Here is a 57,671-nt window from a genome sequence, read left to right on the forward strand (position 1 = left end):
ATGCTATACATAAATTCTGATTAATTTGAGATTTCTTTTCTATTCTTGGAGTTCCTCCTCCATTAATGCACCCACCTTCGCATGCCATAACTTCAATAAACAAATACTCTTTCCATTTTCCACTACTTAAAAATTTTTCAATATCTTTTAGCCCATTTACAATTGCAACTTTATAATTTTGACTTCCTAGAGTTACATCTGCTTCTTTTATATATTCATATCCATCTATTTTATTAAATTTAATATTATCAACTTTTGATACATCACTTTTTAAATAATTAGTTACTGTTCTAAGAGTTGCCTGCATAACACCTCCACTTGATCCAAAAATAACTGCTGCTCCAGTATATTCTCCCATAAACGGATCAGGTTTTTCATCTGGTATTGCAGTTATATCAATTTCTTTTTCTTTCAAAAGCTCTGCATATTCTCTAATAGTTAAAACAACATCAACATCCCTATAGCCATCTCTTCCCATCTCATCTCTTTCTGATTCATATTTTTTAGCAGTACATGGTTTTACAGATACAGTAAATATATTAGTTGGCAGTACATTATAAGTCTCTGCAAAGTATGTTTTTATGCTTGCTCCCATCATTTGCTGTGGAGATTTTGCAGTTGAAATATTATTTAATATTTCTGGATGGAAAATTTCAGCATAGCGTACCCAAGCAGGGCAGCAAGATGTAAACATAGGCAAGTTTTCTTTATTCGCAATTCTTTTTATAAGTTCAGTACCTTCTTCTAAAACTGTCATGTCAGCTCCAAAATCTGTATCAAAAACCTTTTGAAAGCCTAGTTTTTTAGCAGATGGTGCTATTTTACCACCTACATATGTTCCTATTTTAAGATTAAATTCTTCTCCAAGTGTTGCTTTTGTTGCTGGTGCTGCTGTTAATATTAAATATTTTCCACTATTTAAAGCTTCTTTTACTAGTGCTAAATCATTTCTAACATTAATAGCTGTTGTTGGACAAACAAGAGTACATTGCCCACAATATATACATCCACTAGCTCCAAAATCACCTTTTTTAGGTTCTACTGTCCTTCTTCCATTATCAGTTGCTTTTAATACAGATATCTTAGTATCCTGAGCACATGTAAATGCACAAGCTGTACATCCAATACATTTTTTCTTATTTATTTGTATAATATTATCTTCTTTAGCCCTATATTTTTTCTTCGATTTACTCATAGACATCCTCCATTCTAATACTTTATATGAATTATATATTCAATCTATGATTCTAAAGACGTAATTTATTCTACATAGGTATAGATATTTTAATTATTGTTATAAAACATCAAAATTTGTAACTTAATTAAATCAGACTCATAGACTAAAATTAGGAAACAAAAGTTGTCAAAAGGAGAACACTATGAACGAAAATGACAAATGCATATACGATAAAGATTATGATAAATATGATAAAAAAGAATATGCACGAGTATATATAAAACCTCAACAATATACGAATCTATTTACATGCACAGAATCATTTGCAAATGGAACTATTTTTAAAGATCTTGCAAAAATAAAATATAAATGTTGAGGTGACATATATGAATGAAAATGAATTATTAGAAAAAATAAGAATATATCAATTTTGTGCTGTCGAATTAAATTTGTATCTTGATAATTTCCCAAATGAAGAAAATGCTGTGTATGATTATAAGGCAGTTTCTAAAAAGCTTAATGAATGCATTATGGAATATGAGAAAAACTATGGTCCATTAACAAACTTTGGTTCTTCTTATTATGCAAATCCACAAAAATGGCTTTCAAATCCATGGCCATGGGAAAATTGTAATAATAGGGAGGATTAGAGAATGTGGTATTATGTAAAAACTTTAGAATATCCAGTAAACTTAAAATCAAAAGATTTAATGATGGCTAAATTACTTCTTGCACAATATGGGGGCCCAGATGGGGAACTTGCTGCGTCTTTAAGATATTTAAATCAAAGGTATACAATGCCTACTAATATGACTAAAGGTCTTCTTAATGATATTGGTACTGATGCTACGATTACCTAATTGCAAAAATATAAAGTTAACTATACTATAAAAAAAGACCAGGATTTTCTCCTGATCTTCTACTATGAAAATAATTTAATTTATTTTAAATTATCTACTGCATATTTTATCTCTTCTTAAATAAAATTCCCATATTAATAAGATTATACTAATATATTATAATGTGTAAATTATTACAATAATGTAGAAAATAAATCTAGTATGCTAACTTTTATTACTTTTTTCAATTGTTTTATTTTTCATTTGATCATATTCTTTATTGTTTTCTTTATTAGAATTATTATCACATTTACTGTTTTTTAGTATTAATACAACCATAATTAATGAAACTATTAATATTATAAAAAATCCTAATATAGAAACTAATTTAGGGAAATTTTTACCTAAAAGCACAAACCAATATCCAATATCTTTAGAATCTATATAATATAACCACGAACAGTTTCCTAATATAATGACTAGAATTAACTCACTCCAAAATACGAGAGGATATTTTTGAACTAAATTAGCATCTTTTCTATCTGATGATTTAATTTCTAGTTTTGTCATTTTGCTTACAAAAAACATAAATACAAAAATTAAATTTGTTAAAAATAATCCCCATATAGAACCTATTATCATAGCTTGTAATACTGGAATATAAATGGCATCTTTAAGAATCTCTTCAAGAGAATTTATTCCACCAAATACTAAAAAAGACATTGCTGTAAATATACCCACTAAAGAAATTAGTTGGGATATAATTGATTTATTAGAAGAACTTATCTTTTCAGTCATTTTATTTCTAACTGGTTCTATACATATTGCAAATTTTTTATTAAATTCATCATCACTTTGCTTCAAATTTTCATATTGGTATATAGCTAAATGTGAATGATCCCATAATTTCAATATAGTCTTTTTTAATTTTTTATATACCTTATCTTCTTTTTCTAAATATAATTTTTTATATATGCTATCTTCTTTATATATGTTATCTTCTTCTTTTTCTAAATATAATTTTTTATATATGTTATCTTCTTCTTTTTCTAAATATTTTTTTTTATATTCATCAGATAAAACAAATTCTGTTAATGTTTCTAAATTAGTTATAAATATTCCTTGTTTCTCATTATTTAATGAAAATATATATTTACTTATTACTGAATATGGTAATCTATCATACTTCTGCATATATTTTTTCATTACCTTTATAGAATTATCTTTATCAAATTCTGATGTTGTTTTCATAATACATGAATCTAAAATCTTATTTATTTCAGAAACTAATTCTTCTAACTTATTTTCTTTTAAAAGTCTATTTTCTACCAAATCAGATGTCTTTTTCGTAAACTTTATTCTCATAATTAAATTCTAACCTTCACTAAAAAAATTATATATAGAATCCTTAGTTATTATCTTATTCCATCCACTAAAATATACGTTCTTCCATGGATCTTGGTTGTGTGTGATTTCTACCAACTGTCCAGCTGAATATTGACTACATTCATCAACCATACTATTTATTAGATTTTTATCTTCAGGGAAAATAATGTCTTCATTATATAATTTTTTTGTTGCTTCCCATATTCCATTACTTAAATCAATATAACTATCTATATATGGTATATTATTACTTCCATACATTTTAAATTCTCTATATACTTTTGGTACTACTGGTCCAAAATCCCAAGCTTCAATATCTTCATTAAAGCATGGCTGCATGTTCTTATCAACCAAAAAAGACGCTTGTACAAAATACAAGATTTTTTGCAATTTTAAATTGGATATATTATACTCTTTTTTATTGCCGTAGTTTATAATATATCTTGCAATATCTAAAACATCATAAGCCATACAATCACCTCTTTATTATTTCTTTATTATAAATAGTATATGTATAAATATTACCTATATTACCTATACTCTACCATTATATTAGAAAATAATCAAATATCGTAATCACCCCAATAAACATAATACTAACTTAATTTCATAATATAATTTTATTTTCTGTAATTACTCGTTCACTTATTATATATGGAGTATTAGAAAATTTTTATAAAATATTTAAAAATTTTTTAAATATTTTTTCGACAAAAAAATAAAGGCAGTACATAAGAAATTAATCTTATGTACTGCCTTTATTATTATCCCACAATTTTACAAAACCAACTGTCAAGAACTTTCTTTAGTTCTTCTGCTTTTTCTTTACTTATATACTGTGTTTCTATCCATATACCTTTGTTATTTCCTCTAACATAAGTTTTAATATCTTTGAAATAACTCAACACATAGTTTATGTCTATACCATCATATCCTGAATAAGCAGATGGTAAGTAGCTTGTAACAACATAATATTTTTTATTATCTTCTGAAACTATCCCAGTTTTAACCTTATCTAATGGGAAATAAGTACCAGGGCATGTGCTTTGTCCTTTTTCTCTATGACCATATATATGCATTTCTCCATACTTATTTAATAAATATGTCTTTAATTCACACCATGCATTATATTGAGCAACAGGCATTTCTTTTCTATTATCATAGTTTCCTTCAAATGCAATTCCTAAACTATTTGTATTTGCACCCTTGCAGTGTGCTCCTATTGCATTGTCAGGTCTACCTTTATAAATGGAGCCATCTAATCTAATGTAATAATGATATCCTATTCCAGCCCATCCATTTTGATTCTTATGCATATTGTGAATAGCTTGTACAGTCCAAACAGGTCCTTCAGCATCTATATGATGTACTATTAGCATTTTAGGTATATTACCATAACTCATATTTCCAAAATTTAATCCAATATTATTAATATTCAAATCTATTTTCCTCCCTTATTTATCTGATTGACTTTTCTTTTTAAGAATATCAACTGCATTCACTAATACAGGTGGCATATTTATACCCATAAGTCCACCATTCTCAAGTATACTTAATAATTCATTTGCGATAAAAGCTAATATTACAGCATTTCTTATAAAATTAGAATCAAGTACTGTATCTACCTGAACAGCAACAGCAACTATTAACAGAATAAATATTTTTTTTGCTAATCCCTTTAGACCTGCATTACTTTGTAAAGCTCCTGTATCTGTTTTAGGACTGTTTTTAAATACTAATGCAACAATTACTCCACTAAAATAATCAATTATCATACAAATTATTAGTGCTTTAGCTAAACTATCATAACCCCCTAAAAATTGTCCAAATATACCTCCTATAGCACACATTGAACTATAAAATCCAGTTCTTATTGTCATTGTTTTTTCCATTTTCATCATCCTTTCTTAAAATAAGCAAATAAAAAAGACCTTTTAGGCCTTCAACTTACTTTTAAATTATTTAATTTTATTTACAAAGATAGTTTAATATCAGGTATTCCAAAATATATTAAAAGAGCTTGAGTTACTGTAACTATTTTTATTTTTTTGCTTTTAACATAATTTATAAATTCATCCAATTTATCTGGTACAAAAATATTATCTCCATATTTAACTTCATCTTTCATCCAACAATGCTGAAATAAAATACACCACCCCTTCTCTTTATTTTCTTCATATTCCCAAACCATCTCACCTCCTGTCCAATTTCCTTCTGAATCAAAATAATCTTTCCATACTTTTTTATACCCAAGACTATTCATTACTTCATCTTCTTGCCATGTTCCAATTCCAGTTGATTTACATAAATACATTCTTGATATATTCAATTTTTTTAATGAAGATAATTGCATATTACCTTCACCAACATTCAAAGCATAACTTACAAATTTTGAACATACTTCTTCAACTTTTGACGGATTTGGATCTGTATTAGCATTAGGGTATACTAATATTTGTTCAGTTATTGTTCCTGGAATTAAAAGTTTTTTATCAATCATATATTGTTTACATCTTGTAATAAGACCAGGAGAATTTTCTGGACTTAATGTATATCCGCCTTTAATATGATTTAACAAATCATACCCTTCACTATTTAATTCTTGTAATTGTTCAGTTGTCATACTTCCTTTTAAATCAATCATATCAACAGGAATCGATAGACTTGCCTTTATTCCATACTTTTCATATATAGGATAAACAGTTGTTAAAAATTCTTCTGGAGCATCATCATCCATAAATGTAAAAAGAGTTTTATTTTTATATGATGAAAAAATATTATTTAATTGTTCTTTAAGTTTTTGCAATGTTTGCAAAATACCTTGAATTATAACTTTCTGTTCTTGCTGAATCAATATTAAATTTTCTATATTTTGAAACATAATCTCAATTATGTTTTTCTCTTCTTCATTAAAATTGCTATGTTTTTTGTTATATCTTTCTAATTTATTTAAGTTTGTTTGTTCAACTATATTATCACAATTTTGCCAGTCTATATATTCATAGCTCATCACTTCACCCCTGATATTTGTGCTGCATCATCAACAACTTTTTGCATTATCAAAACTAGCTTATTAGTACTTTCCAATAAAGACATGTTTTCTTTAATTTGAGTTTCTAACTGAACCTGTTTCTCTTTAAGTTTTTGTAATGATAAATTATTTTCTTCCATATTATCTTCATTGTTTTTTATACCATCTTCTATATTATTCATATTATCTTGATTAACCCAGGTCTTATTATTTTCCCATTTAGTTTTATTATATTCCATAATTTCACTTCCTTATTTATCTGATACTTGTTGTTCATTCAATTTAAAAGTTCCACACAATGAATTATTTAATATTGGGCTACCATTAATTGTTATATCATATGCATCTTTAAATAAAACTGGATAGCTCAGTGTTATATCTGGTGCAATTCCGTCACTTTCAACAACTATCCATGTATCTTGTCCACATGCAAGTATTGGCAATGGTTTTTCCAATTCATATACTTTCTCTTCATCAAGAATTTCTCCATTTTCATCTATTCTTTTTATAACTGAATCAACTGTTATTTCATCATAAATTGTACCTTTTGTCCTTAATGGTAAACATTCATCTGATATATAATCTTTTAAATTACAAATATCTGTGTATTTACCATTTACATTCTTCGTTGATATAACAACATCTTTTGTAAAACATTCAATTTCATTTTCTATATAACTACCTGGATTATTAGGAATATTACCTTCAAATAACATTATATTATTCAATATTAAAGTATTTTCACCATTAGGAGGATATATTGTTATGTATGAATGCAATTCATCCGTTTTGAACTTGTATTGTATACTATCTCCATTCTTCACAGGCATTCCACCATTTAAAAATACTGTGCTGTTTTGTGTTCCATCAGTTTTATTTTCTGTAAACGCAAGTACAACACTGCCACTCCCTGAAGCTTTAAAACATATTGTATATTCTTTTGATGAACTTAAAAAGAACATATTTGTATATAAACCTGTAGAATAATCGTAGCTTCTTCTAGGACTAATATTTACAGTTTTACTCCTAGCCTTTATACCTAAAAAAGCAATGCATCCTATTTGAGATTTATACAGCATAGTAACTTCATTTTTTAAGTCAATATCAATTGGAACTTTTCCAACTGACTTTTTAATAAGGTTAAAATCATATACACTCATTTCCTCTCCTCCTTTTACAGACTTAATTCCTGAATCTGTCTGAACTAATAGATCAGTCGCATATTTATCATCCATTGCTACTAATTCAGCAATTTGTGGTCCTGATGGCGTTTGTATTTCAACATAGTCTTTGCTTGTTATTCCAAAAGCTTTAGGCATTGTATCAATAGTATATCTATAATTACTTGATTTTAAATACATTTTATTTGGAACATACTTTAATAATTCACCAAGAGCATGTAAAATTTCTCCGCCATGAAATTGATACCAAATTCCATCATTTCTCCATGTACCTATTGTCGATTCTTTATTATAATCACCTCTATCTGTTGGAAATTGAAAATTAATATCCATAAACATCAAACATTTATTTATAAGTGATAAACATATTCCATCACTTATAGCACAACTTTGATAAGCATATACTGCTGCCCTTAATATTAAAGCTACACCATGTAAATCTAATCCATCTTGAGTAGTTACAGATCCATCAGGATTAAAATTTGTAGGTGGACTTTCCTTACCAGATTTCCATACTTTATTTAATGACATAAAGAAATTATAAACTATGTTTTTAGCTGTTTTATTTTGGGGCTCATTCATTAATGCTAATGCAACATTTGTTATTGCTCTATATTGATATCCACCCCAACTTGTATTTGGATCTGGACCAATAAAAGTAAAAGTATTTGGTTTCCCATACTCTAAATTATCCCATCTATCCCATATAAAACATGGCATAAAAAAATTGTATCCGTTTTTTAATCTTTTTGAATATTCAATTTGAGCATCTTTTAAAAATTTAAGATTTATATTAGTTCCCTTTTCGTCTCCTACATCCTGCCAAAACCAGGGGCACTGGTAGCCTGCATATGGTGTTCCTCTCCATGAATTAATTACTCCATTCACTGTATTCATAGTAAATGGAAATATATACGGAGAATATTTATAATCTTTAATAGGTAAAGGTCTCAAATAATGAAGCTTAAATGTTTGTGGTTTTTCTTCTGTTATTTCTATATCTATATTTGTTGTATATGTTACAGTATTAAATTCAGCATCTTCTATGGTGCCTAATCTTAGCAATGTTAATTGACTAGTTTTAGATATTCCGCAAAATAGTAAAGTATTCAATTCTCCTACTGGCGTATTTGGAACATCTATAAAGCCATTTTCTTGTATTTCATATAGATAAAAATCGCTTTTATCTAGTGAAACTGTTATTAATTTTTCTGAAGCTGGTAGTGCTTTAGCCCATTTCCATCCTGCTTCATCAAAAAAAGTTATTTCAATACATCCTGAACTAGAATAAGTTATTTTAGGAATCTCATTAAAAGTTCTACTTCTCATAGATGGATGGTATTGAGCATATCCTGCATATGCATTTCCTTCAGTATCATATTCAGTCCCTACTAAGAAATCTACTTTTCTTGCAAGTCCTTCTTCTAATTTAACTTCGCTAAAAATTACATTGCAGTTATCACTTTTATATATAAGCTCTGCATGTGGGCTATAAAGCAAATCAAATTCACATTTTGATACATCTTTAAATTTATTTATTGGATATTTTAATACTTCTGCTTCATACTCATTTAATAACTCTCCAGTAACTTCATCAAACAAAGGACCTTTTGCAATCTGACCATATGAAAATTCTTTTATAACTCCTGCAGCATTAAGACATTTAATTTTTAATACTATTGCTGTTCTTGTTCCTGCTTCTACTAACATTTCATAATACCTATCGTCATAATTGGTATCTCTATCTATTTTTGCCCCTAATAATATAGATCCAATTCCTTCTTCTATCATTATCTCTATTGAACCATCTTCTGCATTTCGATTCCATTTAGGCTCTGGTATTCTATTAGAAGAATCTTTATACGTATTATCTTTATTTATTAATATTCCATCTTGGCTTTCATCTTCCGTAAGATTAAATGCAGCTCCAAAATATTGTTCTACATCTGATAATTGACATGTTCTTTTTAGTACATTTTGTGTATGATCTACTAATAATCTATATCTTTCTGATTTTGTTATAGAATATAACTTTTTCCAACAAAAATAAGACCACCAAAGACTATCAACTGCTGCATCAGTTTCTCCTTCTTTAAGTGGTCTCCAAATTGGATAAGCTTCATAATTTTCAGATGGTTTTATAACTGGTCCTCCCATATCACTATAAACAACAATAATTGTATCTGTAATATTGTCTTTTAATCGTATTGATATCTCATTTTCATCTACAATCCAATTAGATATTTCATACTCAAATACATCTTTTTCAGAAACAGTTGTATCTTTAGGTACTATTGAAGCATATGGATCATCCCACGCCAATTTTGCATTGATAGTAAATGCCTTAAATACTTTTCTTGCTTCATACTTAGTTTTTATACTACCTTTTCCATTTTCAACTTTTATTTTTTTAGTATAATACGCTTCTGAAATAAAATCCTTAGATACATTGAAAAGCCAATGAGGAATATACGTATTTAATTCACTGAATTTATAATCTTTTGGAAATTTACAGTTTTTATATAGATATTTAAATGCTGATTCTATAAGTTTTTCAGCCATTCCAAGCCATTTCATTTTTTTTGTTGCTTCATACATGGCCAATAATCCTAATATACTTAAAAATTGTCCTTCAGATGTCCCACTTTCAGGTGTAAAGTATCCGTTTCTTCCTATTTCTTCATGATATTGTGCTTTTACTAAATTATCCATATTATGCGCCATTGGTTCAATACTTCGAGTATTAAAACTTAACCAATCAAAATAATAATTTGCCCATTTTATTATTTTATTTGGACTTACTTCTATATCATCAATTATTCGCAAAATTACACCTCCAAGTCAGTTCTAAACCATACATCTCCAACTTTTGCATCTACATTTCCATTATCAATCATATAAGCTCTATCCTTTTCACACATTTTACCATCTTGAAACACTATTCCATATTCAAGACTACTACCTGGAACTGCAGATACACCATCAATATAAACATAACCACTTACACATTCTATTTTTAATCGCATAACATTTGTATTAGGAGCAACAATTATATAATCAGGTTCTGGATGCCAATACAGATCATATACTTCAAAATCGACTTCAACTCCTGTTTCAGTATTATACGCATCCCTTGATGATGACTGTAATTTAAGCTTATCTCCATTAGTATTTTCTATCCATACTTTTATAACACCTTCTCCTAAAATTCTAAAAGAATACCTTGTTGATAATGATGCCCACTTTGAACCATCAACTAACTCAACTCCAGTAAAAGCCTTTTGAAAACAATGCTGCCCTTTAGTTAAATAAAGAGAATAATCACCATAAGCACTATAAGCTGTAGATACAATTCCATCTGTATCCCAATAATCTGGTTTTAAATTTTCATCAAATCTTGCAAAACTAGAGTTATATATATAATTTGGTATATGCCATATTCCTTTTGCTATTCTTGTATAATTTTCTTCAGATGTGCTTTTATCTCCTGGTTTATTAGCAAAACTTTCTAAATCAACGCTCATTCCACCGTTAAATGTTAATTTGGTATGCATTACAGCAACATTATAATACTTATCTGTATTGTTACTATCTTCTACTTTTACAATATCTCCTGTTTCTATATATGGTAGTCCTCTCATTTTTAATGAAATATCATTATAGGATATATTAATCAATTTTATATATACTTCTTCAACGATTTTATTCGTAACTAATGGATTAATACATTTAATGATTTTATATTCTTCTGACTCTCCCCTAGATATAGAATATGAATCATTTATTTGAAAACGCACCGAACCTGGTGTAAATGTAGAAACATCAACTTTTTGAGTATTATAATTTTTCTTTTTAATAATTTCATCATTTTCTTTAAAAGTTACTATAGTAATATTTCCGTTTTTATTAAATTTAGCGCATCCACAATTAGCAGATGCTATATAGCTCAATATTTCTTTATAAGTATATCCACTAGGCTTTGAATCAATAGTATATGGCTCACTTGTAAATTCAACTACTACATTTAAACGTTCAGCCAATTCTTCTAATAAAGATTGCATAGATGTCGGATAAGTTAAGCTAGAAGAAAAAATTCTATCTAGCTTATTCATCATATCATAGCAAACATATTTCACTGAATTATTTATCTGAGGTTCAGAATCAACAAAAAACACCCCCAAAGGCATCCATTCACTTTGATTTTCTCCATTATAATCAGCAAAACAGATATATGGCTTTACTTTATCCCCTGCTTTAATAATACTTGATTTTGTTTCTATTTCTAAAATAGAACTCATTGTTGAACCTATTTCTAAACAGCTCCCACATATTGAATCTTCTATAGTTATAGAATTTATATTATTTGATGATATTATAGTACTATCATTAACTTCTGCTTTAAGTTTTATATTTCTAGTCGTGTTTTTAGCATAATTTTTAAAAAGTTGTGATACATTATACATAAAACTTACCTACAATTCTATAATATTAAATTTTACATCTTTATATAAATTCAAAAGCAAATTAGTAACTGGTCTGTCTCCTACATAGAATTCCCCAGTTTTATTTTTATTACTTTGTGGATCAGTGTAATTAACTGAAAAAGATGAATTTGAAACTGCTGTTAATATTATTGATAATTCTTCTTTTGTCATGACTCCAAATTCAAAACTTATTTTTCGCTTTACAGCTATTCTATCTCTAGTTAAAGTTCCTTCTGCATTTCTTGTTGTATCACCATCAACATCAACTATACTAATTTGGCAATTTGTTAAATAAGGTTTAAAATCTATTCCATTAACTTCTATCGTCATAATTTATTCTCCTTATATTAAGATAATCTTTTTTCCAATTTGTTTTTCTAGCTGTCTTATTCCATCAATTGTACCTCTTGCTATTTCTCTTTTGTCTATCTGTAATACTATCTCAGTTAATTCAGACTCTTTGTTTGTTGTTGTCAATAAGCCATCAAGTAGTATCTGCATTTTATCTCCAACAGCATTAGCAACTGCTTGCCCTAAGCTACTAACAAATCCTGTGTTTTCTAATGGAACAACAGCTTCCTTACCTGCTTCACCTACCATTGCGAGTGTTGGACTATCTATAATTCCACCTCGTGCAAGATATGGGATTTTACCAATGTTTAGTCCAAAACTTTTACCCCCATAGCTAGGTACCCAGTCAGGTATATTAATGTCTAATCCATTCAAACCACCTATAACAGTATTAATCATTCCTATAATAGCATTTAATGGAGAACGTATAACTCCTTCAAGAGAATTAACTATACCACTAAATATATTTTTTACACCTTTCCATGCTTTTTCCCAATTGCCCGTAAATGTTCCTGAAACAAAGTCATTTATTCCATTAAATATCTTTTTTATTCCTTCCCAAACCTCTTTTGAACTATTAGAAAATCCATTTAAAACATCTCCTAATATTCCAAAGCTGTTTGACCAGTCTGTTGTAAATATGCTACTTAAATATTTATCAAACAAATCAATTACACTCGTTATTATTTCCCAAGCTCCAGTCCATATAGTCTGTAAACCTTTAGTAGCCTGTTCCCAGTCTCCTGTAAAAGTTCCTACTAAGAAATCAATTAATCCACCGCATACTTCTATTGCACCTTTTATTATGTCTGCAATAACTCCACCTAAATCTATTATGATTTTTCCAATTGTTTCAAAAGCACTAGCAAATAAAGGTGATAGACTTTCTATTATCCAATTAATAAATGGAACTAATATTTCTGTCCAAATTTTAGTTATTCCATCAGTAATTTTCCCAATTAAATCAAGAAATGCATCTATTAATGGTTGTATTTGATCACTTACCAATACTGAAAAAAGTTCTGATAGTTCCGATAAAACTGGAACTACATATGTGTTATATCCTTCTAGTAGTGTACTAAAAATAGAACTTAAACCAGTCCCAATTGCTGTAAACATAGGACTTATATGCTCATCATATACTTCATTTAATTTTATCATGCTATTAGTAACAAGCTGTGCAATACTTCCAACTACTGTTTCAATAGGTTGCAATGTCTCACTTATTGCTGTTTTTATAGCATCCTTATTTTCTATAAATGGTCTTGTTATAGCATCCAATATATCTCTAAAAGCTTTTGCAATAACTTCAGTTATTCCCATAAATGCATTAGCAAATATAGCTATTAAATCTGCAGTTATCTGTTTAGCAGTATCCGACCTAAACACACTGAAAATATCTGCACAGGCAGTTGCAAAATTACCTATTATTGTTTCCGTTTCAGATGAGATATCAAACATATCAACAATATATTTTTTTATAGAATCACAATTTTGTTGAAGATATAAATTAATTCCGCCAAGTAAATTATCAGCTATGGTTACTCCAATACTTGCAACTGAACCTGTTATCTGCCCTAACGAATATATTGTTGTTTTTACCCATTCTTTAGCAGCATTGACTACTTCACTATCTGAAAAAATATCTTTCAATGATTTTTTAATGCCATCTATTGACTGCTTTATTCCATCAAAATTAGTATCAGCAAAACCGACTTTAAATCCATCTTTAAATATATTAAAAGCTTCTTGAAGTTTCTTTTTCATATTATCGACCATAGATTGAATTTTACTATCCATTTCATCTATGCCTGGTGTATCATAAAGTTGTGGAACATTTGCTCCACCTCCACCACCAGAACCTGCATCAGCACCTGAATCATTTTTTGAATTTAATTGATTTATCTCATCAAAACCCATGAGTTGATTAGTAGCTTCTTTAGCTTCTTTTCCTGCTTTTTTGGCTGCTCCTCCATAAACTCCCATAGCTTTTTTAGCATTTATTAGTCCTTGTGTTGCTTGTTTACTTTGCTTAAATGTTTTACCAAAAATTGCACTTATAAAACTTGCTATATACGCAGTAATAGTTGCTAATCCTCTCATTAAAGCATTTATTGCAGGAAGTATTGCATAGAATATTGGCGTAAATGCAACTGTTAAATTGCTCTTAATCTGATTTAAAGATGATACAAACTGCTCATTTGTGTTTAAATTGTTTAGCATTCCGTTTGCCATAGCTCCAAGTCCACGAATAACTATTGGAAATATTACTCCCCAAGCCAACATACTTTTTGCCATCATTGCCATTCCATAGCTCGCTCCACGTGAGCTATTACCAGTATTTTTCATATGCTGATTTGTATTTTTTATATTTGAATTAAACTTTTTTGTCACATTTCCAGATCTTCTAGCACTTGCACTAAATGACTTTGTACTTTCTGATACATTATTAATTCCGCTTGCAGCTTCAGTAGCATTAGCTTTTAAAGATGATAACTTACTATCTAAATCTGATAATTTAAAACCGAGTTTATTAGACTGTCCTATAAGCTTATTTATACTTGCTTCTGTTTTTAAAATTTGTTCCTGTATTTTATTTTTGGTGTTTGGATTGAATGCTGATACATACGATTGCTTTAATTGTAAAAGCTTTTTTCTTTGCATATCTATCTTAGCATTAACATTATTAAGAGTTTCCTCAGTATTAGATATCTGAGCTTTTATCTCCTCTTCATTAACTGGTGAACCTCTAGTTTTGTTAACATTTGATGCTTTTGCAGTTTTTGTTGCTTTTGTATCTTCAGATTTATGGAAATTGATTTTAGGTGGCTTAATATTTCTTATTACTGAAAAAGCACTCGAAAGAGTATCTTTTATTACTTGTGATGTTCTATTTAAACCATTTTTAATTGAACTATTCATTTTTGACATTGCTACATCTGCTTGCTTATTTATATTATCAAACATATTTTTACTTGAATTATTTGTTGCATTCTTCATTTTAGATGCAATTAGATCAGACATCATATTTATCTGCTTACCAAGATCACTTTTAACCTCTAAATCAAGACTTATTTTTCCTACACTATCACTCACTTATTGACCTCCTCCCTAAAAAATAAGAGATACCTAGTTTTGGGTACCTCCAAACATTTCTTTTATTATATTTTGTACTTCTTTTACCTTCTCTGACTTTTGTTCATTTGTCATATACTTAATTGGATTATTTTTGTTTCTCCAATCATTTCTTATTTTATGTTGTTCCTTAGTAAAATTCTTAATTACATCCTTATCTTCTTCACTTCTAATAGCAACAATATTTCCAAGTGGAGTTTTTGGCAATATTCCATTCAGTAAAGAACAAAATTCTTGCCAAGTCATATTATCTATCTGTGACAAGCGTATATTGTATTGTGCTGCAAAAGATGATTCTATAAGACTCCAATCCTCATATAAGTCATACCATTTATTCAATACTACTGGGATTTTTCTTTGATATTTTTTCCATATCTTCTAAATCCATATTAGCAATAGCTGCCATTATCGCATTTAAAATAATTATATATACTGGCATTGCATATTCTTGTGATTTAATATACTCACGTGCTTCTTCATTTAACGCAACTGTAAAAATCTTTTGTATCCTTTCTTCATCACTTAACTCTTTGTCTTCACTATACGCTTTTATTGCTATTGCTGCTGCAAAAGAATTGTTTATTTTAAATTCAGTATTTTCATTAAGTTTAATCTTAGGTTTTTGATTTGCATTTGCAATTCTATCAACTATATCATATGCTCTTCCCATTTTTCATTTCCCCCTTATGCTTCAGTTACTGGTACTGGTGTATAAACTGGTTTTCCATCACCTTGTAAATCAAATTCAAGTGGTGCAACATCTGTACTATCTCCGCCACCATTATTTGTTACACTTACTACGCAGTCAAAAGCTAACTTTGAACCATCAGGAAAATTAATTTCAGCCTTAGTAGAACAATCTAGCCCATCAGCAAATGTTGTTCCTGCTATATAATCATTTCCTTCATCTCCTACGTTTCTTTTTCCTTTTAAACTTATAGAAAAAGCTTTACCTGTCATTAATGAACGTTGCCATCCACTTGTAGTCATTGGTGTCCAGTTTTGTACTGTCCCATCAATACTCATACTAAATGTCTCCATGTCAGCTATAGTTTTCATTTCTTCTTCTGTGCTCTGTTTACCTTTTATTCCAATCTTAAATTCTATATTATAAACTGGATAAACTCCACTTGATACTGTTCCTGCCATAATTATTACCTACCTTTCAAAATAAATTATTGTTTCAATTACAAATTCGAATATTCCATTATCATCAGTTCCTAATTCAATAGGCTCTGATGACTTCATATCGAATTTAATTATTTTATGTCCACCGATTATTTTATTTTTATTACAAACTAGACAGTCATAAACCTCTTGTGCTTTCTTTTCTGCACTTGTAACATTCTTAGACCAATGTACAAGTATTGATATTCCCTTAGTTGAATATGACGTATTATTTAATCCTCCTAAGGCTATATTAAGCTTAACTCCTTGAATACCATAAATTCCTATGCATTGTTCTTTAGTTGCATCAATTTTTCCCGTATACCATTGAGGGCAATCTATTACAGTTTTTAAATAGTTTTTTACTTCACTTAATAGCATTAATATATTACCCCCTTACTTAACTGTTTAAAAAACTTACCATAGGTATCTATAATCCATTGCTTTTTAGGACCATCAATATATGTTTCCATCCACTTGCCTTGCGCATTTACGTTTTTATCATGTCTAAAATTAAATTCTGGATGCCAATATAAACGCCTAGCATATGGAGTATCAAATATTATTTTGCCAATCATATTTTTTATATCTGTAAATCCACTTTCTTCTAATGTTCCTGTATCTTTGGGAACTACTGCACTTGTTACAATATCAGTTAATACTGCTTCAACTGTCATTTCAAAAGCTTGTTTGCTCGCATTTTCTAATATTCCAATCTTATCTGAATATAATTTAATATCAACTTTAACATTCATGATAAATTCAACTCTGTACTAAATACAGAACCATCTGGATTTAGTGGCCTTTCAATAGAAAATATTTTCTTGTTAACTCCATCTTTTTTTATATATCCTTCTTTAATTGGTATATCTCCTTCTATAACAACTTTGCCACATAATGTTACAAGTTGTCTCTCTGCTGTCATTACTTGCCTTGTTTTGTCTGTATAGATGCATTTACCATCAAATACTCTTGTCTCTTCTTCTCCATCCTCACCTAATTCAGTTTTAAATACTGTTATAGATGTATTGGCTAAAAATCTTGGAAAAGGTAATTTCATTCCCATGTTATAACCCCCTACAAGTTAACCCTGTATCATTTAGATAATTTAATACCTCTTGTGAAGTAGTAACTCCATTAACTTTATTAGCTTTAAAACTTATGCTCGTACTTCCTGCACTAAATCCACTTAAAGGCATATCAATATAACTTCCATACCTCTCTACAAAATCAGCATGTACACATATAGCCTTTTTAACTTTATCCTTTTGAAATTCAGTAAGGTTATTAAATCCTATACCAACTATTCTGTTATAAGTGAGTGAATTAATTTGATCTGTTGCTTTTTCTAATTTACTATTTAACTTATCAGTTATTTCTCCTGAAAAACTGTTGTAATATTCTTCATCTACATAAGTCACAAAACCACCTACTTGTCATCTTCTTTATTCTCTGACTCAGTTGCTTTTATCTTTTCAATTATTCCTGCTTGACTAGATGCTTTACCAATATCTATATTATTTTTTTCAGCATATGAGATTAATTCTTCAACACTCATATCATCAAGAGTTTTATCTTTAATTTCTTCTTCAATTACTTGATAATTATGATTTTTAAACCATTCCTTAAGTTCTGGCTTATCTGTCGTACCTATTCCATTACAAAATGATACACTAGCACTTACACCAGTATAATTTTTATTAGGTGCTAATATCTTAGCCATTTGCTTCACCTTCACTTTCTATTACTAGTTTATTTACTGTTTCTAGTTTATCCTGTGATATAGTTCCAACTCTTATTGAATCTTTCTGCATTTCATAGCCAGTACGGCTTTTATCTAATTCATCAGGAGTAGGAGTGCCATGTTTGACACCCACATAATGACCATTAATGTATTTTTCTCCTGTTGAAACCTCTGTATAATCTTTATATTTCATAAGCTCACCTCAATTATTTTATTTTCAAGTTTCTAAATACTGCTGCTGCTTTTGATTTTTTAAGTGCTAATGCTGCAACCATTTCAACTTCACCTGTCTTAACTGCACCTGCTTTTGTATAATCAGGTAGCCATGTTTGTATTGGAGAAACTCCTGCCATAGAAACTCCATGTAACCCATCAAGTCCTAGTCTTGCAGCATAAATAGAAGTTGTTCCTGCTGTTCCATCAGTTTCAATTACATCATTGTTTAAACCACTCTTTGCTCCTAAATCAATTATTGGAATGTTTCCATACATTTCAACTTGCTGTCCCCAATTATCCTTTGTAACTTGGTACATTGATGCTCTTCTAGCACATGCTCTTATCTTGGCTGCCATTTTAGCATTAACCCCTACAAAATCAGGAGTACCATCTAATCCTGTTAAGAACTCATCAAACATATCTAAAAAAAGCATATAATTTTCTGTTATCTTAGCTGCTGTAGATAAGTCAATTACTGTTTTATCTGTGCCATTATTATATTCAGTACTTGAACCTGTTAATGCTTTATCAAGTCCATCAAATGCCTTTGCATCTGTAGCACTATCACCATTTATACAAGTATCATTAAATAATGCTTGTGCTGCTTTTATTTTCTGCTGTGACTGTAAAGTTACTTCATCAACTATACCACCCATATTTGCTATAACTCTATCAATCTGATAAGAGCCACCAAATACTTTAAGATCAACTGTATGTCTTTCTTTATTTACTTCTTGAGGTGTATATTCTTCATTTACAGATCTAAATTGAGCAGTTGGTTGTGTAGTTAATCTAGTATAACCATAAGTTAATGTTGCTCCACCACCTGTTGGTGATACTGCATCATCAAAAGTTAATCTGTCTAATAAAAAGTTATTCTTTCTGAATTCATCAATAACTCCTGCTGTAATATCGTCTTGTACGTTTTTCTGTGCCTCTGCTAATGTTATTGCCATAAAATATCATCTCCTATAAATATTATTGTTTGCTTAATTGTCCTTGCAATTTTGTCGCTATAGCATCATGCATACTCATTCTTTGATCAGGTGGTGTTGGATTTGGATTAGGATTCCCAAAATGAAAACCAGGGTTTGGCTTAGAATCATCCACTGGAGACTTATCCTCTTTAAATAAGAAAGCCTTATCCTTTTTTAATCCCTTAACCTGTTCATCTAATCCAGTGACCTTTCCATCTTCACCAAGAATCAACTTTGTTTTATCTATAAGTCCTGCAACTAAATTAGCATCTTGAGCTGTATCAGCAACGGCTAATTTAATGGCATTACTTATTTTCAAATCTTTAAGTTGTTCATCAAATGCTTTCGCATCATCTTTCTGTTTTTGAATAGCATTATCTAACTGAGTTTTTAGTTCTTCATTATCTCCTGCATTGTCCTTTGCTATTTGAAGATCTTTAGTAAGTGTTTTTATTTGTCCCTCTGCTGTCTTCTTAGCTTCATTAACTTCATCAAAACGTGTCTTTGGTATATACGTCTCTAACTCCTTTCCTGATGCATCAGCTATCTTTTTCGCATCTTCATCACTTAATCCTGTAATACTTAAAGCCTTTACTTGTTCTAAATTCATTTTCAATTCCTCCATTCATTTTTTACCTTGTATGCCAAGTTCAGAATTAAACCTTTTAATGCCATGCTCAGGGCATAATAAAAAGCCTTAGATTTCTCTAAGACTTTTTTTGCACATTCATAATTTTAAGTATAAAAATAGCACTTACCTTATTTGGGGCAAGTGCTTATTAATTATTATATATTTCATCATAAAGTTTCTGTAAAATCAATCCATCTTTATTCAGATATTCTTGGTCTTTTGTTAAACCTCTACAAACTATTTCATCATCTATTTCTTCTAGTAATTCATCAATAGAATTATAATTGCTTGCATTAATACCATATTTCAACAATTTTTCCTTTTGTTCTTCCGATATGTTCATTGCATTATTTACCTCCTCTTGGATTTGTTTGAATTAAAGTTCCTGTTTCTGGATTAATAGAAACAACGTTATTTTCACCAACATATTTAATACTTATTCCATTATCCTCTGTTCTTAATTCTTTTATTCTTATAGGATTTTTTAAAGTTTCTATAATATCAAGTATTTCAACACCACATCTTTTTTGCTCAACTGATCCAATTATTCTTTCAATAAAATGAATTGAATGGGCTTTAATTTCTATTCCACCACTTGTTTTTATACCTATTAATTTTTCTTTTATCAGTTTGTCTGTGTACTTATATAATTTATAATCGGCTAAAGATGTTAAGCTGCCATTGGTAATTCCTCTATAATAACCTTTCATCAGTCTAAATTCTTTATTGTTATTATACTTCAATTCTTGAAACTCTTGCAATGTATCTGGTAAATCTTTTCCCAAAACTTCTCTAAATTTATTATACATTTTTAAATCAGAATTATGATTAATTTCTTGAATACTTCTAACATCAATTTTTTCTCTTTCCTGATTTCTTCTTAATTCTTTGTGTGTATTAAGATGTGATCTTAATTTATCTTCTAGAACTTTTAATTTTCTTTGTTCATCTGCTCTGCTTTTTTCATCACAAGTGCCCTCAATAATTCGCTTTTGTATTCTTATTTGTCTTTCATATCTTCTTTGTATCTGCTCTGCATTATATGTTTCAATAGCTTTTTTACCATCAGGTATATTAGGAATAGTTGTAACTTTTTCAAAATAGGTATTTAATGAATGACGACAATTGGGGTGCAACAAACCCTTTTTAATGGCTTCACTCAATAAATGATATTTATCTTTATATTTTGCAATGTATTCTTTACTTGGATGTGAAAAAACATCATCTATTAATATCTTACCCTGCCATGGTTCACATAATGGGCATGTATTAGCATGAGCACTACATACTACAAGGTGTATATTCCATTCATCACGTTTACTCCCCTCTCCAAGTAACATAGTTCTATGATTTGCAGTTCTTAAACACATCTCTGAATAATTTACAATATTAACTCTCTTACCATCTTTATAACTAATACTATTAATTCCTTGCTTTAAGAAGTCTTTAGTTGCCATATCAATAGCTTGATTTAATGTCTTAGCACCTGCTTGCATATACATTTGACTTTTAAATATTGTCTGCCTGTATACATCATCCATTCTACGTAAAACTGAATACTGAGCTTTCTTTAAATCTTCTGTAACTACTTTCTGTAAAGTATTAATTTTCTTTTCATTGATACCAAAAAACGAATTATCTTCTGGCACAGGATTATGCATTACTTTTGCAATAGTAGCTTTTAATTCATCTATTTTATTTTTAGGTTTTATATCCTCTGGAAAATAAATAGAAGCTTTGTCTCCAATATGAAAGAACCTTTTTACTTTTCCTAAAAATCTATTAAACCTATTTAAACCACTTACTTTACTTGCCTTAAGCTGCTCATTAATACAATTTTGAATAGGCTTACTATAACTCTCAACTATCTTCTTATTTCTTTTTCTATATTCTTCTATACTACGTAATTTAGATCTTTGCCATTGTTCCCATTGGAATTTTTCTTTTTGTTCTTCCCTTTTGTGAAAATAAAAAGTTCTATGCATAGATGATATAAGGTCAAGTTCCATCTGCTCAAATATTTTTCTGATATCATAACTCTTCTTCGGCATTTTCATCACCTGAATTATCTAACTGATCATAGTCATCTATAACTTTTGGTTCATCAGCTTCAAGCATTCCATTCTGTTCTTTAATTCTTTGTATTTCATCTGCTTTTTGCTCATCAGTCCATGTATCTCCATACATTTCATTTATACACTGTTCAATTGACATAACACCATAACTCTTAGCTTGTCCTACTGTCTCAACAATATTATCAAATGAAGGAGACGCATATTCTCCAAACTCAATAGATGCTTCATAATCTCCTGCAGTCTTCTTAGTAGTTAAATCATTAACCTTTAATGATATTGCAACAAGTAAAGGAATAACATCTGTAAGTTTATCAACTATCTTCCCTCTTGTATAAAGAGTTGTCTTTTCTTTTTCTCTTTGGCTTTCAGCATTATCAGTTTTCTTAAGATCTATTCCTAATGTGGAAGGTGATATAATACCCTGTAAACACACATCAAGAGCACTAGCATAACTTTGAGTAAATGCATCATAGTTAATATCTGCCTGCTGTAAGCTTATCTCATTCTTTGCATTTTCATTCATATCATTTCCTGTAGCAATGAATCTATTGTCAAAGCTGTTTGGCTTAAGTATTTCTCCTGTTTCAGGATTACGTGGAAGAAGTGATTCTGGTATATATTTATTAACTCTCCCATCTCTTATAGCATCTATCCACTGACTTAATACTTCGTCTAATGCATCAAATGAATCTGACTTACTATCAAATATACTTTTACCCCTATCTTTAAACTTTGCTGATCTAAAGAATTTAATAGGCACAGCCATAATAAAATCACCATTAAAAGTTAAATTTTGAAGTTCTGCAACATCAGCTACTAAATTCATAGGCACTTTCTTACCATTTTCATCAAGTAAACTGTAATTTATATACCCTTTTCCATATGTTTCTTCAAGCTTGTATGTCTTATTATTTTCTAGGTATTCAGTATAAAATATTATCTCTTGAAGTCTGCCACGTTTATAATTATAAGATACTCTGTCACCACTAAAGAACTCAATTATTGGATAAGCTGTTATATCCGTATCCATACTTAATTTAAAAGCTCCATCACCAGTAACAAGTGTATCAACTACTGCTGTATTAAGTAAATCTGTAAAATCATTGTCCGTTGCTATTTCATCCCACATACCATTTAATACATCACTGCCTAAGTCTATATCATCAAGATCACTTACAACTATGTCAGCTAATGTATCACATATTATTGAAGGAAGCCCTGAATGTATCTTTCTTATATCTAAATTATCACTTGGTACTGCTGCCCAAAACCTTGACTTGCTTACAGCATCATTTGTTGTCTGCTTAAAGAATTGATCTAATTCGGATGAATCACCACGATACCAAGTTCTGTTCCTTAATACATTACATTCATATGTTAATGATTCTTTAATTGTTATGCTGTGATTACTTGCAGGAACAACATGTAAATATTTAATTGCTGCTTTCGTTAACACGTTCTTAATCCACCCCACTTTCTATCACTCCTATCTTATACAGTCTTTCACACCCTTTTATATCTTTCCAACTCTCATTAACCAATATCAATCTCCTTTATATGTTCCAATTATCTTTCTGTATGGAATCCATGCATAGCATGATGAATCTATAGTGTGGTTGTTCTTATCTTCTGGAATGTCTTTGTCTTCTTCCCATGAATAAGTCTCAAGCTCTTTTATATGCTCAATACAATGGTCACACACAGAATAAAAGACTCCATCAGTACTACCAAGCCATGATAATACAAATTCTATTCTATCTATAATTTCAACTTTCTTATAGCTGTTATTAAAGTTATATACATTAGGATGTAATCTCTTATATTTAATAAGTTCAGTTATTGTTGCCTGGTCAGCGCTATCTACAAATATATTTCTTGCAAGTCCCCATTTTCTTCTATTCCTATCTAAAAATTTAACAAACTTAACTGCTGTGTCAGATGGTGCTAAAGGCTGTTCTTTATTGTCTTTGTTGTTATAAACTCTTTCATCTAAATAAACCAGTTTCTTATCATCTGTTATACCTAAGAATGTCATAGCAATAGTATCATGACTCTGACTTGAGTATGATGTATCAAGTCCTGCTGTAAATTGTATAAATCTTAATTTCTTAGCCTGCTCTTTAGATATAAGGTTTTTCTTTCTATCAAAGTTAGGGAATATTAATCCTGTAGCCCTTCCTCTAAGTCCTTCTATCTTATTCTTATAAAGTTTAGTACCTTTTGGAGCACTTAACTTCTTTTTCTCTATATCTGCTTCACTTAAAGATGCATTATCATAAAAAGAAAAGAACCAGTATACCCAGTTCTTCTTTGTTTGACATCTATTTAAATCTTCCATAATTGAATCAGGAACATCTTTTTCATATTTCTTTAATGGCCTGCTACAATTAATAAATTCATCATACACTGATAGATTAGGATCATCAGGATTAAGCGTACCCATCAGATAATCGTTTCTTGTAGATATTTCTCTTACAAAGTCTATATCAGCTGTATTAATTTCATCAATCATAACACAACCGAACTGAGAACCAAGGGCCATCTTCCACTTGTCTTTATTATCATATCCTAAAACATAGATTATCTTTTCGCCTTTAGATGTCTGATATCTTATATGTGGAATCTTATTATCTTTATCACCATTTCCATTATATTTAACAAGTTCTCCAAACACATCTAACAATCCATATTCTTTTTGTATAATATTCTTTTCTGCAACTCCTGTTGTCTTACTTGCTATAATGTGCATTTTCTTATCTGATTTAGCAACATTAAGCATAAATTTTACTATACCGACTGTAGTTTTTCCTGCTGCTGTAGTACCTTCAAGAAATTCAACTGGTGCTTTACACCTTAAGAAATCTTTATATTTCTTAGACAGCTTATATTCATCATTCATTATAGCCACTCTCATTTAACTCATTTAATATTGAATCAAGTTTTTTAGTACTATTACTATTTCCTTTTTTATTATCTTCACCTGTTATCTTACTCCTTTGAGCTTTTATTAATTTAATACGTTCTTTCTGTTCTTTAGTTGCAAAGTCCCAATTTTTATGAAGTAATTCTTCATAAGTATTTATCATCTTGCTTAGTCTATCCATAGCTTTAGAATTAATATCTAAACTGTTATTTTCTTTATCCCATGCAAACTGTATCTCATATTCCTTAGAATTGTTTTTTCCCCAACTTTCTTTTTTAAGCTCTTTAGTTAAATCTTTTTTATTTTTAACTGAAGTTATCTTTTGGCTTACTAATATCTTAGCCCATAATATATCAATTGCATATCCAAGCTTATCAACCTTACTTATTTCTAAATTAGCAGTTTGTTCATATGCACTTTTCAATCCTACTGGAAACCATTTTTTAATAAACTCATTAGGAAGTCTTTTGCTTTCATCACAATACATTCCATGCTTAAGAGAATTTAAATTTCCCTTAGGAGCTCCTCCATTGTTACCTATTGCATTCTTGTTTCCAGATGGAGCACCCACATTACCTTTTAATTTTCTATTCCAATTATCTTTATTCTTCCATGCATAAACTCTACTTACTTTCTCATTTAACATATCAGCTATTTCTTTAGGCTTAAGCTTTCCTTTATTGTCTTTAAATATTTTAAATGCTTTATCTCTGTTTGGGCTTCTTGAGTTTGCCACAATTAATTACCTCCATAAAAAAGAGAAGACCTTAATTAGCCTTCTCCTCATATCTTTTAATATATTTATATAATGTTGTTCTACTTTTTAAATTCAAGAGTTTTGTAAATTGCACTGCACTTATCTTTTTGTCTTTCCATTGTTTATAAAGTTTCTCAAAACCTTCTGGAAGTGGTGCTAAAGGTCTACCTTTATATTTTCCTTTAGCTTTAGCAATTGCAATTCCTTCTGCTTGCCTAGATCTTATCTTTTTTCTTTCTTCTTCTGCTATAGCTCCAAGAACTTCAATAAGAATATTATTAATCATATCGAATACCCATTCATTACCTTTTGGCAAATCTATAAGTGTAGTTGGTATATTTAATATCTTTACTCTTATCTTATTATTTTTAAAATAATCAAGTTCTTCCTTTAATCCTTCTTTATTTCTACCAAGTCTATCAAGTTCTTTGATGATTAAAATATCACCTGCTCTTAATATAGTCTTAAGCGCCTGATAATTTTTTCTGTTAAAATCTTTACCACTTTGCTTATCTATATAAATATTTTGATATTCTAGCTCTGAACAGTAATTCTTTAACGCCTGAATCTGTCTATCTTCTTTTTGATCCATACTTGATACCCTAACATATCCAAAAATCATAAATTCAATTCCCTCCGAAACAATATTTTATGATTTTATTATAAATGTTCATTTTGAGTATGTAAAGTATTATTGAACACTTTTGTGGTTAAATTTCTATAAAATTTATTTAATTTCTTCAAATTTTTTATTATTATATCTGTTCTTTATAAAGTGCACCTAAAATGTACACTTTATTAAAACAAATTTATAAAGTCAAACCATTATGCTTAAACCCACTAAATACAATACATAAGGGCTAATTTAATTGAGTTGCTCTTAGGTTGAATTTTTAATAAAATTTTGATTGAAGTTTTTTTAATTATTATTTAAATCTATCTAAAGCCTTTAAATTCAATAGCTAAGCTATATTTCTCACTCTACTTTTAAATCCGCTATAATACCTATGATTACTGATTAATATTTTTTAATGCTTATATTAGAAAGAATTTTTTTATTAGTATCCAAATAAGTATGTTCCCCTACATTGCTTATTAATAAGCAAAATTATAATCTATCATCAGTTATCTTTGCAGCTTCTTCTCTGTCTTTCTTAGTAAATCCTAGATATAATTTTGTTGTTTCTATGTTCTTATGTCCCAAACATTCCCTTACATAATTTAAATCATGAGTTGCATCCCATAATCTCATTGCATATGTCTTTCTCATACTATGGCCCCCTATATGTTCTATTTTTAAATCTTTTCCAACATCAGCTAAAAATTCTGAATATGATTTAGATGTTATATATTTTCCTTTATTTGACTTAAAAGCATATTCCGATTTTATTTTATTTTTCACATATCTTTTTAAAAGTTTTTTTAAGTTATTCTTTATTTCTGCTTGTCTTGACTTTGGCTTCTTTAACTTTATATTCTTATTTCTAATTTTCTTTTTCTTCCAACGCTTATACTGTTTCTGCTCTTGTATTCTAAAATATCCATTTTCTAATGCTTCTTTAATTTCTCCTATCGTTAAACAAACTAAATCTTCTGTCCTATATCCTGTTGCAATTCCAAGTTGAAAAAGCATTAAATTTCTTTTTGGATATTTTTTGCTCATTTCTTCTATTCTATATTTAAACTGTAAATATTCTTCTTCTGGAATTGGTTCAGATGGCTCCTTTATTTTTCTGTCTAAATCATCATCTGTAAAATTCATTGTCTCACTTGTTTTATAACTCCGTGTTCTTTTTTCCAAGCCATATGTTTCATACATTCCCGAAGATCATCAGTTTCAATTGTGGGATTTATTTTTTTGCATCCGCAATATGGACATGATAAATATTTATTTTTAAACATATTTTTGCTTATATCTGAATTCATTAAAATAAATTCACTATGACATCCCTTACATTTATAACTTTTATATATTTTCTTCATATCCTCACCTCACAATACAATATAAATAAAAGCACATACGATAATGTATGTGCTTTGTTTAAATCTATATTCAATTTTTCACCATACCGAAATCCTAACATTATTTTCTTAATTTGTCCATAAAATTTTCCTTTACTTTTCCTCAAATCTTCCTTAGTTCTTCCCTAATTTATCCTTAAATTTTCTCTATTTTTTCTTATCTAATTTTATAAATGATTAACAATAACCTATTCCAAGTGCAAATTTATATAATGCATCTTCCTTTAATTTATAATATTTATTCTTGTCTATTTTTAATTCATCAATTATTTCAGTCATTGTCATATTATCATTAAAGTAACCTGTTTCTATTATTCTTTTACTTCTTTTATCAAGATTATCAAATACAAAACCTATTGCATTTACTAATGCTCTTTTATATTCAAGGTTTGCCACACTTTTTCCAACAGGATCAGCAGTACTTATGTTTTTATCAAGAATTATATCTGGTCGTATTGCACCACCTAATCCAGGAGTTTCAATTGATATAAGATAATATGGATAATTTTTTAAATCATTTTCTACTGCAAACTTAATTTTTTTATTATTAATTCTCATTTTGTCACCTATCCTTTTTACATTATGGTATAATTTAGATAGGCGTATTAGAGAACTGGTGTTCAAGTGCAATTCTCTAATATATTTTATGGTGTTCTTTATGAGCACCTTTTTTTATTCATAAAGTCTTAGCATTGTGAAATAAAAAAACACCGTATATCTCATTGTAGATAATACGGTATTTATAATATTAATCTTATTAAACAAATTTACTTAATAAACTGTGGGCAATTAAAAATCATGTCATCAATTTTTTTAAATACAACTTTTTCATCAATTTTATATATTTTCATCATAATTTTAGAAAACAACTCTTTTAGATCATAATATTTAACATATAATTCATCACTTGATAGTTTTTTAACTACTTCTTTTACTTCTCCATGAACAACTTTACTTCTTAAGTTATACATCCACTTAACTAAATCACGTATATTTTTTCTTTCTTCTGCTTTATTAGCTGCTATAATGCTTGAATATAAAGATACCCTATAAGTAAGTTCACCTTGTCCTTCAACTAATAATGCTTCTAAACCTGTTATAATATTTAATATACTAATTTCAATTGACATACTTGTACAAGCATTAACATATTGATTGTAAGCATATGACCACCTTGTTGGATGATAGTTATTTTCTTTTTTCTTTTTTCTTTGTTCCTTATTATATTCAATAATCAGATTAAATGTATCTTTTAAATCACTAATATTTTCTTCATTGATATTTATTTTTCTTTTATCTATTTGATATTCATTATTTTTTGATGAATAATAATTGATCATTGTACAAGATAAATCCTTTATAAAAGAATATGTTACATCATCACTTTCATCTGCATAGGCTTGAATATGAACCTTTGGCATACTAAATTCTAATGCCCTATAAAATAATACTATGTTATTCTCATATAAATTTTTTGAATCATCAATCTGTACCATTGTTTCTTTAGCATTTTCATAACTCTGTCTCAATACTATATAATTATTTAGTTTATATTGTTCTTTATCAAGTTCGATATTCTTTATATAAAACTTTCCCAATTCATTCTCCCCCCTTAATATCTAATCTATAATTAATATATACTTTATTAGTATATTATACCATATTTTAAATACCATTTTATTCAATTTTCAAAGATCATAACTTTCTATCTAATTCATCAAATCTACATATTGCTTTTTATTCTTTTAACTGCTCCTATACAAGCGGAACTAATATCCGCTATTTCTCCTGTAGTTAAAATTTCTTTAGTTGCTTGTAGAAAATTAATTATATTCTCTACTTGTTTAACATTTTTATCCATGCTTTAAACCTCCAATTTTTCTTAGCTTGGCTTAATATTTAAAAATAAATATTATAAAAAATATTAAAGCTATAATATTTAATATTTCTGCTTTGTAAAAAGCCTTAAAATTTATATCTTTTACATTAACTCCACGTTTTTTTGCTCTTATATATGATTTAAATAATCTTTTTGACGGATTAATAATATCTATTAAACATGAAATTATTAAAATTATAGCTATTAACTTCACTCTCTACACCCTTTCTTATATATTGCTCTACCTCACTTTAAAATTTTAATTTTATAATTTTTTATATAATCATCTGCAATTACAAAGTTATTACATTTTTCTTTTTTGTTTAGATTTTTATTCTTTAAATCGTAGTTAAAACATTCTTCACAATTGAAACATGCTAAGTCGCTGTCTTTTCTGCTATATGAACAATCAACATTGTTAGCACATATACAATTACATATCATTACTGCTTCACATCTATTCTTTCTTTAATTGCATAAAATTCACTTATTTTTATTTCTTCTAAGCCTTTAGGAACATCTTTATCTCCTAGATGCTCACTAGATATTTTTATATACATCACATTATTTTCATCAATAAGTTTTGCTAAGCTATATCCACCAAATCCTAAACTTTTAAAATAATCATTTGCATATGGTTCAAGTATATTTATTACAAATTGTTTTTCTATAGCATAGTTCTGAAATGACCTGCTTAATTTCCCATTTGCTCTAAACATACATAATCCACAATCTGAAGGTCTTAACAATTCTTTTTTAAAAGTCTTTTTGTCGCATTCATTAGGAATAATTCCTATTCTTATATCTTTTTTCTCATATTCATTAAATGCCTTATTACAAAATCCATCACCAGTAACATAATATTTTGTTGTTTTTATCTCGTGATTTTTAAAAAAATCACATACACATTTCTTCTGAAACTCAACTCTTTCTATATATTTTTGATAATCTTTATATAACTGAGAATCTTTACCCAGTTTAAATGCTTTTTCCATATTTCTACGCCCTTTCTGACTATTATTTAGTATTCTCACTTATAAACCATCTTCCAAACATTTCACTTGGAATAATATAAGCACATGGCTGCCATCCACAAATTATGGGATTATAAAATTTTAATTTTCTTTTTTTATTTTTAATTTCATTTCTGTAACTATCTTTACTTATTTCACTTGTTATCACAACAGATTCACTTTTAAGACTTTTTTCCCACGCTTCAATAAATGAATAATATTTTTGTTTATTTATTTTACTAACAGCCATTTCTACTCCTCATTTTTCTTTTTATCTATATATCCTATTTTTATTAATTCCTTTTCAAGAGCTTCTCTAAGATTTAAACCATTAGCCATATCATCTTGAACATTAGGAATTACTATATCTAAAATCTTATTTATAATCATTTTAATTACCTCATTTTGTAGGAGGATTTCTCCTCCTACTTTATAAAAATTGTAACCTTAACTTAGCTTGTAATCCCTTTGTTAGTCACAATATTTAACAATTTCTAAATTCTTAATTGGAACATATCCTCTTAAGCCACTTAACTGTGCAACTATTTTTTTATTAAATAAAAAAGGTGCTCTTTTAACTTTAAATTTTTTATCTTTGTATGTTATTGCATTTGGACACCCTTTAAGAATTACTGTATCTCCAACTTTAGGTAATCTTCTATTTGACATATTAACCACTCCTATCGTATTACATCTAATGATCCAAACCTCTGATATTTTCCTATCCATACTAATTTTGTTGTAGCAGTTATTCCGTTTCTGTCTTTAGCTGTAATTATTTCTGCTATATTTTTATCTTCAGTATCAGGATTGTAATACTCATCTCTATATATAAAATTTATAATATCTGCATCCTGTTCTATTGAACCTGATTCTCTTAGATCTGAAAGTTTAGGTCTATGATCAGGTCTTTGCTCTGGTGCTCTTGAAAGTTGAGCTAATGCAATTACTGTAATATCTAATTCCTTAGCTAATGCTTTAAGTTCCTGAGATATATACGATACTTCCTGTTCCCTTGATTGAGTTTTCTTTGAAACTCTTATAAGCTGAAGGTAATCTATTATTACAACATCTAATCCTTTTTGTATCTTTACTTTTCTGCATCTTGCTTTAATATCACTAAGCATTCTTGATTCATCATCAATAAATAACTTCCTTTGTTCTAAACTTCCTGCTTCCTGCATTATTTTATTCCACTCGTTATCATTCAAGTTTCCATTTTTTACATTGTCATAATTAATAAAACATCTTGCAGCTAAAAGTCTATCCATAAGCTGTGCTCTTGACATCTCTATTGAAAATATTGCCACACTTCCATATTGTGATGCAGCTTGTCCTATATTCAGAGCAAAGGCTGTCTTCCCCATTGATGGTCTTGCTGCAATTATCATAAAATCTGTTCTTCTAAGTCCAGATGAAAGTTTATCTAACTCTTTAAATCCTGATGATATTCCTCTTAGTTTTCCTTTATTTTGATATCTTTCTTCAAGATCTTTAAGAGACTCTTCCATTGCTTCTTGCATACCTATTATTTCTCCTCCCTGCTTACTAGATTGAGCATAAAGCAGTTCATCAGATATATTCTCAACAAGCATATTTATATCTTCGTCATAAGCCTGCAAACTAAGTTCTCTACCTGCCTTTATAAGTTTTCTTCGGCTTGATTTTTCTTTTATTATTTTTGCATAATCACTTACAAGTGAATATCCAATACCTGTTGCAAATAACTCTGTAACATAAGTTACTCCTCCACACTTGTCTATTAGATTATTCTTTTTTAAATATTCAAGAAAAGTTATTAAATCAATTCCTATGTTCTCATGAATAAGATATTTAATCGCTTTATATATTTCCTTATGATTACTTGCATAAAAATCAGATTCATTAAGATATCCATCAACTTCTAGGAAACTTTGAGTATTATTTAATATGCAACCTAAAAGTGTTTGCTCTGTTTCAACAGCACTTGGTAATGCTCTAATCTCTTCCATTCTAAATTCCTCCAAACTTGCTTATATCTATTTTGACTGGTTCTTTCGGCGTTTTATTTCTAGGCATTGAGAGAATTTTATTTTCCTGTTGTTTTACTGAAAATATCCCACGCCATCCATTCATAATGCTATTCTCAATCATTTCTATTTTTGATTCATCATCATTTGCTAATTTACTAAGCCTATTTAATATTTTTTTTAGTGCTAAGGTAGTTAGCGGAATTTTTAAAGATTTTCTGTGTTTTATAAACTCATATATTGCATTTTTTAATTTTTCATTTTGACTATAAGAATCTATAAGCGAATCAAATTCTGTTTTTCTTTTTCTTTTTTCTTTTTTATTATTAATACTTGTATTATTAAGGGTGAACTTTTCTTCACGGGGGGTCGTGAACTTTTCTTCACTATCCCCCCCACCCTCGGGAACTTTTATTCCCCTGCCTAAATTGGGTAAACTTAAATATCGTTTTGTTGATTTTACATCACCTTTTTGATATTTTATATTTGATTCTACATATCCCTTATTTATTAACTGACTTAACCATTTTTTTATAGATCTATCGCTTACTTTATATAATTCTGCAAAATAAGCATTACTAGCCCAACAAATACCATTTTTATTACACAATGCTGTTATTTCACCATAAAGCAATTTGGCATTAGCAGTTAATTCTTTATCATATCTTACATATGCTGGTATAATAGCGTAATAAGATATATTATTCTCATTATCCATTTACATCACTCCCTAAAAATTCTTTAAAAAATCAAGTGCATTTTTATCTGGATTTTCTGATTCAGCTTCAGTTATTTTTACATCTTCATCAGAAACATTATCTAAATCTATTTTGAACTCATGCTTATCATCATGTGGTAATGATGTGGTCATTGTATTATCATTCAATGGTAATGATGTGGTAATACTATTATCATCATGTGATAACACATTGACCATTGAATTATCATTGTGTGGTAATTGTATTACCATTGAATTATCATCATGTAAATTATTGTTATTTTTATTTTGAATATAAGAATATATCAAATTTTTAATAAATTCTGATGCATTATACTGTTCTTTAAGAAATTCCAGTATTACTTTTTCTTTAGGATTTTCTTCATTAAGAATAATTGTTTTTCTTTTACCTTTAGCCATTCTTTTTACCATTCCATATCTGCTTGCTTACCATAAATGCTCCTTTAACATTTGTATATAATGGATCATCAAGCATTACACATTGTTCAGGTAAATCCTTTTGTATAACATCTTTTAATACTAATGAACCTCCACCTGTGAATCTAACAGTATATTGATTTATGTTAACTGATACGCTTATTTCATTTATTATGTCATTCATAAAGGCTGCAAGATCTTTATAGGTAACTTTAATATCTTCACGCTTAATTGCTTTTTCAATATCCTCAAGCTTGTACATCTTATCTGAATTAAGGACTTTAAGTTTTTCATAAAAGTCTAATATACCTATTTTGTAAGTATCTAATGTCTGTGCTTTACCATAATCCATTGCAACAACATTAGTTGTCCTACCACCTATATCAATTATTAGTACATTACTTTCCTTCTCTTTATCAGACAATATAAAATAACTAGAATATCCTTCTGGAACTACAAAAACATCTTTTATACTTATGTTAACTTCTTTTCTCTTATTTGCCTTTACAGTAAATTTGAATTGCTTATTTTTTAGTTGCTCTTCATAGACAGATTTATGTTTCATTTCACTTATTGGAAGTAACAATGTAAGATTAGTTTCTATATCAATATCATCATAAAGTTTTGCCATAGCATAAAGTAACTGTGCCTTATAATCTTTCTGTGTTTTTATATATTCCTTACTAAAAAATCCTTTTTCAAAAAAAGTATATTCTCCATTAAGAAGTACATAATTAAATCCATCAGGATATGCTTCATAACCTTTACTTAAATTGCTTCTAAAATTAATAATATTTCCCTTATCATTCATTCCTTTGACATTGTTATTTCCTAAATCTAAAACTGTTATCATGTCTATATTCCCCCATTACATTTTAATATTGCTAAATAACACATACTGCATATACTTATAAACTCCTTAGGGCTTGTCCTTTTATTAAACTTTACCCTATTAAATTTAATATCATCTGTAGCCATATTAAGAATAATTTCAAAGTCCTTTTTGCAGACTTTTTCTTTTAATTCATTTAAAAAATTAAAAACCATATTTACTTTTCCTCCATTTTTTTATATAATGGAGTTAAGGACGGCAATCCTTAACTCAAAGTGTTTTGAACTCTTGTATAAGGGTTCTTTTTTAATACCAAAAAATATTACCACCTCTACTTCTTTCTTAACATTGTTTAAATTATGTTAACTAACATGTATTCAGGCTTTTCAGCCTATACACTTTTGTTATTTAATCTCTTTTCTAATTCTTCCATAGATAACTCCAATATTTCTGGGCCAAACTGTTTTTCTATAATATCAAACATTACTGTTGTAAGGCTCTCATTGTAGACATCTATATCATCTATTGGATGCATAATTACCTTTATAGGCTCTGTATTTTTTTTCAATACTGTCCCCCCTTGATATTCATACTATGTTAGTTCTTATTTATTTGTCCCTTTTAAATTCTGCTACTTTGAAAATTTAAGCTCCATTATTGCTCTTACAATATCATCAAGCTCTTTAACAGCTTTGCTAAAAGCATCTCTTTCTGTTTTATCAACTTTATCATCTGCACCTATCTCCATAAGAGAATCTTCAAGTTTTAAAAAATCTTTAATTTCTGTATGTACACTTAAAATACAAGCAGATAAATTTTTTATATTTATATCTGGCAGTATACATTTGCCTACTTCATCAGCTTTTATATGCTGATATGCAAGATACTGTGTATCATAAATTTCAACCATTTTAGCAACTATATGATTCGGAGGAACTCTCCTGCCACTTTCATATACTCTTAAGCTATCAACGCTTATATCCATAAGCTCAGATGCTTTTTCCTGCGTAATTCCTTTAGATTCTCTCGCTATTTGGTAAATATTTCTGTATTGTTTGTCCATTCTTTTTCATCTCCTTTTATACTAGAATATAATTAAAAATAACTTTAAGTTGTTTATTCACAGAAAAAAATTTTTTCTATTGTTGTATGATAAAATAAAGCTAACTTATAAGCTACATCTATTGATGGCTTTCGCTTATTAACTTCAAGCATGCCATAAAAACTTGTTGTTATATCTACTGCTTTAGCTACATTTTTTTGAGTCAGATTATTTTCTGCTCTAAGTTCCATTAATTTATTTTTCATTAATTTACTCCTTTCTGAAATTTAATTTAACTTTAAGTTGTTTCTATAATTAAATAATATATAACTTTAAGTTGTTTGTCAATAGTCAAATCAATTTTTTGTTGTTTATATCCTATTTTATAACTTTAAGTTGTAAAATAAGATTATATATTTCTTGGAGGAATTCACATGCAATTAAAAGATAGATTAAAAGATTTAAGATTAGAACACAGTCTATTACAAAAAGATATCGCTAAAATATTAAACATTACTACTAGTGCATATGGATATTATGAACAAGGGAAAAGAATACCTGATTCCGAAACAATAAAAATACTTTCTAATTACTATAATGTTTCATCAGATTATATATTAGGATTAAGTGATTACAAACAATACACTAATGATCCTAAAAATACTATCGCACTTCATAGCGACACTGATTATGATGATATTCCAGATGAAGGTAAAAAAGAAATTAACAATTTTATAGAATTTGTTAAGCAAAAGTATAAGAATAAAAAATAATTAATATAAATTTAATTAAGGAGGTTCTTTTTATGGAAAAAAGCAACAACGACTTATTTGAACTTATATCTAAAATGTATAATGATTTAAAATCATCTATAAATGATATAAAGACAGAACAAATTAAAACTAATGAAAGACTTGATTCTTTATCTTCTGGCATTGGTAAAATGATTACTAATGAAATGGCTGATGAATTATCATCTCAATTAAAAGAAATCAAAACTGATGTTAGATTTGTTAAAAGAAAAGTTCAAGATACAGAAGAAGATGTATTTGTAATTCAAGATCATTTAAAAATTATTAAATAAGGTGTTCTTTAGGAACACCTATATTTTTAACACGGGGGGTAATTTAAAGTGGGTCGTGCAGAACTTTTTTATTATCATTTGTATTTTGAAAATTTACTTTTAAAATCATATGGCAATATGTTTCAAGAACATTTCTATAATGTAATGAATTTTTACAATCCAAACTTCACAAAAATAGAAATCCAAGGTGCAGTTGGAGATAGAGGTTGTGATGGATATTTACGTACTGAAGGAATTTTTTATCAAGTATATGGTCCTAAAGAAACTGTAACTACAGATTCTAATATACAAAAGTATGTAATAAATAAAGCTGAGGGTGATTTTATAAAATTGCGTGATAATATAAACAATGGATATTGGGAACCTATCAAACAATATACATTTGTATTAAATAATTACAGAGGTATATTCCCTGATTTATCTGAAAAATTAAAGGAACTTAATGTTAAATATTCACCAATTAAGTTTGATATTATGGATAGAATAAGTTTAATTAATATATTTGATTCTCTCAATGAAACTCAAAAAATAAGTATATGTAATTGTCTTGCTCCAGAAATAAATATTGGAATAATCAACAATACTATCATAGGAGAAATAATATCATATTTAACCAATAACGTTCGACCTAAAGAAAATAATAACAAGCTTATTGCTCCTGATTTTAATAAAAAATTAAAATGGAATAATTTAAGTGCTTATAATTCTAATGCTTTAACTATGGCAAACTACTCTGTCAATAAATTGGATACATATTTAAAGACATATAGAGGGAATAATATATCCGAAGAACTGTGTTCAATCTATAGTGATTTATATAAAGATGCAAAACAGCAATTTCCTAATGATTCTAATGCTCAATTTAATTATATTCTTAACAACTCTTACAAAAATGATAATTTATCTCCAGCCAATGACTTTTTATATACAACCAATACATATATTATAATGTCTAAATTTTTTGAATCATGTGATATTTTTGAGGAACCACAAGAAAATAAGGAACAAGTATAAACTCTGTTCCTTATTTGAAATCTATTCCTAATAATTTATTTTGGGGATAATCATCACATAAATTTGCAACAATTCTTTTTTTTAAATGATTTGCGAATGCAGTATCATTTTCTAAGTTAGATATTTTTACTACATTTTCAAACATATCATAATTTATATTTAAAATATATTGAACCTTACTTTTTTTACAAATCTTAAGCGCTAATTTTAGCATATTATATACTTGACGTGGATCTGTTTCTGTAAATATACTGTTGTCATGATAAATAAATTCTATATCATGATTATTTTTCAAAAATAAATAGAGCATATCTATACAAAATGTTTTTACATTATTAATGCCAGCTGAATTTTCACCTTCAATTTCTGGTTCAATATCAAATCTTATTTTATTTTCTCTAGTATTATTAGTTACCTTAATTCCAGATACCCTATATTCATCTTTGTATATTGAATCTACATACTCTTTAAAAATATTTGATATAATTTCATCTCTTTTATAATCAATCAAATACTCTGTTGCTGTTAAATCTTCATCAGCCATTGATTTTTTTATGGTATTTACTTTTATATCTATTTCTGACAATATATTATCATATTCTTTAATTTTATACAGTCTTAATTCCATATCTGATAATTTACTTCTTAACGTATCGTATTCATCAAGAGTTCCTTTATCTTTTAAATATTCAATATTACAATTAATTTTGTTGCTTGCTATATTTAATTCATTTTTTAATATATTTATATGTGATTTTAATTTTTCTCTATCTTCTTTTAACCTTATCTTCCTGTTTTTTAAAAGTTTTTCATGAAACTCCGATACTTGTTCGATTGTTTTTTTTATTTGAGAATTTAAAATCACTTTAGCTTCTTCATATAAATTAAAAACTTGTTCTGCTGAAATATCTATTTTAGTATTTAGGCTTTCATCTATTTCTCCTATCAAATTTTTATTTAATTGTATTTCATTTATAATATCATTTTTTTTATACTTAAACTTCTCTAATTCTGTTTTTATATTATTATATTCTTCAGAAATTTGAAATGATTTTAATTTTAATTTTAATGTATCTATTTCTTTAGTTAAAGATTTTATATTTACTCCTATATCAGTTCCTTTAATAATTTCCTTAATATCTTCATTATTTTTTATAATTTTTTTATTCGAGTTTAATTCATTTATTTTATTTTTAAGTTCAGTCTTTTTTTTAATTAAATCTGTATTTATACCTAACAATAAAGAATTGCAAATTAATGCTGTTTCTTGTTGTTCTTTATCTTTACAAATATTCCATGACAAATATCCTTTCTTAGGGATTCTCAAAAATCTTGAAATTAAATTTCTAAATGATAACAAATTACTTTCTGTTTTTATATTAAAGAAAAGTTTTCCCATATATTTATTGAAATCTTTCACCTTTTCTTCTTCATGATCCAAAAAAACATAATTTTTATTATTTACATTTCTTTGAATTGTATGTCTATTCTTATTACTAGTAAAGTCTAAATAAAATTCCCATCCCTTAAGTTTTGATATATTATCTTTAGAATTTATTGATGATCCTAAACAAAAATCTATAATTTTAAGTGATAAAGTTTTTCCAACCCCATTAACTGACTTTCCAAGTTCACTGGTAGTTTTTTTACCTAAAATAATATTTATGTCATTAGGTAGAAATTCAATATTATTAAATGATTCCTTATTTGAATATAATTTATTCAGATACATTATAAATTTCCCCCTTATCATTAATTTCTACTATTCCCATACAATATAATAATTCTAATGTAAGTATTATATCATCAATCGAATGATATTCTGTTAGCAACTTAGTTTCCACGAATTCTTCATTGAATTTTTTCAAAATATCGTCCAAAATTATTGGTTTATTAAGTAGCTTAACTAAAAAAGCTCCCAATCCAATATATGATTCAGATAAAGATATATGTTTAGATGGCAAAATCATAATTTTAATACTCCTTCCATTAAAATTATTACATATTATGAATATATAATACCATAAACAATATGCTGAATAAAATAGCATTTATTCAATGCATGTACAATACATATTGAACGTACGTTCGATATGTATTGTAATTATACCATAATTTCTATGATAGTGATAAATAAAAAAATAAAATAGTATTATTTGATAGACTGAATTATTTAACAAATCTAAAAAATCAATACTATGGTGCTAATCAATCTATTTTATTGTAAAAGGTGTTCATTGAGAACACCTTTTTTATCACTTCAATTTCTTTACAAATATAATTTTAGAACATATGTTCGTATTTTGTGATATAATTATCTCATAAAATTCTATGGGGTGATTAATAATGAAAACTATTTATAATTTATTTAGCTTAATGAATTCTGAAAAAATAATGTTCTATGATTCTGTAAACTTGCAATCTATAGGTTCACTAGGCATATACTTTTCTACGCCTCCAAATCTATCTGTAATTGCACTTGATAACTCTCTCCTATCTAGTAGCCCAGTATATTTATCTGTTTTATCAGAAGAAGTAGGCCATCATTTTACTACTTTTTCTAATCTCATAAGGCCTTCTAAAAGCTATCTTGATAAAATCTATAAAAGTAAAGATGAACATAAAGCTAAAAGATGGGCAGCAAACTATTTAATCAGTGATTCAGACTTTGTACAAGCTCTTAATAGTTGCATAATTTCAATTCCTGAAATGGCTGAATACTTTAATGTAACCGAAGAAATAATAAAATACAAAATTTCCTCCATTGTTACTAATGAAATATTATATTCAAAAATAAGAAAAAACTTTATAAAAAGAGATATACCCTATCTTTCATGTGCTATTTAGTATTATTTATACATATTATTAATTAAAATACGTATAAATGTTCACTTAACTTAATTATTTTATGAAGTATGATTAAACTATATGTATTGGAGGAAATATAATTGAAAACCATAGCAATTTATTCAAGAAAAAGTAAATTCACCGAAGAAGGTGAATCAATAGAAAACCAAATTAATATGTGCATTAATTATGCAAAAAATATTCTTTGTATAACTGATTATGAGATCTTTCAAGATGAAGGTTTTTCAGGGGGAAATATAAACAGGCCACAATTTAAAAAAATGATGAAACAGATAAAAGCGAAAAAATTTTCACATTTAATTTGTTATAGATTAGATCGTATATCTCGTAATGTTGCCGATTTTACAAATACTCTTCAGATTCTTATAAAGAATGATGTATCCTTTGTAAGTATTAAAGAACAGTTTGACACTTCTACTGCAATGGGAAGAGCTATGATGAATATTTCTGCAACATTTGCACAATTAGAGCGTGAAACTATTGCAGAACGTATTAAAGATAATTTAAGAGAATTATCTAAAACAGGCAGATGGCTAGGTGGGCCTGCTCCACTTGGCTATGAATCTATTACGGTTGAAAATACAGATGGAAAAGGCAAAAGCAGAAAGAAACATATACTCAAGATAAATGATACTGAAATAAAAATTGTAAAATTAGTTTTCGAACTTTTTATTAAATATAAGAGTTTTCAACACGTTAGTCGTGCATTAGAAAGCAAAGGTATTTATAGCAGAAAAGGTAGTGTATTTTCTCGTGAGCTTGTAAAACAAATGATAAATAATCCAGTATATGTAGTTGCTGATAAAAAAATTCTAGCCTATTTAAAAGATAAAGGCTGCGAAATATATAAAGAAGATTCAATAAATAATTTTAATGGAATTATGCCATATAATAGACGTAATAAAAAAGGATGTTTCAATAAAATAAACGAATGGATTATTTCAATAGGTGAACATCCAGGAATAATTTTTTCAGATATATGGATAGAGTGCCAAAATATAAGCTCCCAAATAAAGTTAAAGGCTTCAAATAGACAATATACAAGTACTGATGCATTATTAAGTGGTTTAGTTATTTGTGCTCATTGTGGCTCTTCTATGGCTCCACGAAACCAAATATATAAATCTACTGATAATACTAAAAGTCTATATAGATACTATACTTGCAACTTAAAAAGTAAAGCTAGCAAAAGATGTGATAATACTGCTCTTAATGCATATAAAGCTGAAGATTTTGTTGTTAAACGCATTAAGCTTACAACTGAAGACGATATATTGAAATTATATTTAAACAATAAAGAAAGAACCCATATAAAGATAAATAATAAAGAATCAATAAAAAAGCTTAATTCTGACATTGAACTAAATAAAAAATCAATAAGCAATTTGGTAAGAAAAGTATCTTTCTTAGATGATAATGATCCTCTAAATAAAACTTACCAGGAAGAAATTCGAACTATTCTTGAAGAAAATAAAAAATTAGAGAATCAAATTATAACTTTAAATAATGAAAATGAAAAGATAAAGGAATTACATGAAAGTCTAGATCAGATTATTGAGCTATATGCTAATTTTAAAAAGTTTTATGATGTTGTAGAAAATTTTGATGATAAAAAACGTCTTATAAGAAGTGTAGTAAAATTTGTAGTTTGGGACAGCTCTACTAAGACTTTAGATGTTGTACCAATAGGCTCTTCACTTGAGAGAACAGACTTTAATAATTCTTTTGCAAATAAGTCAACTGAGCAGAAGAGATGGCACATGTCGAAATAATTGCAACAATGGCATTTCAAATAATGCAGAATGCATCTCCAAAAGAACTTGAAGATGCAGGACTTGGAACACATTATGTAGACCATGGAAATGCTGTCTTCCCATGTAGTGGAAGTGGAGTTAATTTTACAACTGATTATATTCAGACAAAAGGTGAACCTATAGCTGATCTTACTGAAGACATGGCTGCAGAACAAAAAGCCAGAGTTACGTATGAACATCTAATTAGTCTTACTGATGAACATGATATAAAAGATATATTAAAGTTCTTAAGAGCAAGAGAAATTGTTCATTTTCAAAGATTTGGCGAAGCTCTTCAAAATGTAGAAGATAATTTTTGTGATAATTAAATTATTATAAAAAAGCTGCATTCCAAAACGGTATGCAGCTTAAAATTTATAAAATTAAGAATATAAAATAGTTCTTATAAACTTCGTAAGAAGCTAATTAATTTTTTAAAGCTTAATCTAATCATCTCAAAAAAATACCATTAACACGAAGTATCTATTTCTTACCATCTACTTTATCTAGAATAGTTTAGTTTGCTCTTCTATTTTAAATCTTGCTGCTACAATTACTTCTTTTTCTTCTTCTCCCTTTATATGTTCACTTTTTAAAATTTTTATACCACTCTTAAGTTTTGATGGTATAAGATTGAATACATAGATATTATCAAATCTATTATATATAGAATCTCCGCCAAGTCCAGTTAAACACACAAGCTGGGTATTACTTTTTTTTGCAATATCTATAAGCGGCTTTAGCAAATGGGCTGAACTTGTTTGAGCAAAAGGATTATCCATTATTAGAACTTTTCCACTTTCTTTTCTAGTAAAAATATCCGTTTCATTTTTTCTCATATATGATAATAAGCTTGAAAGTATTACAAATGCTGAAAGGAATCCTTCTCCCCCTGAATTTTTTGAAACTTCATCCCAAGTGATTTGTCTTTGCTTATCTTCCTCAATTTTATAGAGCTTGATGTTTACGCTTCCAATACCAACCACTTCGTCATATAATTTATAAATGTTAATTTTATTACTAATTATATCTTCTATATCTTCATTTTTTTCTAAAACTTCTAAAGCTTGATTTCTTATACTATCAATGTATTCCTTCAATCTAGCTTTATAAAGCTCTTTATTTTCTTCCCATGAATCAACGCTTATACTCAGCATTTTTAATCTTTTGCTTCCAATATTTATAGATGAATTATCATCTATCTTTTCTATATTTTTATGAACATCTCGTATATACTCTAACAAGCTATCTAATATTCTGCCTTCTTCCTTTTGAATAAGTTCAATATCTACCATCAATTTTTCTATAATACGCTTATAAGAATTTACAACAATATTTAACTGTTCCTTAAACTCCACTGGACTGCTTACTAAACTTTTAAGAGTTTGAATTGGATTTTTAAAAAGAGCTTCCTTTTTAAATTCATCTTTTATTTGAATATCCACAACTAAGTTTGTAAGATTCTTTTCTTTTATAATCTCACTATCGCTAATATTTCTTAAATTTCTTTTTAACTTTCCAATATATTCATCTAACTCATTAAAATCTATAGCTATATCTACACTTTCCGTTATAACAAAATCATTAAACTCACTTAAATTAGTTAAGTTGTTTTCAATTCGTAATTTTAATTTATTAATTTTATCTTTTTTATCACCAGTTTCTTTAATTTCTATTTGTAGTTTTTCTATATCCTTTTTAAAATTCTTAGAAATTAATAGCTCCTTTTCTTTCGGTTCTTCTTTATCAAATCGTTCTTTAAGTTTTCTGTACAAATCTTCTAATTTACTTTTAGCAACTGCTAATGCTTCATTGGATTTATTACGTTGTTCTTTTAAATTTTCATAATTCTTTTCTTCTTTTTTAATTTCATCTTTATTTTCAAGTTCTTTATGTATATCATAAGTTTCATTGATATATTGGATTTCTTTTATTTCATACTTATCTGCCTTAATATTAAGTTCATTTTCGACTTCATTGAATTTTTTAGAAAGTTCTTGTATTTTTCTTTTAAGTTCTTTTTCTGAACTTGTTATATCTTTTGTAAGAGCATTATATTCAGATATTAAATCTTCTTTATCCTTTTTTATTAGCTCTCCTTCTCTATAAATATTAAAATTTGAAATTTTTTTCAGTATTTCTATTTCTGTAGACTCGTAAAATCTAATTGAATCAATGCACCTTGTTATTTTTAATTGTATTTCACTATTTCTTTTTTCATCTTTATCTATTTTTAATGTTATTACCTTTAATCTTTCTAAAGTCACCTGCAATGATAATTTATTTTTTTTATATTTTTCATAATCTTCCTTTAATTCTTTAAAAGCTTTTGACTTATCTATATTGTCTTGTATACTTTTATCTAAAATTTTTAACTTTTTCTCATATTGCTTTATATTTTCCTTAGTTTCTGCGATTTCCTTTTCTAACTCAATTTCTATTTTCCTTAGTGAAGAAATTTCGTTAGAAAATAACTTAATTTTTTCTTCTAAATCTTTATATATTTTAGATGTTAAAGATGAATACTTTATAAAATTTCTTTTTTCTTCGTAGAATTTGATGTTTTCTTTCTTTTCGTTTACTTTTTCCTCTAATTCCTTGGTTTCTTTTTCTTTGTCTTCTATCAACTTTAAAAGTTCTTTTTCATTTAAAAGTTTATTATTAAAAGATACAAAAAATTTAACTATATCCAAATCAACAATTTTCTGCTTTATATTATTAAAATTATCTTCTAAATTTTTTCTATTAATTATTGATATGGGAAAAGATGTGAATATGTCTAACGATTCTTTTTCTAAAATTTCTATTTCCTTAGAATCCATAATTAAAGAATATGGAATAAACGGATTGTTTTTGATGAATTTCTCATTATCTTCTAGTAAACATCCATTTTTCTTAAGCCACTCCATTCCATAAGTTATATTAATGTCTTTTTCTCTAAGTTTTCTTTCTATGTCTTTAGGTAAATCTAAAACCTTTCCTGTTTTTAATTTTTCGAGTTCATAAGTTTTATCATCAAAAATTTTTGTAAGTTTTAATTTTTCCTCTTTTATTAAATTTATCTTTCTATCAAAAGCATTAATTATGCTTTCTGATTCCAAAACCTTGCTTTCTTCAAAATCTATATATTTAATTATTTCTTTTCGCTTTTCTATTTCTGCTTCAGCTTTTTTTAGCTCTTCTTCTTTGTTTTTTAAGTTGTTTTTGATTTCTGAAATTTTTTCAAAATTTCTTAGCTTTTGACTTTCCTTTGTTTTTAAATTTTCTTCTTCACTTAATATATTTTCTCCTATACTTTTTCTTTCTTTATTTAAATTAATATCTTCCTCATTAAGTTTTTTATGAATTAATAATAAATTCTGATCATCAAAATATCCTGAAATATTTCTAAACAAACTTTCTTTATACTTTTCATTAAATCTTTTTTCTATCTTGTCAAAATGTGAAATTTCAGCATTTAAGCTTCCTTCTTTTTTATTTAAATAATTAATATCTTTTCTGCAAGTTTCTAATGAATTTTTTAAAGCTTCTTTTTCTTTTTCTAAATCGATCTTTAAATTAGACTTACTTTCCTTTTGGTTTTTTATATTTTCAGCCTCTTTTTCTAAAACTTCCTTTATAGTAAATCCTAAATTGTTAATACGAGGTGCATTATTTTCATTCTTTTTATTTAATATATCCAACTCCGTTTCATATTGTTGAAGTTCTTTTGAAGTATTTTGATATTCTCTATGTATTTTTGCACATTCTATAATGTTTCCTTTTTTTATTAAATTTCTTTTTCTAATTTCGCTTTCAGAAATTGAATCCATTTTTCTTTTAATAGTGTCCTCTAAACTTATTATTTTATCTTTTTTTTCATAAATCTTAATAGATTCTCTTTCATAATTTAAATTTGTAATCTTATCTTTAAATAAATTTATAAGATTTTCTAAAGATACCAATTCTTCTTCCTTATTTTTAAAATTTTGTTTTAGATATATTATTACATTTGCTACTTTATTCTTTAATGCTTCCTTTTTTTGGTTAGTATCTATAAATTCATCACAGGAAACAATTAATTTTTTAGATAACTCGTTAAACAGTTCCATCTTTGTCTTTTTATCTATATTAGCCCTATTAGATCTATATTGTTTTACATATCTATCTATTAATTCTCTGTAGTTTTGGATTCTATCTTCATCTACTTTTAACTTGTTTTCAATAGCTGGCAAAAACCATTCTCTAACTAAGCTGCTGCTATCTTTTGCCTTTGTAAAAAGTTCTGAGAGCCCTGATTCTTTGATATTTATCTTTTTAATTATATTTTCCCATTCTTTATTATTTATTCCATATTCTTCTAGTTTATTAAAATAATTTTTAGTAGTTAATGAATTATTCATATCATAATAATTAAATTTTAAGTTTTTATCTTTTTTCAAATTCTCAAATAATTGTTTAGAATTAGAATAACTTTTTATTGTTCTTTTGCTATTTTTTTCTTCAATTACAGGTATACTTTGAATATCATATTCATTTTTTCCATTATATTCATTAATAAAATTTATAATATCCAGCTTTTCTTTAGAGTTTTCATCTGAGGCTGATTCTTTTTTTCTAACCATCATTCCTGTTAATAAATATCCTGCTTCATCGTCCAGTTTCCATTCTATTAATATGTATGTAGGTATCGATGATGTAAAATAGCTCTCAAAGTTTCTGTCTTTTATATTTCTATATCTTTTATTAACAAAAGGAGCTATAACCATTTGTACAAGTACAGATTTTCCACCACCATTTCTTAAATTTAGCATGGTGTTTTCTCCATCCAAATAAAAAATTTCATTATCTATTTTCATAGTATTATTGTTATAATTTAAATTCACAAATCGTATTTTATTTATCTTACTCATCTATATCTTCTCCTAAAGCTTCCAATACTCTTTTATAATTATTTCTATTTAAAAGATTCCAATCCATAAAACTATCAAGTTTTTTAGTAGTCTTAATCATATCATCACTTTTTATATAATAAATTAGCCCTTGCTCATCCAAAAAATCTAAAATAGTATTTATAAACCCTTCTTTAGTTGTTTTTGATGTAGTTTTTTTATCACTGCTTTTTAAAGCTTCAAATCTTTCGAGTATATTTTCAAAAGCTATTCCACTTTCTGAAACATTTGCATTATTAATAGCTCTTTGTGCACCATCATTAAGTCTATCTGTAATTATATTTAAAAATTCTCCAACTTTCATATATTCTCTTGACTTACTTGTAATTCCCTGTGAACCGTAAAATTCAACTAAAAGAGTTAAAATTACAAATTGAGATAAATAATAATCTTTATCATTTGCCGAGGACTTACACAATATTTTTTTAAGCTCCCCTTTTGAATACCCTAGAAAATCATTATCCTCTTTTGGTATAAGATAAATTACTCCTCCATATTTTTTAACATAACATTCTGAAGCTTCCCCAAGCTCTTTAACTAATTGCGTTACATTTTCATTTTCCGAGTAACTTTTATAAAGTTCTCCTTCTTCTTCTTTCAACTCTCCATGTTTTAATATATAATAAAATATTTTGTTACTAATCTTAATTTCTTCAGTTGTGTATGACATTATATCCTTAGCCCTCCTTCTTTTATAATTTCAAAAGAAACATCTGAGCATAAAAAATTTTTCGTATCTCCAAGTTCATTTCTAAGCCCTTCTAATTTAACATCATCACCATTTAAAATTTTACAAGCTTTTATTTTTGATATTCTTTTTAAACTTTTATTTTTATCTATAATTTCTAAAATACTTTTGTTAAGTTGAAACTCAATTTCTCCAGTTTCAACAGCATTTTTTCGCTCGTTTCTTATTTCTGATATATCTATAATTCTATTTTTTAACATTTCAATAATAACTTCTCTAAATATTTCAACTGTAGGAATTAATGTGTTTAATAATATAGTGCTTTCTTTAATTAATGAATTAATTTCCTTTAAAGAAATTTTTTTTCTCTCTACTGAAAGTTCTAAAATTATTTGTATAACCCCTTTGTACTTTTCTAATCTTTCTAATTTTCTTTTCTTTTCAGCTTCAACAAATCCCTCTTCATCAAAATCAAGTTCTATATCCTCTTCTATCTCATTTTTCCTAATATTTTTTTGATACTCTAAAGATTTGTTTATGTTATAAATTTTTTTTGGTTTCATTCTAAAAAGTGGTCTTAAAAATATATCAATGTTCTCTATTTTTTCTGGATTATTTAATATTTTCTCATAAACCTCACTTCTAAAATTAAACCTCTCAATCAAAGACATTTTTGAAATATTTTCTAGTTCTTTTTCATAAACCTCTTTTAGATCAAAATGTTTCTTTAAAACCATTTGATCTTCATCAATAGTCCTACTTAAATAATGCTCTATTATTTTTAAATTGTTGAGATTTTCTTTTTCTTCACTATTTAATTCCTTTATATGTATATCGTGTTCAATGAACTCATTTATTTTTTCGTTTACCATTGTCCTATGAATTATAAATTTCTTTTTTGTGCTACTTAAAAGATCTAAAGTTCCTTCCATCATTGATTTATAATTTTCTGTTGAATATGCAAGTGGATTTTCTTTGATTTTTCTGATAGTTTCTTCCATTTTCTGTACTCTTACTCTAAGCATATTAAATATATTTTTAATATCATTTACTGCTTTATCATAAGAAGCTTTATCTAAATGCATTTTAAATACAATTTCATGTATGGTAATTTTTAAATTTTCTTCTATTTCTAAAGTAGATAAAATTAAAGAATATCCATCCTCAGTTAAAGAATAAGATACCCTTCTTATGCCTTCTACATATTCCATTTTATTTTTAATAAAGCTTATATTTATATCTTCATATTCTCCTATTTTAAAATTATAAGCTTTAAAATACATTGCTTTTCCTTCGTTACATAATATAGTATTAACAATAAATTCTGCTAATTCCTTGCACTCTTTATAAATAATTGACTTTTTAAAATGAAGATTATTTACTTCATCAATAAATGTACCTATATGGTCAATAGTACATATCTCTTCTTTTAAAGATTGTTCCATTATATATAACAGTACTGCAAATATTAAATTATCTTGCTCATACCCGTCTTCAAAGCCATACTTTTTCCAAGTACCTTTAGCTATACTGTTTCTAAAAAGTAGAGCATATGCTCCAATTTTCTTCATTCGTATATGCTGCACATCTAAAAAACTAAAATTCATTTTTTCCTCCTGCATAAGACATTAAAATTTCATTTCATAATTTTAAATCTGTAATATTTACTATTTCTTGTGGTATAAAAAAACCATCCTTTAATATTTTTTCTATTTGTAATCTGTAATTATTATCAAATTCTCTTAAAAATATTTCGTTAATATGTTTATTCTGTCCTTCTTTAGTTTTAGGTAGAGAAATTTCTTCTTCTTTTGCCTTATCAATCATTTTCTTATATCCATTTACAAAAGGAGTTATATTATACTCTTTGCTAAATAATTTAAATAAACTTTCATATATAATTATTCCTTCATAGTCTAAATCACCAAAGTACAAAATTCTATTTTTACCGTTTGATACATAATCCTCAACAGATATTTTATAATCTTTGAAAGCCTTATTTATATTCTTGCCTCCACCATATATAAGTGTACTTATATATTCCCCCAATATCTTTTTTCCTCCAGAAATCAAATGTCTTCTCATAGTATAATAAGTATCCTTATTTTCCAATATTAAAATCTTTTGAGGAACTTCTTTTGATTTTGAATAATAAGCTAAAGGTTCAGAAGTATCATAATAATTTAAATAGCTTAATTCTAAGCCTAAATTTTTTACAATAGTCTTTCCACCTTCCTTTTGCAGAAACTTTTCTCTTCTCCATATCTGAAAAGATCTTTCATTCATAGAAACAGTTTCACTTAATAGTTCCTCTTTATTATTAAGAAAATCACTTAACATAAGAATATATTTTCTATGTTCTTCATATTTATTTAGGTGATTTTTGTAATATTCAATGCTTAATTTAGGCGAAAGCTTATAGTATATTTCATCCTTTATATCGCTTTTATCTTCTTTTTTGTTTAGTATTCTGTATTTTTTGTATAATGTTGGATTTTTACCATTTCCGCCGCTGCTTTTTACAGGTATGATTTTGTTTTCTTCTAATAAATTTATAACTATATTAACTAATTCTTCATAATTTTCTGTTTTGTATGTTTTTTCTATTTCTTCTAAATTTATAATTTTATTGTTATTATTTAAAAATAGTTTCATTTTTATTCATCCACATCCTAAATTTTTATATATAAAAATTTTTTTCAAATCCCATTTTACAATTATTTTCTTTTCTAATTGTATTTTATACTATAATATAAAATTTTTCTATATTGATACAATAATATCAGTACCAAAGAGTAAATATATACTTCTAATTTCATAATCATGCCTAATCAATTCTGCCAGAGATAATAGCATTTTTTAAATCAATATATGATTCATAAGCCGATGCAGTACCTTGTAGATAGCCACTTTGCTAAGCTTCACTTTTTTTAATATCATTTCTCTTCAATATTTTAGAAAGTTTTTCAACGTTTATACCATTATTATTTCTGACAATATAAATATCATCACTTTTTTCAAATTCATCTAATAACTGTGAATAGTGTGTTGAGAATATTATAGTTGCACCTTTAGGATTAACTTTCTCATTCATAAAAAATCGGATTAATATAGAAATAATTTTTCTATTAAAATGATTTTCTAATTCATCAACAATCAGATAACCTCCATTATTAAAAGCTAACATAGCATTTAATAATACATTTATTCCTTTTATAGTTTCAGAAGATAGATAATTATTTAGTTCCATTGGATTATGCAAAATAATTTCTTCCTTTTTTTGAATTTTAATTTGATCTCTAATATAAAACTATGAATTATGTTTTTTATTTAAGGAAATAATAATGCTAACACTTCCATCAAAAATTCTTCATCTGCATTTCTTATTTGAGCTGAATTCAATTTTTCAAATTCAAAAAGACTTTTTTTAGTTTTTGCTGTTCTTAAGTTTTTTCTCCAAAGTTTTTCTTCTTTAATTATATATTTATTTTCAACATTTTGGGGTTTGTCATCTTTTTTTACAACAGTTTCTAATTTATTTATATAATTTTCTTCTGAATAAAAATATGTCTCAAATATCACTTCATCCTCATAATTTATTCCATTTAAAATATCGTTGTAAACAATTTTATTGATTGGTTCATTATTTAACATATTAATTACAAAAGATATAACTTTTAGAATTGACGTTTTTCCTGACGCATTAATTCCTATTAATGCAATAACATTATTAATATAAATATTAGAAAACAATTTATATAACATTTCATTTTTTTTAGAACCAACACGTTGTTCTGCAAAAAAGTCTATTTCAAGTTCATCTTTAAAAAGTTTTAAACCTTTAATTTTGATTTTTAGTAACTTCATTTTTGCTTATCTTTATATTTTCAGATAATTCTATTTTACCTAAGTCCCTGTAGTTGCCTTTTCATTGAAAATTTTGTTTTAATCAAATTTACCATGCTTTTAAAACCAAAAACTCTTAAAATTTTTTCTAATTTATTGTTAATATACCCTATAATAAAAGTATAACTGGAAATAAAAATCAAATTTCCAGTTATACTAAATTTAAAATATTTAATTTAAAAAATTACTTCTTATCAAAATTCATATTGCCAAGTAAAGCTGCAAATGGATTATTCATAGGCTCTTCAGCTTCCTTTTTCATTTTTCTCATTATTTTATTTACTTCTCTTTTATTAACTTTTCCTTTTTTATCAAATCTCTTTTCAAATACTGAAGCTTTTTCTCTAAAATTGCAACTTTTTTCTGTACAAACGTATATTTTTCCATCTCCGTGTCCACGAATCTCAAGTTTCTTTTTACATTCAGGACATCTTGCATTTGTTAGCCTTGATACACTTTCTTTATATCCACAATTTCTATCAGGACATACATTCATTACTCCATGTTTTGTTTTTACTTCTAAAAGATACTGACCGCAATTTGGACATTTCTTTCCTGTTTTATTATCATGAACAAATTTATTATCTGTGCATTTTACATCTTCAACAAGTGCTACTGAATAATTTCTCATCTCTTTTACAAAAGCATGATCATCTTCTCTTCCTTTTGATATTTCATCAAGCTTTTTCTCCCAGTTAGCTGTTAAAAGAGGTGATTTTAAATCTTTTGGTACTAAATTAATAAGCTGTTTTCCTTTTGAAGTTGGAATTATATCCTTACCACTTTTTTCTATAACATATGAATTAAAAAGCTTTTCTATAATATCAGCTCTTGTTGCAACAGTTCCAAGTCCACCTGTTTCTCCAAGAGTTTTTGCTGCTTCTTTATTTATGTTCATTACTTTATGAGGATTTTCCATAGCTGATAATAAAGTTGCCTCTGTAAATCTTGCAGGAGGATTTGTATGACATGTCTTTAGCTTTACATTTTGAATCTTTATCTCATCTTTTTCATTAATTTGAGGAAGAATCTGATTTTTTATATCGCTGTCATCTTTATTTTCATCATTTATTCTATCATATACTTTTTTATAACCTTTTAACTTTATTGTTTTTCCTTTAGCAACAAGCTTATGACCTGAAACTTCAGCTTCTATCTTTATTTCTGTATATTCAGATGGAGGAAGAAGCATACTTAAAAATCTTTTTACAACTAAATCATAAATTTTTCTCTCTTCAGATGATAATGATGCAAGATTTGGTCTCTCTTCTGTTGGAATTATAGCATGGTGATCACTTACCTTACTATTATTAACAAAACGATTATTTCCTTTTATGCTTTTAGATAATATCTCTTCTGCATATTTTCTATACTCTCCTGTAGAAACAGCTTTTAACCTATCTTTTAATGTTGATACTACATCTGTTGTTATATATCTTGAATCTGTTCTTGGATAAGTTAATATCTTATAATTTTCATAGAGCCTCTGCATTATATTAAGTGTCTGTTTTGCAGAATATCCATAAATTTTATTTGCATCTCTTTGAAGTTCTGTTAAATCATAAAGTGCAGGTGAATATTTTTTCTTTTCAGATTTATGAACTTTTGTAATTACAGCCTCTTTATTTTTAAGAGAGGATGCTATTTTTTCTGCATTTTCCTTATTAAAAATTCTTATATTATTATCTTTATTTATAAATGATAGAGTGAATTTATCAGAAAAAGCATCTATTGTGTAAAATGGTACTGGCTTAAAGTTTTTTATTTCTTCTTCCCTTTTTACTATCATATATAATGTAGGAGACTGCACTCTTCCTGCGGAAAGCTGTGCATTATACTTACATGTAAGTGCTCTTGTAACATTAAGCCCTACAAGCCAGTCTGCTTCTGCTCTACATACTGCAGCTTTATATAAATTATCATAATCTTTTCCTGGTTTTAAATTATTAAACCCGTCTAAAATTGCTTTTTTAGTCTGAGAAGAAATCCATAATCTTTTAAATGGCTTTTTAACTCCTGATTTTTCTAAAATCCATCTTGCAACTAACTCTCCTTCTCTTCCAGCATCTGTTGCAATTACTATTTCTTTTATGTCTTGACGTATAAGAAGTTTTTTTACTATGCTATATTGTTTAGATGTTTTTTTAAGGACTATTAATTTCATATGCTTTGGTAGCATAGGTAAAGTATCCATCTTCCATTCCTTATATTTATTATCGTATCCTTCAGGATCCATAAGTCCTACTAAATGTCCCATTGCCCATGTTACTACATATTTTGAGCCTTCAATATATGCTCCTTTATTTTCCCTGCATCCTAATACTTTTGCAAGTTCTCTTCCTACACTCGGTTTTTCTGCTAATACAAGAATTTTACTCATTCTTTACTTCCTCTCTGAATTTATATATTAAAATTTTTCCTTTAGAATATTCTCTGCTTCAATTATTCCACTTTTAGCTGCTTTTTTATATAATTCATATGATTTTCTTAAGTTCTTTTCTGTTCCATACCCATAATAATACATTGTTGCAAGATTAAACTCTGCATATGGATATTCAGAATCTGAAGCTTTCTTATAATAAAGAAATGCTTTTTCATAAGACTTTTCTATGCCAAGTCCATTTTCATATAAATATCCTAATGTATTTTGCGCTTTACAGTAACCTGAATCTGCAGATTTTTTATGATAAAAAAATGCTTTTTCATAAGAAATCTGAACTCCATTACCGTTTAAATACATATTACCAATATTATACTCTGAAAAATAATCACCTTTTTCACTGGCTTTTTTAAACCACTTTAGAGCTTCTTTATAATCTTTTTTAACTCCTTGACCATCTTCATACATACAGCCTAAATTACACTGTGCCTCAGTTACATCATTTACTGCTGCTTTATAAAACCATTTAAAAGCCTCTTCATAATTTTGCTCAGCTCCATAGCCACAGTAATACATATCTCCAAGGTTATACTGTGCTGTTTTAAAACCGTCTACAGCTGCTCTTTTATACCATTTAAAGGCTTCATTATAATTTTTTTTGCCATCATATCCAGTATAATATCTATCTCCAAGTTCATTTTGAGCGTATATATTCCCTGCTGAAGCATACTTCTTTAATGCACTATCACTCATGGTGTCAAAGTTATTGTCTAAATTAATTAAACTATCCTTCACCTTCTTTATATCTATAATGTTACTCATTTTTAACTCCCCCTAGATTTAGAAAAATTTTTCTAGATACTCCTTTTCTTTTTCTATAACATATTTTATAATATCTATACTTTTTAGTATATCATTTTTTACATTAAGTGAATGATCTGCATTCTCTATTTTAACTAATGATACATCTTTTATTTTTTCTATTTTAGATACAGTTTTAGATGTTATTCTTGGATCATTTGTTCCATAAAATACTAAAGAGCCTTCACTTATTCCTACATCCATTGTAGCATCTACAGGTGTAAGATATATATTTATTACATTTCTATCTTTAATTTCATTATTAAGAAGTGATAAAACAATAGTTCCAAGGCTTTTTGCCACAAGTATTATATTTTTATATTTTTTCTTTAATGACATATTTATTAATTCTTTTGTTTCTTCATAAATATATTTAAATTCTTCATGCACTTTAAGCTTTTTTCCTGCTATCTGGAATCCAAAACTTATAGGTAGTACATCGAATCCTAATTGTATCATAAGTCTCTTATTATAATCAAGAAGAGGTCTATCACAAGTATATCCTATTCCAGGAAGAATAACTGCTAAAGTATCACTTCCATTATCTATTATTTCACTTTTTAAATTTACATTCCAATACGATTTAATAACATTTATATTTTCCATAAAACATCCCTTTTTCTATTTTTCTAATGACAATAAATCTTCTGCTTTATCCTGAATATATTTATATGAGTCATAAATTGCTATATTATAAATTTCAGGTGCTAATTTTTCAATAAAAAAATCTAATATAATAGACGCCTTTAAATCACCTATTTCTTCATCATGTTCTTCATAATAAAAAGTTTTTATCTCATCTATAAGTTTATCTCTTTTTTCTTTTTCTATTTTAAATTTATCTTTCTTCATTTTTCCCTCCTATAAAAATAGAAAAAGAGGCTACATATAACATAAAACTGTCATAGATAGCCTCTTAATAAAATTCATTTTTCTTAATTTAAATTAATTCTTAAATGAGTGTATAGGTGCAGGAATTCTTCCACCTCTTTTAGCAAATAATTCGCTTGAACTTGTATTTACAGCCATAACTGGTGCTGCTCCTAAAAGTCCTCCGAATTCAACCATATCTCCTACTTTACAGCCTGGAGCTGGAATAACTCTAACTGCAGTTGTTTTGTTATTAATAACTCCAATTGCTGCTTCATCTGCTATCATTGCTGAAATTGTAGATGCTGGTGTATCTCCAGGAATAGCTATCATATCAAGTCCTACTGAACATACACAAGTCATAGCTTCAAGTTTTTGTATATTAATGTTTCCATTAACTGCTGCTTTTATCATTCCTGAATCTTCCGATACTGGTATAAAAGCTCCACTTAAACCTCCAACGTGGCTACATGCCATAACTCCACCTTTTTTAACTTGGTCGTTAAGCATTGCTAAAGCTGCTGTTGTACCATGTCCTCCTACAGATTCAAGTCCAATTTCTTCTAATATTTCAGCTACTGAATCTCCTACTGCTGGTGTAGGTGCTAATGAAAGATCTACTATTCCAAATGGAACATTAAGTCTATCAGAAGCTTCCTTTGCAACCATCTGACCCATTCTAGTTATTTTAAATGTTGTCTTCTTAATAGTTTCTGCAACAACATCAAAAGATTCTCCTCTTACTTTTTCAAGTGCTCTTTTAACAACTCCAGGTCCTGAAACTCCTACATTTATTATTCTTTCAGCTTCTCCAATTCCATGGAATGCTCCTGCCATAAATGGGTTATCTTCTACTGCATTTGCAAATATAACAAGCTTTGCACATCCAAAGCCTTTCTGCTCTTTTGTAAGTTCTGCAGTCTTCTTTACGATTTCTCCCATATCTCTAACTGCATTCATATTAATTCCGCATTTAGATGATCCAACATTTACAGATGAACATACAAGTTCAGTTTCTGCAAGTGCCTGAGGAATAGATGCTATAAGTATTCTATCACTTTTAGTGCATCCTTTATGTACAAGTGCTGAAAATCCTCCAAGAAAATCAATTCCAACTGCATGTGCAGCTTTATCTAATGTCTTGGCATATTCAACATAATCAGTATCTCCTGATGCTCCTGCAACAAGTGATATTGGAGTTACTGAAACTCTTTTATTAACTATTGGAATTCCATATTCATTTTCTATG

General features: G+C 27.5%; 67 protein-coding genes and 2 pseudogenes (2 of these 69 running past the window's edge). 9 read left to right on the forward strand and 60 right to left on the reverse strand.

The window, feature by feature from the left end; translation table 11 throughout:
* On the reverse strand, positions 1-1,195 hold the 5' portion of the coding sequence (locus MTX53_RS06655) for a [FeFe] hydrogenase, group A (protein ID WP_244832941.1). It extends 395 nt beyond the left edge of the window; the window shows 1,195 of its 1,590 coding nt (coding positions 1-1,195); the start codon lies at positions 1,193-1,195; its stop codon lies beyond the left edge, outside the window.
* 184 nt (positions 1,196-1,379) lie between these two features.
* On the opposite strand from MTX53_RS06655, the gene MTX53_RS06660 reads away from it, so the two are divergent.
* The 3 genes and pseudogenes from MTX53_RS06660 to MTX53_RS06670 all read left to right on the forward strand — a co-directional run.
* Positions 1,380-1,553 carry a spore coat associated protein CotJA gene (locus tag MTX53_RS06660; protein WP_244832942.1) on the forward strand — a complete coding sequence of 58 codons (174 nt, stop codon included), beginning with the start codon at positions 1,380-1,382 and terminating at the stop codon, positions 1,551-1,553.
* 10 nt (positions 1,554-1,563) lie between these two features.
* Positions 1,564-1,827: a spore coat protein CotJB gene (locus MTX53_RS06665; protein ID WP_244832943.1), complete on the forward strand. Its 264-nt coding sequence runs from the start codon at positions 1,564-1,566 to the stop codon at positions 1,825-1,827.
* 3 nt (positions 1,828-1,830) lie between these two features.
* A pseudogene (locus tag MTX53_RS06670) lies at positions 1,831-2,022 on the forward strand (manganese catalase family protein); the annotation flags it as partial.
* 219 nt (positions 2,023-2,241) lie between these two features.
* On the opposite strand, the gene MTX53_RS06675 reads toward MTX53_RS06670, so the two are convergent.
* The 46 genes from MTX53_RS06675 to MTX53_RS06895 form a co-directional block, all read right to left on the reverse strand.
* Positions 2,242-3,381 carry a hypothetical protein gene (locus tag MTX53_RS06675; RefSeq protein WP_244832944.1) on the reverse strand — a complete coding sequence of 380 codons (1,140 nt, stop codon included), beginning with the start codon at positions 3,379-3,381 and terminating at the stop codon, positions 2,242-2,244.
* A gap of 9 nt (positions 3,382-3,390) precedes the next feature.
* Complete coding sequence (locus MTX53_RS06680; protein WP_244832945.1) at positions 3,391-3,873, reverse strand: type II toxin-antitoxin system antitoxin SocA domain-containing protein; 483 nt, start codon at positions 3,871-3,873, stop codon at positions 3,391-3,393.
* A 293-nt stretch (positions 3,874-4,166) separates the two neighbouring features.
* Positions 4,167-4,841: a peptidoglycan recognition family protein gene (locus MTX53_RS06685; RefSeq protein WP_244832946.1), complete on the reverse strand. Its 675-nt coding sequence runs from the start codon at positions 4,839-4,841 to the stop codon at positions 4,167-4,169.
* A gap of 15 nt (positions 4,842-4,856) precedes the next feature.
* Positions 4,857-5,294 (reverse strand): phage holin family protein, encoded by a 438-nt coding sequence (locus tag MTX53_RS06690; protein ID WP_244832947.1) that lies wholly within the window; start codon positions 5,292-5,294, stop codon positions 4,857-4,859.
* Positions 5,295-5,374: 80 nt separating this feature from the next.
* Positions 5,375-6,412, reverse strand: coding sequence for a hypothetical protein (locus MTX53_RS06695; protein WP_244832948.1), 1,038 nt, complete (start codon positions 6,410-6,412; stop codon positions 5,375-5,377).
* Positions 6,412-6,672 carry a hypothetical protein gene (locus tag MTX53_RS06700; protein ID WP_244832949.1) on the reverse strand — a complete coding sequence of 87 codons (261 nt, stop codon included), beginning with the start codon at positions 6,670-6,672 and terminating at the stop codon, positions 6,412-6,414. Before MTX53_RS06700 ends, MTX53_RS06695 begins: the two co-directional genes overlap by 1 nt.
* A 12-nt stretch (positions 6,673-6,684) precedes the next feature.
* Positions 6,685-10,440 (reverse strand): hypothetical protein, encoded by a 3,756-nt coding sequence (locus MTX53_RS06705; protein ID WP_244832950.1) that lies wholly within the window; start codon positions 10,438-10,440, stop codon positions 6,685-6,687.
* A gap of 2 nt (positions 10,441-10,442) precedes the next feature.
* Entirely contained in the window at positions 10,443-12,077 is a 1,635-nt protein-coding gene (locus MTX53_RS06710; protein ID WP_244832951.1) for a hypothetical protein, read from the reverse strand.
* 9 nt (positions 12,078-12,086) lie between these two features.
* Positions 12,087-12,428, reverse strand: coding sequence for a DUF6711 family protein (locus MTX53_RS06715; protein ID WP_244832952.1), 342 nt, complete (start codon positions 12,426-12,428; stop codon positions 12,087-12,089).
* A gap of 12 nt (positions 12,429-12,440) precedes the next feature.
* The gene (locus MTX53_RS06720) at positions 12,441-15,545 is read right to left on the reverse strand and encodes a hypothetical protein (RefSeq protein WP_244832953.1); all 3,105 of its coding nucleotides are present in this window, start codon (positions 15,543-15,545) and stop codon (positions 12,441-12,443) included.
* 33 nt (positions 15,546-15,578) lie between these two features.
* On the reverse strand, positions 15,579-15,923 hold the full coding sequence (locus tag MTX53_RS13075) for a Gp15 family bacteriophage protein (protein WP_280527239.1): 345 nt from the start codon (positions 15,921-15,923) through the stop codon (positions 15,579-15,581).
* Entirely contained in the window at positions 15,916-16,254 is a 339-nt protein-coding gene (locus MTX53_RS13080) for a Gp15 family bacteriophage protein (RefSeq protein ID WP_280527240.1), read from the reverse strand. Before MTX53_RS13080 ends, MTX53_RS13075 begins: the two co-directional genes overlap by 8 nt.
* Before the next feature lie 14 nt (positions 16,255-16,268).
* Complete coding sequence (locus MTX53_RS06730) at positions 16,269-16,733, reverse strand: hypothetical protein (protein WP_244832954.1); 465 nt, start codon at positions 16,731-16,733, stop codon at positions 16,269-16,271.
* 9 nt (positions 16,734-16,742) lie between these two features.
* Positions 16,743-17,132 (reverse strand): minor capsid protein, encoded by a 390-nt coding sequence (locus MTX53_RS06735; protein ID WP_244832955.1) that lies wholly within the window; start codon positions 17,130-17,132, stop codon positions 16,743-16,745.
* Positions 17,132-17,506 (reverse strand): minor capsid protein, encoded by a 375-nt coding sequence (locus MTX53_RS06740; RefSeq protein ID WP_244832956.1) that lies wholly within the window; start codon positions 17,504-17,506, stop codon positions 17,132-17,134. Before MTX53_RS06740 ends, MTX53_RS06735 begins: the two co-directional genes overlap by 1 nt.
* Positions 17,503-17,817 (reverse strand): hypothetical protein, encoded by a 315-nt coding sequence (locus MTX53_RS06745; protein ID WP_244832957.1) that lies wholly within the window; start codon positions 17,815-17,817, stop codon positions 17,503-17,505. Before MTX53_RS06745 ends, MTX53_RS06740 begins: the two co-directional genes overlap by 4 nt.
* A 1-nt stretch (position 17,818) precedes the next feature.
* The gene (locus MTX53_RS06750) at positions 17,819-18,172 is read right to left on the reverse strand and encodes a hypothetical protein (protein ID WP_244832958.1); all 354 of its coding nucleotides are present in this window, start codon (positions 18,170-18,172) and stop codon (positions 17,819-17,821) included.
* Between the two features lie 8 nt (positions 18,173-18,180).
* Positions 18,181-18,474 (reverse strand): hypothetical protein, encoded by a 294-nt coding sequence (locus MTX53_RS06755; RefSeq protein ID WP_244832959.1) that lies wholly within the window; start codon positions 18,472-18,474, stop codon positions 18,181-18,183.
* The gene (locus MTX53_RS06760) at positions 18,467-18,688 is read right to left on the reverse strand and encodes a hypothetical protein (protein ID WP_244832960.1); all 222 of its coding nucleotides are present in this window, start codon (positions 18,686-18,688) and stop codon (positions 18,467-18,469) included. Before MTX53_RS06760 ends, MTX53_RS06755 begins: the two co-directional genes overlap by 8 nt.
* A gap of 13 nt (positions 18,689-18,701) precedes the next feature.
* Positions 18,702-19,667 carry a major capsid protein gene (locus tag MTX53_RS06765; RefSeq protein ID WP_244832961.1) on the reverse strand — a complete coding sequence of 322 codons (966 nt, stop codon included), beginning with the start codon at positions 19,665-19,667 and terminating at the stop codon, positions 18,702-18,704.
* 22 nt (positions 19,668-19,689) lie between these two features.
* The gene (locus MTX53_RS06770; protein WP_244832962.1) at positions 19,690-20,298 is read right to left on the reverse strand and encodes a phage scaffolding protein; all 609 of its coding nucleotides are present in this window, start codon (positions 20,296-20,298) and stop codon (positions 19,690-19,692) included.
* Between the two features lie 169 nt (positions 20,299-20,467).
* Complete coding sequence (locus MTX53_RS06775) at positions 20,468-20,662, reverse strand: hypothetical protein (RefSeq protein ID WP_244832963.1); 195 nt, start codon at positions 20,660-20,662, stop codon at positions 20,468-20,470.
* Positions 20,663-20,666: 4 nt separating this feature from the next.
* Positions 20,667-22,370 carry a phage minor capsid protein gene (locus tag MTX53_RS06780; RefSeq protein ID WP_244832964.1) on the reverse strand — a complete coding sequence of 568 codons (1,704 nt, stop codon included), beginning with the start codon at positions 22,368-22,370 and terminating at the stop codon, positions 20,667-20,669.
* The gene (locus MTX53_RS06785; RefSeq protein WP_244832965.1) at positions 22,351-23,850 is read right to left on the reverse strand and encodes a capsid protein; all 1,500 of its coding nucleotides are present in this window, start codon (positions 23,848-23,850) and stop codon (positions 22,351-22,353) included. Before MTX53_RS06785 ends, MTX53_RS06780 begins: the two co-directional genes overlap by 20 nt.
* A gap of 87 nt (positions 23,851-23,937) precedes the next feature.
* A complete protein-coding gene (locus MTX53_RS06790; RefSeq protein ID WP_244832966.1) occupies positions 23,938-25,293 on the reverse strand; it encodes a terminase in 1,356 nt (451 codons plus the stop codon).
* On the reverse strand, positions 25,286-26,053 hold the full coding sequence (gene terS / locus MTX53_RS06795; protein WP_244832967.1) for a phage terminase small subunit: 768 nt from the start codon (positions 26,051-26,053) through the stop codon (positions 25,286-25,288). Before terS ends, MTX53_RS06790 begins: the two co-directional genes overlap by 8 nt.
* 31 nt (positions 26,054-26,084) lie before the next feature.
* Positions 26,085-26,696, reverse strand: a complete 612-nt coding sequence (locus tag MTX53_RS06800; protein WP_244832968.1) for a recombinase family protein — start codon at positions 26,694-26,696, stop codon at positions 26,085-26,087.
* A 486-nt stretch (positions 26,697-27,182) separates the two neighbouring features.
* A complete protein-coding gene (locus MTX53_RS06805; RefSeq protein ID WP_244832969.1) occupies positions 27,183-27,836 on the reverse strand; it encodes a tyrosine-type recombinase/integrase in 654 nt (217 codons plus the stop codon).
* Positions 27,833-28,057: a hypothetical protein gene (locus MTX53_RS06810; RefSeq protein WP_244832970.1), complete on the reverse strand. Its 225-nt coding sequence runs from the start codon at positions 28,055-28,057 to the stop codon at positions 27,833-27,835. The genes MTX53_RS06805 and MTX53_RS06810 overlap by 4 nt, the downstream gene beginning before the upstream one ends.
* A 216-nt stretch (positions 28,058-28,273) precedes the next feature.
* A complete protein-coding gene (locus MTX53_RS06815; protein WP_244832971.1) occupies positions 28,274-28,654 on the reverse strand; it encodes a nitroreductase in 381 nt (126 codons plus the stop codon).
* A gap of 209 nt (positions 28,655-28,863) precedes the next feature.
* Positions 28,864-29,694: a HEPN domain-containing protein gene (locus MTX53_RS06820; RefSeq protein ID WP_244832972.1), complete on the reverse strand. Its 831-nt coding sequence runs from the start codon at positions 29,692-29,694 to the stop codon at positions 28,864-28,866.
* Between the two features lie 125 nt (positions 29,695-29,819).
* Positions 29,820-29,957: a hypothetical protein gene (locus MTX53_RS06825; protein WP_244832973.1), complete on the reverse strand. Its 138-nt coding sequence runs from the start codon at positions 29,955-29,957 to the stop codon at positions 29,820-29,822.
* Positions 29,958-29,988: 31 nt separating this feature from the next.
* Complete coding sequence (locus MTX53_RS06830; RefSeq protein WP_244832974.1) at positions 29,989-30,189, reverse strand: hypothetical protein; 201 nt, start codon at positions 30,187-30,189, stop codon at positions 29,989-29,991.
* A 32-nt stretch (positions 30,190-30,221) separates the two neighbouring features.
* Positions 30,222-30,419 (reverse strand): hypothetical protein, encoded by a 198-nt coding sequence (locus MTX53_RS06835; RefSeq protein WP_244832975.1) that lies wholly within the window; start codon positions 30,417-30,419, stop codon positions 30,222-30,224.
* On the reverse strand, positions 30,419-30,970 hold the full coding sequence (locus MTX53_RS06840) for a hypothetical protein (RefSeq protein ID WP_244832976.1): 552 nt from the start codon (positions 30,968-30,970) through the stop codon (positions 30,419-30,421). The genes MTX53_RS06835 and MTX53_RS06840 overlap by 1 nt, the downstream gene beginning before the upstream one ends.
* 22 nt (positions 30,971-30,992) lie before the next feature.
* Positions 30,993-31,238: a hypothetical protein gene (locus tag MTX53_RS06845; RefSeq protein ID WP_244832977.1), complete on the reverse strand. Its 246-nt coding sequence runs from the start codon at positions 31,236-31,238 to the stop codon at positions 30,993-30,995.
* Positions 31,239-31,240: 2 nt separating this feature from the next.
* Positions 31,241-31,378 (reverse strand): hypothetical protein, encoded by a 138-nt coding sequence (locus tag MTX53_RS06850; protein ID WP_244832978.1) that lies wholly within the window; start codon positions 31,376-31,378, stop codon positions 31,241-31,243.
* A gap of 81 nt (positions 31,379-31,459) precedes the next feature.
* Positions 31,460-31,657: a hypothetical protein gene (locus MTX53_RS06855; protein WP_244832979.1), complete on the reverse strand. Its 198-nt coding sequence runs from the start codon at positions 31,655-31,657 to the stop codon at positions 31,460-31,462.
* 11 nt (positions 31,658-31,668) lie between these two features.
* Positions 31,669-32,979, reverse strand: coding sequence for a replicative DNA helicase (gene dnaB / locus MTX53_RS06860; RefSeq protein WP_244832980.1), 1,311 nt, complete (start codon positions 32,977-32,979; stop codon positions 31,669-31,671).
* Position 32,980: 1 nt separating this feature from the next.
* On the reverse strand, positions 32,981-33,715 hold the full coding sequence (locus MTX53_RS06865) for a helix-turn-helix domain-containing protein (RefSeq protein WP_244832981.1): 735 nt from the start codon (positions 33,713-33,715) through the stop codon (positions 32,981-32,983).
* Positions 33,716-33,727: 12 nt separating this feature from the next.
* Positions 33,728-34,135, reverse strand: coding sequence for a hypothetical protein (locus MTX53_RS06870; RefSeq protein WP_244832982.1), 408 nt, complete (start codon positions 34,133-34,135; stop codon positions 33,728-33,730).
* The gene (locus MTX53_RS06875) at positions 34,128-35,006 is read right to left on the reverse strand and encodes a ParM/StbA family protein (RefSeq protein ID WP_244832983.1); all 879 of its coding nucleotides are present in this window, start codon (positions 35,004-35,006) and stop codon (positions 34,128-34,130) included. The genes MTX53_RS06870 and MTX53_RS06875 overlap by 8 nt, the downstream gene beginning before the upstream one ends.
* A 2-nt stretch (positions 35,007-35,008) precedes the next feature.
* Positions 35,009-35,200: a hypothetical protein gene (locus tag MTX53_RS06880; protein WP_244832984.1), complete on the reverse strand. Its 192-nt coding sequence runs from the start codon at positions 35,198-35,200 to the stop codon at positions 35,009-35,011.
* 176 nt (positions 35,201-35,376) lie between these two features.
* On the reverse strand, positions 35,377-35,553 hold the full coding sequence (locus tag MTX53_RS06885) for a hypothetical protein (protein WP_244832985.1): 177 nt from the start codon (positions 35,551-35,553) through the stop codon (positions 35,377-35,379).
* Between the two features lie 63 nt (positions 35,554-35,616).
* Positions 35,617-36,048: a helix-turn-helix transcriptional regulator gene (locus tag MTX53_RS06890; protein ID WP_244832986.1), complete on the reverse strand. Its 432-nt coding sequence runs from the start codon at positions 36,046-36,048 to the stop codon at positions 35,617-35,619.
* Positions 36,049-36,101: 53 nt separating this feature from the next.
* Positions 36,102-36,293, reverse strand: a complete 192-nt coding sequence (locus MTX53_RS06895; protein ID WP_244832987.1) for a helix-turn-helix domain-containing protein — start codon at positions 36,291-36,293, stop codon at positions 36,102-36,104.
* A 168-nt stretch (positions 36,294-36,461) separates the two neighbouring features.
* Here MTX53_RS06895 and MTX53_RS06900 point away from each other — a divergent pair, with 168 nt between their 5' ends.
* The 3 genes from MTX53_RS06900 to MTX53_RS06910 are packed head-to-tail and all read left to right on the forward strand — an operon-like array spanning position 36,462 to position 38,125.
* Positions 36,462-36,800 carry a helix-turn-helix transcriptional regulator gene (locus tag MTX53_RS06900; protein ID WP_244832988.1) on the forward strand — a complete coding sequence of 113 codons (339 nt, stop codon included), beginning with the start codon at positions 36,462-36,464 and terminating at the stop codon, positions 36,798-36,800.
* Between the two features lie 32 nt (positions 36,801-36,832).
* On the forward strand, positions 36,833-37,111 hold the full coding sequence (locus MTX53_RS06905) for a hypothetical protein (protein WP_244832989.1): 279 nt from the start codon (positions 36,833-36,835) through the stop codon (positions 37,109-37,111).
* Between the two features lie 48 nt (positions 37,112-37,159).
* Positions 37,160-38,125 carry an ABC-three component system protein gene (locus MTX53_RS06910; RefSeq protein WP_244832990.1) on the forward strand — a complete coding sequence of 322 codons (966 nt, stop codon included), beginning with the start codon at positions 37,160-37,162 and terminating at the stop codon, positions 38,123-38,125.
* Positions 38,126-38,135: 10 nt separating this feature from the next.
* On the opposite strand, the gene MTX53_RS06915 is transcribed toward MTX53_RS06910, so the two are convergent.
* Together MTX53_RS06915 and MTX53_RS06920 are read right to left on the reverse strand one after the other, a co-directional pair.
* A complete protein-coding gene (locus MTX53_RS06915; RefSeq protein WP_244832991.1) occupies positions 38,136-39,857 on the reverse strand; it encodes a DUF2326 domain-containing protein in 1,722 nt (573 codons plus the stop codon).
* The gene (locus MTX53_RS06920) at positions 39,844-40,095 is read right to left on the reverse strand and encodes an ABC-three component system middle component 6 (protein WP_244832992.1); all 252 of its coding nucleotides are present in this window, start codon (positions 40,093-40,095) and stop codon (positions 39,844-39,846) included. The genes MTX53_RS06915 and MTX53_RS06920 overlap by 14 nt, the downstream gene beginning before the upstream one ends.
* A 376-nt stretch (positions 40,096-40,471) precedes the next feature.
* On the opposite strand from MTX53_RS06920, the gene MTX53_RS06925 reads away from it, so the two are divergent.
* The 3 genes and pseudogenes from MTX53_RS06925 to MTX53_RS06935 form a co-directional block, all read left to right on the forward strand.
* Positions 40,472-40,972 (forward strand): ImmA/IrrE family metallo-endopeptidase, encoded by a 501-nt coding sequence (locus tag MTX53_RS06925; RefSeq protein WP_244832993.1) that lies wholly within the window; start codon positions 40,472-40,474, stop codon positions 40,970-40,972.
* A 101-nt stretch (positions 40,973-41,073) separates the two neighbouring features.
* Positions 41,074-42,765 carry a recombinase family protein gene (locus tag MTX53_RS06930; protein ID WP_244832994.1) on the forward strand — a complete coding sequence of 564 codons (1,692 nt, stop codon included), beginning with the start codon at positions 41,074-41,076 and terminating at the stop codon, positions 42,763-42,765.
* Positions 42,741-43,115: pseudogene (locus MTX53_RS06935) on the forward strand (manganese catalase family protein); the annotation flags it as partial. The gene MTX53_RS06930 and the pseudogene MTX53_RS06935, both read left to right, overlap by 25 nt.
* Positions 43,116-43,292: 177 nt before the next feature.
* On the opposite strand, the gene MTX53_RS06940 reads toward MTX53_RS06935, so the two are convergent.
* The 11 genes from MTX53_RS06940 to MTX53_RS06990 all read right to left on the reverse strand — a co-directional run.
* Complete coding sequence (locus MTX53_RS06940; protein ID WP_244832995.1) at positions 43,293-47,678, reverse strand: hypothetical protein; 4,386 nt, start codon at positions 47,676-47,678, stop codon at positions 43,293-43,295.
* The gene (locus MTX53_RS06945; RefSeq protein ID WP_244832996.1) at positions 47,671-48,387 is read right to left on the reverse strand and encodes a DUF6063 family protein; all 717 of its coding nucleotides are present in this window, start codon (positions 48,385-48,387) and stop codon (positions 47,671-47,673) included. The genes MTX53_RS06940 and MTX53_RS06945 overlap by 8 nt, the downstream gene beginning before the upstream one ends.
* Entirely contained in the window at positions 48,387-50,012 is a 1,626-nt protein-coding gene (locus tag MTX53_RS06950; RefSeq protein WP_244832997.1) for a hypothetical protein, read from the reverse strand. The genes MTX53_RS06945 and MTX53_RS06950 overlap by 1 nt, the downstream gene beginning before the upstream one ends.
* 34 nt (positions 50,013-50,046) lie before the next feature.
* Positions 50,047-51,060 carry a Wadjet anti-phage system protein JetD domain-containing protein gene (locus MTX53_RS06955; protein WP_244832998.1) on the reverse strand — a complete coding sequence of 338 codons (1,014 nt, stop codon included), beginning with the start codon at positions 51,058-51,060 and terminating at the stop codon, positions 50,047-50,049.
* Positions 51,061-51,319: 259 nt separating this feature from the next.
* On the reverse strand, positions 51,320-51,667 hold the full coding sequence (locus MTX53_RS06960) for an ATP-binding protein (protein WP_244832999.1): 348 nt from the start codon (positions 51,665-51,667) through the stop codon (positions 51,320-51,322).
* A 68-nt stretch (positions 51,668-51,735) separates the two neighbouring features.
* Positions 51,736-52,272: an AAA family ATPase gene (locus MTX53_RS06965; RefSeq protein ID WP_244833000.1), complete on the reverse strand. Its 537-nt coding sequence runs from the start codon at positions 52,270-52,272 to the stop codon at positions 51,736-51,738.
* 223 nt (positions 52,273-52,495) lie between these two features.
* Positions 52,496-54,691 (reverse strand): DNA topoisomerase III, encoded by a 2,196-nt coding sequence (locus MTX53_RS06970; RefSeq protein WP_244833001.1) that lies wholly within the window; start codon positions 54,689-54,691, stop codon positions 52,496-52,498.
* A gap of 27 nt (positions 54,692-54,718) precedes the next feature.
* Positions 54,719-55,513 (reverse strand): tetratricopeptide repeat protein, encoded by a 795-nt coding sequence (locus MTX53_RS06975; RefSeq protein WP_244833002.1) that lies wholly within the window; start codon positions 55,511-55,513, stop codon positions 54,719-54,721.
* Positions 55,514-55,531: 18 nt separating this feature from the next.
* The gene (locus MTX53_RS06980) at positions 55,532-56,158 is read right to left on the reverse strand and encodes an alpha/beta hydrolase (protein ID WP_244833003.1); all 627 of its coding nucleotides are present in this window, start codon (positions 56,156-56,158) and stop codon (positions 55,532-55,534) included.
* 15 nt (positions 56,159-56,173) lie between these two features.
* A complete protein-coding gene (locus MTX53_RS06985; protein ID WP_244833004.1) occupies positions 56,174-56,404 on the reverse strand; it encodes a DUF2164 domain-containing protein in 231 nt (76 codons plus the stop codon).
* A 93-nt stretch (positions 56,405-56,497) separates the two neighbouring features.
* Positions 56,498-57,671 carry the 3' portion of a PFL family protein gene (locus MTX53_RS06990; RefSeq protein WP_244833005.1) on the reverse strand. It continues 182 nt past the right edge of the window, so 1,174 of the gene's 1,356 nt are visible here — the last part of the coding sequence; its start codon lies beyond the right edge, outside the window; it ends in the stop codon at positions 56,498-56,500.

Source organism: Clostridium sp. BJN0001 (assembly GCF_022869825.1).
In the GTDB taxonomy this organism is placed as follows: domain Bacteria; phylum Bacillota; class Clostridia; order Clostridiales; family Clostridiaceae; genus Clostridium.

Bases quoted from the DNA above. Each gene is read 5' to 3' on its own strand.
- MTX53_RS06660 (WP_244832942.1), top strand. From the start codon at position 1,380: ATGAACGAAAATGACAAATGCATATACGATAAAGATTATGATAAATAT.
- MTX53_RS06665 (WP_244832943.1), top strand. From the start codon at position 1,564: ATGAATGAAAATGAATTATTAGAAAAAATAAGAATATATCAATTTTGT.
- MTX53_RS06675 (WP_244832944.1), bottom strand. From the start codon at position 3,381: ATGAGAATAAAGTTTACGAAAAAGACATCTGATTTGGTAGAAAATAGA.
- MTX53_RS06680 (WP_244832945.1), bottom strand. From the start codon at position 3,873: ATGGCTTATGATGTTTTAGATATTGCAAGATATATTATAAACTACGGC.
- MTX53_RS06690 (WP_244832947.1), bottom strand. From the start codon at position 5,294: ATGGAAAAAACAATGACAATAAGAACTGGATTTTATAGTTCAATGTGT.
- MTX53_RS06695 (WP_244832948.1), bottom strand. From the start codon at position 6,412: ATGAGCTATGAATATATAGACTGGCAAAATTGTGATAATATAGTTGAA.
- MTX53_RS06700 (WP_244832949.1), bottom strand. From the start codon at position 6,672: ATGGAATATAATAAAACTAAATGGGAAAATAATAAGACCTGGGTTAAT.
- MTX53_RS06710 (WP_244832951.1), bottom strand. From the start codon at position 12,077: ATGTATAATGTATCACAACTTTTTAAAAATTATGCTAAAAACACGACT.
- MTX53_RS06715 (WP_244832952.1), bottom strand. From the start codon at position 12,428: ATGACGATAGAAGTTAATGGAATAGATTTTAAACCTTATTTAACAAAT.
- MTX53_RS13080 (WP_280527240.1), bottom strand. From the start codon at position 16,254: ATGGGAAGAGCATATGATATAGTTGATAGAATTGCAAATGCAAATCAA.
- MTX53_RS06730 (WP_244832954.1), bottom strand. From the start codon at position 16,733: ATGGCAGGAACAGTATCAAGTGGAGTTTATCCAGTTTATAATATAGAA.
- MTX53_RS06735 (WP_244832955.1), bottom strand. From the start codon at position 17,132: ATGCTATTAAGTGAAGTAAAAAACTATTTAAAAACTGTAATAGATTGC.
- MTX53_RS06740 (WP_244832956.1), bottom strand. From the start codon at position 17,506: ATGAATGTTAAAGTTGATATTAAATTATATTCAGATAAGATTGGAATA.
- MTX53_RS06745 (WP_244832957.1), bottom strand. From the start codon at position 17,817: ATGGGAATGAAATTACCTTTTCCAAGATTTTTAGCCAATACATCTATA.
- MTX53_RS06755 (WP_244832959.1), bottom strand. From the start codon at position 18,474: ATGGCTAAGATATTAGCACCTAATAAAAATTATACTGGTGTAAGTGCT.
- MTX53_RS06760 (WP_244832960.1), bottom strand. From the start codon at position 18,688: ATGAAATATAAAGATTATACAGAGGTTTCAACAGGAGAAAAATACATT.
- MTX53_RS06765 (WP_244832961.1), bottom strand. From the start codon at position 19,667: ATGGCAATAACATTAGCAGAGGCACAGAAAAACGTACAAGACGATATT.
- MTX53_RS06770 (WP_244832962.1), bottom strand. From the start codon at position 20,298: ATGAATTTAGAACAAGTAAAGGCTTTAAGTATTACAGGATTAAGTGAT.
- MTX53_RS06775 (WP_244832963.1), bottom strand. From the start codon at position 20,662: ATGAACATATCGGAAGAACAAAAGGAAAAATTGTTGAAATATGGTATT.
- MTX53_RS06780 (WP_244832964.1), bottom strand. From the start codon at position 22,370: ATGCCGAAGAAGAGTTATGATATCAGAAAAATATTTGAGCAGATGGAA.
- MTX53_RS06790 (WP_244832966.1), bottom strand. From the start codon at position 25,293: ATGAATGATGAATATAAGCTGTCTAAGAAATATAAAGATTTCTTAAGG.
- MTX53_RS06800 (WP_244832968.1), bottom strand. From the start codon at position 26,696: ATGATTTTTGGATATGTTAGGGTATCAAGTATGGATCAAAAAGAAGAT.
- MTX53_RS06805 (WP_244832969.1), bottom strand. From the start codon at position 27,836: ATGAATTTTACAGATGATGATTTAGACAGAAAAATAAAGGAGCCATCT.
- MTX53_RS06810 (WP_244832970.1), bottom strand. From the start codon at position 28,057: ATGAAGAAAATATATAAAAGTTATAAATGTAAGGGATGTCATAGTGAA.
- MTX53_RS06815 (WP_244832971.1), bottom strand. From the start codon at position 28,654: ATGAGAATTAATAATAAAAAAATTAAGTTTGCAGTAGAAAATGATTTA.
- MTX53_RS06825 (WP_244832973.1), bottom strand. From the start codon at position 29,957: ATGGATAAAAATGTTAAACAAGTAGAGAATATAATTAATTTTCTACAA.
- MTX53_RS06835 (WP_244832975.1), bottom strand. From the start codon at position 30,419: ATGATATGTAATTGTATATGTGCTAACAATGTTGATTGTTCATATAGC.
- MTX53_RS06840 (WP_244832976.1), bottom strand. From the start codon at position 30,970: ATGGAAAAAGCATTTAAACTGGGTAAAGATTCTCAGTTATATAAAGAT.
- MTX53_RS06845 (WP_244832977.1), bottom strand. From the start codon at position 31,238: ATGGCTGTTAGTAAAATAAATAAACAAAAATATTATTCATTTATTGAA.
- MTX53_RS06850 (WP_244832978.1), bottom strand. From the start codon at position 31,378: ATGATTATAAATAAGATTTTAGATATAGTAATTCCTAATGTTCAAGAT.
- MTX53_RS06855 (WP_244832979.1), bottom strand. From the start codon at position 31,657: ATGTCAAATAGAAGATTACCTAAAGTTGGAGATACAGTAATTCTTAAA.
- dnaB (WP_244832980.1), bottom strand. From the start codon at position 32,979: ATGGAAGAGATTAGAGCATTACCAAGTGCTGTTGAAACAGAGCAAACA.
- MTX53_RS06865 (WP_244832981.1), bottom strand. From the start codon at position 33,715: ATGGATAATGAGAATAATATATCTTATTACGCTATTATACCAGCATAT.
- MTX53_RS06870 (WP_244832982.1), bottom strand. From the start codon at position 34,135: ATGGCTAAAGGTAAAAGAAAAACAATTATTCTTAATGAAGAAAATCCT.
- MTX53_RS06875 (WP_244832983.1), bottom strand. From the start codon at position 35,006: ATGATAACAGTTTTAGATTTAGGAAATAACAATGTCAAAGGAATGAAT.
- MTX53_RS06880 (WP_244832984.1), bottom strand. From the start codon at position 35,200: ATGGTTTTTAATTTTTTAAATGAATTAAAAGAAAAAGTCTGCAAAAAG.
- MTX53_RS06890 (WP_244832986.1), bottom strand. From the start codon at position 36,048: ATGGACAAACAATACAGAAATATTTACCAAATAGCGAGAGAATCTAAA.
- MTX53_RS06895 (WP_244832987.1), bottom strand. From the start codon at position 36,293: ATGAAAAATAAATTAATGGAACTTAGAGCAGAAAATAATCTGACTCAA.
- MTX53_RS06900 (WP_244832988.1), top strand. From the start codon at position 36,462: ATGCAATTAAAAGATAGATTAAAAGATTTAAGATTAGAACACAGTCTA.
- MTX53_RS06905 (WP_244832989.1), top strand. From the start codon at position 36,833: ATGGAAAAAAGCAACAACGACTTATTTGAACTTATATCTAAAATGTAT.
- MTX53_RS06915 (WP_244832991.1), bottom strand. From the start codon at position 39,857: ATGTATCTGAATAAATTATATTCAAATAAGGAATCATTTAATAATATT.
- MTX53_RS06920 (WP_244832992.1), bottom strand. From the start codon at position 40,095: ATGATTTTGCCATCTAAACATATATCTTTATCTGAATCATATATTGGA.
- MTX53_RS06925 (WP_244832993.1), top strand. From the start codon at position 40,472: ATGAAAACTATTTATAATTTATTTAGCTTAATGAATTCTGAAAAAATA.
- MTX53_RS06940 (WP_244832995.1), bottom strand. From the start codon at position 47,678: ATGAGTAAGATAAATAAAATACGATTTGTGAATTTAAATTATAACAAT.
- MTX53_RS06945 (WP_244832996.1), bottom strand. From the start codon at position 48,387: ATGTCATACACAACTGAAGAAATTAAGATTAGTAACAAAATATTTTAT.
- MTX53_RS06950 (WP_244832997.1), bottom strand. From the start codon at position 50,012: ATGAATTTTAGTTTTTTAGATGTGCAGCATATACGAATGAAGAAAATT.
- MTX53_RS06955 (WP_244832998.1), bottom strand. From the start codon at position 51,060: ATGAAACTATTTTTAAATAATAACAATAAAATTATAAATTTAGAAGAA.
- MTX53_RS06965 (WP_244833000.1), bottom strand. From the start codon at position 52,272: ATGAAGTTACTAAAAATCAAAATTAAAGGTTTAAAACTTTTTAAAGAT.
- MTX53_RS06970 (WP_244833001.1), bottom strand. From the start codon at position 54,691: ATGAGTAAAATTCTTGTATTAGCAGAAAAACCGAGTGTAGGAAGAGAA.
- MTX53_RS06975 (WP_244833002.1), bottom strand. From the start codon at position 55,513: ATGAGTAACATTATAGATATAAAGAAGGTGAAGGATAGTTTAATTAAT.
- MTX53_RS06980 (WP_244833003.1), bottom strand. From the start codon at position 56,158: ATGGAAAATATAAATGTTATTAAATCGTATTGGAATGTAAATTTAAAA.
- MTX53_RS06985 (WP_244833004.1), bottom strand. From the start codon at position 56,404: ATGAAGAAAGATAAATTTAAAATAGAAAAAGAAAAAAGAGATAAACTT.